This window comes from Shewanella sp. SM74, from assembly GCF_025653725.1.
Classification (GTDB): domain Bacteria; phylum Pseudomonadota; class Gammaproteobacteria; order Enterobacterales; family Shewanellaceae; genus Shewanella; species Shewanella oncorhynchi.
The window spans coordinates 57672-112300 of sequence record NZ_JAKKRZ010000016.1 but is presented as its reverse complement, the minus strand read 5'-3'; the positions used below and the strand labels follow the sequence as shown (position 1 = coordinate 112300).

71 protein-coding genes and 1 pseudogene (2 of these 72 cut by a window edge) are annotated in these 54629 nt (G+C 47.6%); 58 read left to right on the top strand and 14 right to left on the bottom strand.

Annotation, left to right across the window (positions count from 1 at the left end):
• The 3 genes in view from L5M49_RS16605 to L5M49_RS16595 are tightly spaced (at most 53 nt apart) and all read right to left on the bottom strand, a layout consistent with a single transcriptional unit that may run on beyond the window.
• Window positions 1-405 carry the 5' portion of a hypothetical protein gene (locus L5M49_RS16605; protein ID WP_411569110.1) on the bottom strand. 144 nt of this gene lie to the left of the window's left edge, so the window shows 405 of its 549 coding nt (coding positions 1-405); it begins with the start codon at window positions 403-405; its stop codon lies off the left edge, out of view.
• A 53-nt stretch (window positions 406-458) separates the two neighbouring features.
• Window positions 459-962 (bottom strand): hypothetical protein, encoded by a 504-nt coding sequence (locus tag L5M49_RS16600; protein WP_263266472.1) that lies wholly within the window; start codon window positions 960-962, stop codon window positions 459-461.
• Window positions 959-1654 carry a helix-turn-helix domain-containing protein gene (locus tag L5M49_RS16595; RefSeq protein ID WP_263266471.1) on the bottom strand — a complete coding sequence of 232 codons (696 nt, stop codon included), beginning with the start codon at window positions 1652-1654 and terminating at the stop codon, window positions 959-961. Before L5M49_RS16595 ends, L5M49_RS16600 begins: the two co-directional genes overlap by 4 nt.
• Before the next feature lie 208 nt (window positions 1655-1862).
• On the opposite strand from L5M49_RS16595, the gene L5M49_RS16590 reads away from it, so the two are divergent.
• The 19 genes from L5M49_RS16590 to L5M49_RS16500 all read left to right on the top strand — a co-directional run bounded on the left by L5M49_RS16590 (window position 1863) and on the right by L5M49_RS16500 (window position 10981).
• Window positions 1863-2099, top strand: a complete 237-nt coding sequence (locus L5M49_RS16590; protein ID WP_263266470.1) for a helix-turn-helix domain-containing protein — start codon at window positions 1863-1865, stop codon at window positions 2097-2099.
• 11 nt (window positions 2100-2110) lie between these two features.
• Entirely contained in the window at window positions 2111-2491 is a 381-nt protein-coding gene (locus tag L5M49_RS16585) for a hypothetical protein (protein WP_263266469.1), read from the top strand.
• Window positions 2488-2733: a hypothetical protein gene (locus tag L5M49_RS16580; protein ID WP_263266468.1), complete on the top strand. Its 246-nt coding sequence runs from the start codon at window positions 2488-2490 to the stop codon at window positions 2731-2733. The genes L5M49_RS16585 and L5M49_RS16580 overlap by 4 nt, the downstream gene beginning before the upstream one ends.
• A 35-nt stretch (window positions 2734-2768) precedes the next feature.
• On the top strand, window positions 2769-2966 hold the full coding sequence (locus L5M49_RS16575) for a hypothetical protein (protein WP_263266467.1): 198 nt from the start codon (window positions 2769-2771) through the stop codon (window positions 2964-2966).
• A gap of 52 nt (window positions 2967-3018) precedes the next feature.
• Entirely contained in the window at window positions 3019-3387 is a 369-nt protein-coding gene (locus L5M49_RS16570) for a hypothetical protein (protein ID WP_263266466.1), read from the top strand.
• Between the two features lie 13 nt (window positions 3388-3400).
• A complete protein-coding gene (locus L5M49_RS16565) occupies window positions 3401-3634 on the top strand; it encodes a hypothetical protein (protein ID WP_263266465.1) in 234 nt (77 codons plus the stop codon).
• Complete coding sequence (locus tag L5M49_RS16560; RefSeq protein WP_263266464.1) at window positions 3634-4416, top strand: HNH endonuclease signature motif containing protein; 783 nt, start codon at window positions 3634-3636, stop codon at window positions 4414-4416. The genes L5M49_RS16565 and L5M49_RS16560 overlap by 1 nt, the downstream gene beginning before the upstream one ends.
• Window positions 4413-4652: a hypothetical protein gene (locus tag L5M49_RS16555; protein ID WP_263266463.1), complete on the top strand. Its 240-nt coding sequence runs from the start codon at window positions 4413-4415 to the stop codon at window positions 4650-4652. The genes L5M49_RS16560 and L5M49_RS16555 overlap by 4 nt, the downstream gene beginning before the upstream one ends.
• Window positions 4649-4915: a hypothetical protein gene (locus L5M49_RS16550; RefSeq protein ID WP_263266461.1), complete on the top strand. Its 267-nt coding sequence runs from the start codon at window positions 4649-4651 to the stop codon at window positions 4913-4915. The genes L5M49_RS16555 and L5M49_RS16550 overlap by 4 nt, the downstream gene beginning before the upstream one ends.
• 76 nt (window positions 4916-4991) lie before the next feature.
• Window positions 4992-5156, top strand: coding sequence for a hypothetical protein (locus L5M49_RS16545; RefSeq protein ID WP_263266460.1), 165 nt, complete (start codon window positions 4992-4994; stop codon window positions 5154-5156).
• Complete coding sequence (locus L5M49_RS16540; protein ID WP_263266459.1) at window positions 5153-5422, top strand: hypothetical protein; 270 nt, start codon at window positions 5153-5155, stop codon at window positions 5420-5422. Before L5M49_RS16545 ends, L5M49_RS16540 begins: the two co-directional genes overlap by 4 nt.
• Complete coding sequence (locus tag L5M49_RS16535; RefSeq protein WP_263266458.1) at window positions 5419-5658, top strand: hypothetical protein; 240 nt, start codon at window positions 5419-5421, stop codon at window positions 5656-5658. Before L5M49_RS16540 ends, L5M49_RS16535 begins: the two co-directional genes overlap by 4 nt.
• Complete coding sequence (locus L5M49_RS16530; protein ID WP_263266457.1) at window positions 5655-5942, top strand: hypothetical protein; 288 nt, start codon at window positions 5655-5657, stop codon at window positions 5940-5942. The genes L5M49_RS16535 and L5M49_RS16530 overlap by 4 nt, the downstream gene beginning before the upstream one ends.
• The gene (locus tag L5M49_RS16525) at window positions 5939-6370 is read left to right on the top strand and encodes a hypothetical protein (RefSeq protein ID WP_263266456.1); all 432 of its coding nucleotides are present in this window, start codon (window positions 5939-5941) and stop codon (window positions 6368-6370) included. Before L5M49_RS16530 ends, L5M49_RS16525 begins: the two co-directional genes overlap by 4 nt.
• The gene (locus tag L5M49_RS16520) at window positions 6367-7104 is read left to right on the top strand and encodes a 3'-5' exonuclease (protein ID WP_263266455.1); all 738 of its coding nucleotides are present in this window, start codon (window positions 6367-6369) and stop codon (window positions 7102-7104) included. The genes L5M49_RS16525 and L5M49_RS16520 overlap by 4 nt, the downstream gene beginning before the upstream one ends.
• A 314-nt stretch (window positions 7105-7418) precedes the next feature.
• Entirely contained in the window at window positions 7419-9773 is a 2355-nt protein-coding gene (locus tag L5M49_RS16515) for a replication endonuclease (RefSeq protein ID WP_263266454.1), read from the top strand.
• Window positions 9770-10468 carry a DNA adenine methylase gene (locus L5M49_RS16510; protein ID WP_263209501.1) on the top strand — a complete coding sequence of 233 codons (699 nt, stop codon included), beginning with the start codon at window positions 9770-9772 and terminating at the stop codon, window positions 10466-10468. Before L5M49_RS16515 ends, L5M49_RS16510 begins: the two co-directional genes overlap by 4 nt.
• A gap of 37 nt (window positions 10469-10505) precedes the next feature.
• Window positions 10506-10688: a hypothetical protein gene (locus tag L5M49_RS16505; protein ID WP_263209499.1), complete on the top strand. Its 183-nt coding sequence runs from the start codon at window positions 10506-10508 to the stop codon at window positions 10686-10688.
• Entirely contained in the window at window positions 10685-10981 is a 297-nt protein-coding gene (locus L5M49_RS16500) for an adhesin biosynthesis transcription regulatory family protein (RefSeq protein WP_263266453.1), read from the top strand. The genes L5M49_RS16505 and L5M49_RS16500 overlap by 4 nt, the downstream gene beginning before the upstream one ends.
• A gap of 486 nt (window positions 10982-11467) precedes the next feature.
• On the opposite strand, the gene L5M49_RS16495 is transcribed toward L5M49_RS16500, so the two are convergent.
• Window positions 11468-12517: a phage portal protein gene (locus L5M49_RS16495; protein ID WP_263266452.1), complete on the bottom strand. Its 1050-nt coding sequence runs from the start codon at window positions 12515-12517 to the stop codon at window positions 11468-11470.
• Window positions 12517-14286 (bottom strand): terminase ATPase subunit family protein, encoded by a 1770-nt coding sequence (locus L5M49_RS16490; RefSeq protein ID WP_411569109.1) that lies wholly within the window; start codon window positions 14284-14286, stop codon window positions 12517-12519. Before L5M49_RS16490 ends, L5M49_RS16495 begins: the two co-directional genes overlap by 1 nt.
• A gap of 153 nt (window positions 14287-14439) precedes the next feature.
• Between L5M49_RS16490 and L5M49_RS16485 the strand changes: the two genes are divergently transcribed.
• The 12 genes and pseudogenes from L5M49_RS16485 (at window position 14440) to L5M49_RS16435 (ending at window position 20776) form a co-directional block, all read left to right on the top strand.
• Window positions 14440-15249, top strand: coding sequence for a GPO family capsid scaffolding protein (locus tag L5M49_RS16485; RefSeq protein ID WP_263266451.1), 810 nt, complete (start codon window positions 14440-14442; stop codon window positions 15247-15249).
• A 9-nt stretch (window positions 15250-15258) separates the two neighbouring features.
• A complete protein-coding gene (locus L5M49_RS16480; RefSeq protein ID WP_263266450.1) occupies window positions 15259-16263 on the top strand; it encodes a phage major capsid protein, P2 family in 1005 nt (334 codons plus the stop codon).
• Window positions 16264-16265: 2 nt separating this feature from the next.
• Window positions 16266-16970, top strand: a complete 705-nt coding sequence (gene gpM, locus L5M49_RS16475; RefSeq protein WP_263266449.1) for a phage terminase small subunit — start codon at window positions 16266-16268, stop codon at window positions 16968-16970.
• 101 nt (window positions 16971-17071) lie between these two features.
• The gene (locus L5M49_RS16470) at window positions 17072-17533 is read left to right on the top strand and encodes a head completion/stabilization protein (RefSeq protein WP_263266448.1); all 462 of its coding nucleotides are present in this window, start codon (window positions 17072-17074) and stop codon (window positions 17531-17533) included.
• A 13-nt stretch (window positions 17534-17546) separates the two neighbouring features.
• The gene (locus L5M49_RS16465) at window positions 17547-17765 is read left to right on the top strand and encodes a tail protein X (protein ID WP_263266447.1); all 219 of its coding nucleotides are present in this window, start codon (window positions 17547-17549) and stop codon (window positions 17763-17765) included.
• Between the two features lie 2 nt (window positions 17766-17767).
• A complete protein-coding gene (locus L5M49_RS16460) occupies window positions 17768-18145 on the top strand; it encodes a putative holin (RefSeq protein WP_012197334.1) in 378 nt (125 codons plus the stop codon).
• On the top strand, window positions 18145-18465 hold the full coding sequence (locus L5M49_RS16455; RefSeq protein WP_263266446.1) for a phage holin family protein: 321 nt from the start codon (window positions 18145-18147) through the stop codon (window positions 18463-18465). The genes L5M49_RS16460 and L5M49_RS16455 overlap by 1 nt, the downstream gene beginning before the upstream one ends.
• Before the next feature lie 5 nt (window positions 18466-18470).
• The gene (locus L5M49_RS16450) at window positions 18471-19292 is read left to right on the top strand and encodes an N-acetylmuramidase family protein (protein WP_263266445.1); all 822 of its coding nucleotides are present in this window, start codon (window positions 18471-18473) and stop codon (window positions 19290-19292) included.
• Window positions 19276-19746: an Rz-like lysis system protein LysB gene (gene lysB / locus L5M49_RS16445; protein ID WP_263266444.1), complete on the top strand. Its 471-nt coding sequence runs from the start codon at window positions 19276-19278 to the stop codon at window positions 19744-19746. Before L5M49_RS16450 ends, lysB begins: the two co-directional genes overlap by 17 nt.
• Window positions 19646-19867: pseudogene (lysC, locus tag L5M49_RS25345) on the top strand (Rz1-like lysis system protein LysC); the annotation flags it as partial. The gene lysB and the pseudogene lysC, both read left to right, overlap by 101 nt.
• Window positions 19860-20333 carry a phage tail protein gene (locus tag L5M49_RS16440; protein ID WP_263266443.1) on the top strand — a complete coding sequence of 158 codons (474 nt, stop codon included), beginning with the start codon at window positions 19860-19862 and terminating at the stop codon, window positions 20331-20333. The pseudogene lysC and the gene L5M49_RS16440, both read left to right, overlap by 8 nt.
• Window positions 20315-20776 carry a phage virion morphogenesis protein gene (locus L5M49_RS16435; RefSeq protein WP_263266442.1) on the top strand — a complete coding sequence of 154 codons (462 nt, stop codon included), beginning with the start codon at window positions 20315-20317 and terminating at the stop codon, window positions 20774-20776. Before L5M49_RS16440 ends, L5M49_RS16435 begins: the two co-directional genes overlap by 19 nt.
• 40 nt (window positions 20777-20816) lie before the next feature.
• Here the strand turns inward: L5M49_RS16435 and L5M49_RS16430 are convergent, their stop codons facing one another.
• Window positions 20817-21317, bottom strand: coding sequence for a hypothetical protein (locus L5M49_RS16430; RefSeq protein WP_263266441.1), 501 nt, complete (start codon window positions 21315-21317; stop codon window positions 20817-20819).
• A gap of 254 nt (window positions 21318-21571) precedes the next feature.
• On the opposite strand from L5M49_RS16430, the gene L5M49_RS16425 reads away from it, so the two are divergent.
• The 15 genes from L5M49_RS16425 (at window position 21572) to L5M49_RS16355 (ending at window position 33384) form a co-directional block, all read left to right on the top strand.
• Complete coding sequence (locus L5M49_RS16425) at window positions 21572-22180, top strand: phage baseplate assembly protein V (RefSeq protein WP_263266440.1); 609 nt, start codon at window positions 21572-21574, stop codon at window positions 22178-22180.
• The gene (locus tag L5M49_RS16420) at window positions 22177-22533 is read left to right on the top strand and encodes a GPW/gp25 family protein (RefSeq protein WP_263266439.1); all 357 of its coding nucleotides are present in this window, start codon (window positions 22177-22179) and stop codon (window positions 22531-22533) included. Before L5M49_RS16425 ends, L5M49_RS16420 begins: the two co-directional genes overlap by 4 nt.
• Window positions 22526-23452: a baseplate J/gp47 family protein gene (locus L5M49_RS16415; RefSeq protein ID WP_263266438.1), complete on the top strand. Its 927-nt coding sequence runs from the start codon at window positions 22526-22528 to the stop codon at window positions 23450-23452. Before L5M49_RS16420 ends, L5M49_RS16415 begins: the two co-directional genes overlap by 8 nt.
• Window positions 23449-24069 (top strand): phage tail protein I, encoded by a 621-nt coding sequence (locus L5M49_RS16410; protein WP_263266437.1) that lies wholly within the window; start codon window positions 23449-23451, stop codon window positions 24067-24069. Before L5M49_RS16415 ends, L5M49_RS16410 begins: the two co-directional genes overlap by 4 nt.
• Window positions 24066-24830, top strand: coding sequence for a phage tail protein (locus L5M49_RS16405; RefSeq protein ID WP_263266436.1), 765 nt, complete (start codon window positions 24066-24068; stop codon window positions 24828-24830). Before L5M49_RS16410 ends, L5M49_RS16405 begins: the two co-directional genes overlap by 4 nt.
• Window positions 24827-25246 carry a hypothetical protein gene (locus L5M49_RS16400; RefSeq protein ID WP_263266435.1) on the top strand — a complete coding sequence of 140 codons (420 nt, stop codon included), beginning with the start codon at window positions 24827-24829 and terminating at the stop codon, window positions 25244-25246. Before L5M49_RS16405 ends, L5M49_RS16400 begins: the two co-directional genes overlap by 4 nt.
• A gap of 2 nt (window positions 25247-25248) precedes the next feature.
• A complete protein-coding gene (locus L5M49_RS16395) occupies window positions 25249-25671 on the top strand; it encodes a hypothetical protein (protein ID WP_263266434.1) in 423 nt (140 codons plus the stop codon).
• Between the two features lie 103 nt (window positions 25672-25774).
• A complete protein-coding gene (locus L5M49_RS16390) occupies window positions 25775-26947 on the top strand; it encodes a phage tail sheath protein (RefSeq protein ID WP_263266475.1) in 1173 nt (390 codons plus the stop codon).
• A gap of 9 nt (window positions 26948-26956) precedes the next feature.
• The gene (locus L5M49_RS16385; protein ID WP_263266433.1) at window positions 26957-27475 is read left to right on the top strand and encodes a phage major tail tube protein; all 519 of its coding nucleotides are present in this window, start codon (window positions 26957-26959) and stop codon (window positions 27473-27475) included.
• A gap of 114 nt (window positions 27476-27589) precedes the next feature.
• Window positions 27590-27871 carry a phage tail assembly protein gene (locus tag L5M49_RS16380; protein WP_263266432.1) on the top strand — a complete coding sequence of 94 codons (282 nt, stop codon included), beginning with the start codon at window positions 27590-27592 and terminating at the stop codon, window positions 27869-27871.
• A 26-nt stretch (window positions 27872-27897) separates the two neighbouring features.
• On the top strand, window positions 27898-28026 hold the full coding sequence (locus L5M49_RS16375) for a GpE family phage tail protein (RefSeq protein ID WP_263266431.1): 129 nt from the start codon (window positions 27898-27900) through the stop codon (window positions 28024-28026).
• 8 nt (window positions 28027-28034) lie between these two features.
• Window positions 28035-31289 (top strand): phage tail tape measure protein, encoded by a 3255-nt coding sequence (locus L5M49_RS16370; RefSeq protein WP_263266430.1) that lies wholly within the window; start codon window positions 28035-28037, stop codon window positions 31287-31289.
• Between the two features lie 24 nt (window positions 31290-31313).
• The gene (locus tag L5M49_RS16365) at window positions 31314-31763 is read left to right on the top strand and encodes a phage tail protein (protein ID WP_263266429.1); all 450 of its coding nucleotides are present in this window, start codon (window positions 31314-31316) and stop codon (window positions 31761-31763) included.
• Window positions 31760-32920 carry a phage late control D family protein gene (locus tag L5M49_RS16360; RefSeq protein ID WP_263266428.1) on the top strand — a complete coding sequence of 387 codons (1161 nt, stop codon included), beginning with the start codon at window positions 31760-31762 and terminating at the stop codon, window positions 32918-32920. Before L5M49_RS16365 ends, L5M49_RS16360 begins: the two co-directional genes overlap by 4 nt.
• Before the next feature lie 197 nt (window positions 32921-33117).
• Complete coding sequence (locus L5M49_RS16355) at window positions 33118-33384, top strand: ogr/Delta-like zinc finger family protein (protein WP_113941524.1); 267 nt, start codon at window positions 33118-33120, stop codon at window positions 33382-33384.
• Window positions 33385-33560: 176 nt separating this feature from the next.
• On the opposite strand, the gene L5M49_RS16350 is transcribed toward L5M49_RS16355, so the two are convergent.
• The 3 genes from L5M49_RS16350 to L5M49_RS16340 form a co-directional block, all read right to left on the bottom strand.
• Window positions 33561-34034 (bottom strand): DUF494 family protein, encoded by a 474-nt coding sequence (locus L5M49_RS16350; RefSeq protein WP_006083793.1) that lies wholly within the window; start codon window positions 34032-34034, stop codon window positions 33561-33563.
• Between the two features lie 2 nt (window positions 34035-34036).
• Window positions 34037-35053 (bottom strand): DNA-processing protein DprA, encoded by a 1017-nt coding sequence (gene dprA / locus L5M49_RS16345; RefSeq protein WP_263201696.1) that lies wholly within the window; start codon window positions 35051-35053, stop codon window positions 34037-34039.
• An 83-nt stretch (window positions 35054-35136) separates the two neighbouring features.
• Window positions 35137-36267: a LysM peptidoglycan-binding domain-containing protein gene (locus L5M49_RS16340; RefSeq protein WP_105250830.1), complete on the bottom strand. Its 1131-nt coding sequence runs from the start codon at window positions 36265-36267 to the stop codon at window positions 35137-35139.
• 125 nt (window positions 36268-36392) lie between these two features.
• Between L5M49_RS16340 and def the strand changes: the two genes are divergently transcribed.
• The 5 genes from def to L5M49_RS16315 are packed head-to-tail and all read left to right on the top strand — an operon-like array spanning window position 36393 to window position 42047.
• On the top strand, window positions 36393-36905 hold the full coding sequence (def, locus tag L5M49_RS16335; protein WP_263209454.1) for a peptide deformylase: 513 nt from the start codon (window positions 36393-36395) through the stop codon (window positions 36903-36905).
• An 8-nt stretch (window positions 36906-36913) separates the two neighbouring features.
• Window positions 36914-37870, top strand: a complete 957-nt coding sequence (fmt, locus tag L5M49_RS16330; protein ID WP_263209453.1) for a methionyl-tRNA formyltransferase — start codon at window positions 36914-36916, stop codon at window positions 37868-37870.
• 2 nt (window positions 37871-37872) lie between these two features.
• Window positions 37873-39159, top strand: a complete 1287-nt coding sequence (gene rsmB / locus L5M49_RS16325; RefSeq protein WP_263209452.1) for a 16S rRNA (cytosine(967)-C(5))-methyltransferase RsmB — start codon at window positions 37873-37875, stop codon at window positions 39157-39159.
• Between the two features lie 15 nt (window positions 39160-39174).
• Window positions 39175-40584, top strand: a complete 1410-nt coding sequence (gene trkA / locus L5M49_RS16320; protein WP_105250826.1) for a Trk system potassium transporter TrkA — start codon at window positions 39175-39177, stop codon at window positions 40582-40584.
• A gap of 20 nt (window positions 40585-40604) precedes the next feature.
• Window positions 40605-42047: a TrkH family potassium uptake protein gene (locus L5M49_RS16315; RefSeq protein ID WP_113941395.1), complete on the top strand. Its 1443-nt coding sequence runs from the start codon at window positions 40605-40607 to the stop codon at window positions 42045-42047.
• A 69-nt stretch (window positions 42048-42116) separates the two neighbouring features.
• Here the strand turns inward: L5M49_RS16315 and hemG (L5M49_RS16310) are convergent, their stop codons facing one another.
• Window positions 42117-42668, bottom strand: a complete 552-nt coding sequence (gene hemG / locus L5M49_RS16310) for a menaquinone-dependent protoporphyrinogen IX dehydrogenase (protein WP_113941396.1) — start codon at window positions 42666-42668, stop codon at window positions 42117-42119.
• Between the two features lie 199 nt (window positions 42669-42867).
• Between hemG (L5M49_RS16310) and L5M49_RS16305 the strand changes: the two genes are divergently transcribed.
• Window positions 42868-43176, top strand: a complete 309-nt coding sequence (locus L5M49_RS16305) for an ArsR/SmtB family transcription factor (RefSeq protein ID WP_105250823.1) — start codon at window positions 42868-42870, stop codon at window positions 43174-43176.
• Between the two features lie 63 nt (window positions 43177-43239).
• Here L5M49_RS16305 and hemG (L5M49_RS16300) read toward each other — a convergent pair whose 3' ends face one another.
• From hemG (L5M49_RS16300) to pepQ, 4 genes are all read right to left on the bottom strand, one after another.
• Window positions 43240-43764, bottom strand: coding sequence for a menaquinone-dependent protoporphyrinogen IX dehydrogenase (gene hemG / locus L5M49_RS16300; protein WP_263183818.1), 525 nt, complete (start codon window positions 43762-43764; stop codon window positions 43240-43242).
• 2 nt (window positions 43765-43766) lie between these two features.
• On the bottom strand, window positions 43767-45224 hold the full coding sequence (locus tag L5M49_RS16295) for a TrkH family potassium uptake protein (RefSeq protein WP_105250821.1): 1458 nt from the start codon (window positions 45222-45224) through the stop codon (window positions 43767-43769).
• Window positions 45225-45301: 77 nt separating this feature from the next.
• Window positions 45302-45916: a YigZ family protein gene (locus L5M49_RS16290; protein WP_113941398.1), complete on the bottom strand. Its 615-nt coding sequence runs from the start codon at window positions 45914-45916 to the stop codon at window positions 45302-45304.
• Between the two features lie 27 nt (window positions 45917-45943).
• The gene (gene pepQ / locus L5M49_RS16285; protein WP_263180055.1) at window positions 45944-47266 is read right to left on the bottom strand and encodes a Xaa-Pro dipeptidase; all 1323 of its coding nucleotides are present in this window, start codon (window positions 47264-47266) and stop codon (window positions 45944-45946) included.
• A 490-nt stretch (window positions 47267-47756) separates the two neighbouring features.
• On the opposite strand from pepQ, the gene fadB reads away from it, so the two are divergent.
• The 6 genes from fadB to L5M49_RS16255 all read left to right on the top strand — a co-directional run.
• A complete protein-coding gene (gene fadB, locus L5M49_RS16280; RefSeq protein ID WP_263266427.1) occupies window positions 47757-49907 on the top strand; it encodes a fatty acid oxidation complex subunit alpha FadB in 2151 nt (716 codons plus the stop codon).
• Between the two features lie 22 nt (window positions 49908-49929).
• Window positions 49930-51093 (top strand): acetyl-CoA C-acyltransferase FadA, encoded by a 1164-nt coding sequence (gene fadA, locus L5M49_RS16275; protein ID WP_113941401.1) that lies wholly within the window; start codon window positions 49930-49932, stop codon window positions 51091-51093.
• Window positions 51094-51335: 242 nt separating this feature from the next.
• A complete protein-coding gene (locus L5M49_RS16270; protein WP_006083809.1) occupies window positions 51336-52499 on the top strand; it encodes a diguanylate cyclase domain-containing protein in 1164 nt (387 codons plus the stop codon).
• A 170-nt stretch (window positions 52500-52669) separates the two neighbouring features.
• Window positions 52670-52915, top strand: a complete 246-nt coding sequence (gene tusA / locus L5M49_RS16265; protein WP_006083810.1) for a sulfurtransferase TusA — start codon at window positions 52670-52672, stop codon at window positions 52913-52915.
• Between the two features lie 47 nt (window positions 52916-52962).
• Window positions 52963-53409 (top strand): MOSC domain-containing protein, encoded by a 447-nt coding sequence (locus L5M49_RS16260; protein WP_259561419.1) that lies wholly within the window; start codon window positions 52963-52965, stop codon window positions 53407-53409.
• Between the two features lie 262 nt (window positions 53410-53671).
• Window positions 53672-54629, top strand: the start of a protein-coding gene (locus L5M49_RS16255) for an amidohydrolase family protein (protein WP_263209768.1). The gene runs 2231 nt beyond the window's last position; the window shows 958 of its 3189 coding nt (coding positions 1-958); the start codon lies at window positions 53672-53674; its stop codon lies beyond the right edge, outside the window.

Genomic DNA, 54629 nt, shown 5'->3' with positions numbered 1-54629 from the left:
TTTCCAAAAGGTCAACTGCTCATCTGTTAATTGCACATGTGAGGCTTCAACCTCCCATTTTTTCCCGTTGCAATCATTCCCAGTGATATCACAACCATCAGGTGCGTAAGTAGCCATAGCTACTCCTTGGCCCCGATTCGCAGCAAACGTGGCAATCTCAAGTGTTACCCGCACATAATCTGCGCCTGTTTGCTCTTGAAGATCTTTAGCCGCAGCTTTTGCGGTTTCAGCCCTATCTAATTGTGTCAATGCAGTTGGCGCGAGAATAACCCAGCGTAAGCGTTCTCTACCACGCATGCTGTTATCTTCTTCTGCTATGACTTCATAATCATGCGCAACAGGTTTGGCAACGGTGACAGGGGCAAATAAACATAATGTTAAGCAAACTACTATCCATCTCATCAAGTAACTCCTTTTAAATTAATAGTTATCTTCAAACTGATTGTTTCAATATGTCTTTATAAATTTTCAAAGATAAATCGATAGACCTTTTCTTCGGAAGAGAAAAAGCCGCTGATTTGCTCAGTGATCTCGACCTCCAACACCTTGATATTTTTAGGTCTAAAGCTTTTACGCTTTTTTTCCCATTGTGCATATTTTTCACTGCCAATATCCTTTGAATGAGGAGGCCCCCATAAAGATGGGTTAATCAGCCAGTTGATTTCTGACTCATGGTGTGAAGGTGTTAAAATCTCACTCCCTTTAAAGTCAAAACCGTCTTTTGTTATAAGTGAAATAGAGCATTCAACCCTACTTTTTCTATCAAGAATTTTATTGAGCGTTAATTCCAGCAAATAAAAATCAGACCCTGATCTTCCAGTTACTATCTCCGCCTTTTCCACCACTATCGCAGATTCGATATCACTAGCGGCAGCTTGATTTGCATTGATGAAGGCAAAGAATAAGCAGTTGATTAAAATGAATGCTTTTGGGGTTAGGTCGCTTATCTTGCATCGACTCATTGTTTTACTGACTGTTCTTTAGCACGGTAACGCAGCGGGTTAATGCGCTGGATGCGGCCTAAGGCGAGCATGGCCTCGCCGATAATCTCAACTTGATTCAAATCTTCACCTTTAATGGTGAAACTACGGTAAAAATCATTATCACTGTCAACCTGAAGGTAGGCTTCAAACTTATTGAACTGGATGCGCTTAATAAACAGTTCGCCACCAATGCGCAGCACATAAACCCCCTCAAGCACTAACATCGGCGGCTTGATGCGTTTAACCATAATAATGTCACCCTCAAATAATGCAGGCTCCATCGAGTCGCCTTTAACAGCAATCGCAAATAACTCCGTTGGCGGTACGCCAAAGTTAAGCAAAATTTGCGGGGAGATATTAATGCCGTGGGGTGAATACTCGCCTTCGCTCGGGATCAACCCTGAGCCAGCAGAGGCGTAAATCTCATAATAGGGGATGCTAATGGGGGCTTCGTCTGGCGCCTCACTCTCTACTTGGGCTTGCAGTGCTTGCCTCACTTCGAGTGGTAACGAATCAATATGGTACTCAAAGGCGCGACCTTTAACGCCTTCTGCTTTGCGCTTTATCCAGTCCTCAGTGCTAGCTTTTTTGTTAATACCTTGAATTGTCTTCGGTAAACCGTAAAAACCAATGAGCTCATTGGATTGGAACCACTTCTTATCTTGTTTCATTCAAAAGTCCTTATTGAAACAGCTACGTACCTGTAAAAATTTTTGCTTAATAAATCACAACAAAAACAAACCAATACAAACAACTTTTAGGTTTTGACATGCCAAATAAAGAAACTTAGTTGATTTAAAGTTTCTTTTAAACTAGCATTGAAAGCAACTAAGGTGATTTACAGCAAGCCATTACAAGTTAACGTAAGAGGGTACACCAATGAAAGCGAAAAAAACAGCAGAAACAGCCGATTGGCATCGCGCTGATATTAAAGCTGAGCTCGAAAAACGCGGCTTAAGCCTTAATCAGTTAGCGGCGCAAGCGCAGTTAAAAGCAGGCACGTTAAACAACGTCTTTCGCGTTAAGTATCCAAAAGCCGAACGAATTGTTGCCGAGGCGATAGGGGTTGCCCCTGAAGTGATTTGGCCTAGCCGCTACCCGCAAGTTAATGCCTAAGGAATGCAGCAATGAACACAGCCGCTTTTCATATCCGCACTGCGTTAAGTAACCCTGCATTTTGTGATTTCTTTGCCGAGAGTGGCGGCGGTTTTCATCCGGTGAATCATCCGCTGAAAAGCGTTGAAGAGCGCATCCAGTATTTTTGCATGACAGATGAAGAGTTCTTGGGCGCGACACATAGATATTGGCCTAAGGCTGGTAGCAAGGAGCTGGGTGGCGTCATCCCTGTGCTGCACCTTGTTGACCTGCTCAAGGCAAGAAATGACCAACTCACAAAGCTTTGGCGTTACTGGGTTGCCTTCAATAACCAATTACCGCCGATGAGTAAACGGGTCGATGACCTCATTAGCACAGTGCACAAAAACACATGGCAAGGAATGCAGCAATGATGCCTATCACCATCGGTGCAGACTTTGTGCCATTTCTTTCACCAGAGCGTTATGCCGAGCGGATGGGCGTGGATTTATCTACGGTCAAAACCATGATGGATAACGGCTTGTTACCTGTGTATCAGCCCGTTGCCCGCGGTAATCGCTATATCAATATGATTGGCGCGATAAAGCTGGCCGACGAAGTGTACGAAACCCAGAAGCGCACCGCCCCTTGGGCAACGCTTAACGGGATACGTTGAGTCTGTTTTTAAATCCTATTTGTAAGGAGAGTGCAATGAGTTACCGGCAAATAGAAGGCACCACGATTGAGGTGCCAGATTGGGTACAAGTACCGGCTTTTGCAGAGTTTAGTGAAGCAAAATTGGAGAAGAGCCGGCGCGCGATTGCGTATCTACGCAGTAAGTATTTTGGGAATGAGGTTGGTAAACGAAAAACCAGAGTAGCAGAAAAAACAAAGCCACAACTGCGCTAACAGTTATGGCCGATATCACTTAACTCTTTATCACTTAATGGGAACACACCACATGACACACCAAATGATGAAACAAAGCATAGCAGTAACTTCCCCTTTAATTCAAGCACCCGCCCTCATTTTGTCGGCGCTTACCACAGCGCAGGAGGCTAATGCCTTTATGAACCAATTTAATTTCGACCTTAACAATCATTACCACAGCAGCATGCGCCGGCTAATGGTGGATGTGCATACCCGTCATGGTGATGCGCTCGCGGATGCAAACCCTATCAGTGCTGCACGTTATCGCGGTATGGCCCAAGGGCTTGAGCGCGTTGCGCTATTGGTACTGAACGATTCCATTTTGTATCACGCGTGTAGTGAGCTGGGCGATGAGCTTGAGCGGCTACACGAAGAAATGATGGCAGAGCCTGAGCACTAGAACAGGGGGATTTATGAAAAACAAATTGAGTGATCTCAATAACCATCTGTTTGCACAGCTTGAGCGTCTTTCTGATGAGGGTGTTACCGGCAAAGCATTGCAGGAAGAAATTGAGCGCAGCAAGGCCATTACTGGCGTCGCCCGTGAAATTGTGCTTAACGGCAGGTTGGCTCTCGAAGCACAAAAAAGCCTCAACGAAGGCTTGATTGCCAAACACGCAGCGCCTGAAATGTTGGAGGTTAAATAATGCCTCGATTTATTTATAGCCCTGAAATGCTGGCATTTATTGCTGCCAGCTATCGTAATTGCAGTGTTGATTCCACCACCTATTTATTTAACGCCGCCTTTGGCACGCTAAAAACGGCCAAGCAAATTAAGGCTGTTATTAAAAATAATAAATTTACCTGTGGCAGAACCACTGGCGCATTAAACAAAGGTCGGTTCCTGTTATTCAGCGCTGAACAAATAGCGTTTATCAAAACGGCATATCAACACCATTCCATTATTGATGTTACTCAAAAGCTGAATGCGCAGTTCGGCACCGCTTTTACTACTCAACAAGTTAAGACATTTACCAAAAACCACGGCATCACCTCGGGCAGAACAGGTCACTTTGCGCCAGGTGCAAAGGCGTGGAACGCTGGCTTAAAGGGCTGGTGCGCTGGCGGTAAGTCTGTTGACACTCAGTTTAAAAAAGGCGTTACGCCAACGAATCACAGACCTGTGGGCTCGGAACGTATTGATAACAAAGATGGCTATATCTCGATAAAAGTCGCTGAACCTAATCAATGGGCGCTCAAGCATCGAGTGGTTTGGGAATCCGTTAATGGCCCAGTACCCAAAGACATGATGTTGTGGTTCAAAGATAACGATCGCCTGAACTGCGACCCAGACAATTTGATGTTAGTCACTCGGGCGCAAAATGCCGTGGTTAATAAGCTGGGGCTATCAAAGTTACCCGCCGATTCAAAACAAACCGCTGTGCTTCTGGCGGATATCAGTATGAAGAAGAAAGCGAGGGCGGCATGAAATTAGCCAATATCGAATTATCAGAAATCAGAGTCGTCTCGGTTTATGTGATCACCTGTTTTATGTGTGAAAACCAGACCCATTTTGCGGCGAGTGAAATTGATGCCAGTGTCGGTGATGCTGCAGCGATGGCCGCTTCACAGGGCTGGCATAGCTATGAAACCGCCGATGAGAGTTGCTCAGTCGCTTGCCCTCGTTGCATTAAAGAAGCGCAGGAAAATGAGGTGGAAGCATGAGCCTTTATGACCCGAAGTTTGACTTAAATAATCCACAGCATTTAAAGCTACGGTCGCTAATGGCGGAACTGTTCGCAAATCACGCCGAAGCCATAAGCCAAAAAGGATATCGGGTGGCTGAGCACTATGAGGCGCAAGCAATAGGCATCGCGAGGGCGGCGGCTCGTTTAACAGATGGATGTGATTGCATGCACCTCGCAAGTGAGCTTGCTTTTTCAATGATGCAACTTTCACACGCCGCAATGGCGAGGGAGGTTGCATGAGCACCTTCACCACTAAACACGGCACTGTGGTGCTGAACATGTCCCGCAAAGTGTATTTCATCCTGAGCATATTGAGTTGGCATTTACCCCAAGTGATAGCCAAGGCTGGGGCGTAACCAAAACATTTACCTGTGCAGAACTGAGTGATTTTACTCAGCAAGATGCGGAGGTGTTTGCGCTGAATGCAGAGCAAAGGCTGCGTGTGCCAACAGGCAAAACCACAACAGGAGACAGTGTATGAGTACGTTAGCAGCCGCTGAGCGCATGTTAGCTACGGGCCAATTTTATAGCGCGGGGATGTTAGCCGCTGAGCTTGGTATTACCGCCGTTGATGCGTCGGGCAAGTTATCTAATATCCGGACATCGAAAAAGTATCAGTGTGTGGTGACGCCTTTGCCCAATCGCAAGGTCAAGGTGATCGCCATTAATGGTAAATCGATTTCTAAACAGTCGTTATGGGACTTGGTGCTATTTAACCGTCCACTACAAAGCGGGGTGCATGCATGAGCCAGCCGCATTCAAATCAGGGCGAAATACTCGCCGAACTCGGCTATAAGCCACGCCCGGTTTTTAACGGTCGTCACCCAGCAGGTTTGCGCAGTGACGGTTTGCCTTATGCCAGCCGTTGCAAAGTGAGCGATGCAAAACGTGCAGAACGCGCGCGGACTCGCCGTATTGAAGATATGGCGTTAGCCAAAGAACTGGGCATTAGCCTAAATGAGTTACATGAGGGGGCGGTATGAGCGACTTTAAATGCCCTGTGTGCAACAAGTACAAAGTGCCTAATCCAGCCTCTTTTGCTGTAGGTGACAAAGTTAAATTTATGAGAATTAAACAAGGTATTCGTACTACTAGCTTTAATTCTGTGTCAGGAAAAATTATTGCGCTTGATGGTGATGACGCTGTGCTAGTTAGGTCTCGCGGTAAAGATACGAGAATTTTACGAACAGGCCTCACTCATGAAGATCAACCAAGTCCTGTCTCTTATCAGATGTTTGGTGTTTGCCATTGCGGGGGCGTCCTATGAGTGAACATCTAGCCGTTATCGAACTTAAAAAACTTATCCAATCTGAAATCGGTGATTTTATCGCGGGATTCGGCCAGCCAGGTGAGCCAACTACGCCAGAAGAAATGCAAACAAAATTGCAGGCGAATATCGATCGCTGCTTTGCTGAAGTAGAGAGAAAGTGGTTTTTATTTCCAAGCAAAGATCTCGTTTGGATGACTCGATCTGAGTTCGCCCACTATTGCTATATCAACAAAATGAAGCCGGTAAATTTGGATTATCTTCGCGACTTCGCCGATCAGCAGCGCGAAATTGCTAAAGACATAATGCGGAAAAATTTCGATGCAGGTGATGAAGAAACTCAAGAGTTTTTCCGTCAAGACGCCATCGAGTGGGCTTTATTGTCGCGTGGCTTAACGCGTGAAATTAAAAAGCTGGGTGGGCTATGAAACAGAGTGATGAAGCTAAAAATTGGGCAGTGAACAAGCCTAAGTTTATTGGGGTTGACTTGGGCAGAGTCGAAGCTGAAAGAACACTAATTATTTCAAAGGGTAAAATAATGAATGACGTCGAACATTTAGAAAACATTAAATCTGCAGGCAATATTTCAGCCAGCGTGCAGGCTCAGAGCTGGTTAGATAATGGCGCTGTGATTTTAGACACTGAAACTACGGGGCTTAAATGGGGCAGTGAAATTGTAGAGATCAGCATTATCGATGCCGTAAGCGGTGAAGTGTTACTCGACACCTTAGTTAAGCCTGTTGGCGTTATCCCTGACGAAGTGATTGCTATCCACGGCATTACTAACGAAATGGTGGTAGATGCGCCGTATTTTAATGAGGTGTCGCTACGCGTAGCGGACATCATTAAAGACCGCCCTGTTGTCGCTTATAACGCTGCATTTGATAGAAATATGCTCGGCTCAGCATTGTCGAATTTTAGTGAAACAGATCCGCTTACCCATCCGCTGTTTAAGACGATGTCTAGTTATCAATTCCACTGCGCCATGTTGGTTTATGCCCAGTTTAAAGGTGACTGGAACCACGGCCATGGTGATTTTAAGTCGCATTCGTTAGTCAATGCAGCAAAGCAGCAGGGCATTACACTGGAAGGAACGGCGCACCGTGCGCTATACGACTGCCAACTTACCCGCGAGCTGATTTTAAAGATGGCGGCTGAGTAAATGGCTAAAAAGTCACATTTGTTTGCGCATTTACTCAGGCACTTTCGCTCCCGTCGGGAAGACCTGCTTACTCGGTTTAGGCAGCATCACGAGGACCCAACCGAGCTGAGTTTAATCAAACTGGCAGAGGTATTTGGCGCGCTTGATTGCCTTTACTGGCAGTCGCTTGGCTGTGGTGAAGTGTTGCTGGCTAAAAAAATCGCTAGAACGATTAAGGGGCCGTTCGAGTGCACTTTAGGTGCGGTTAGTCACGTTTCAACCGTTACTTCACATAGCAAATTCAGTAAGACAACGAGTGAGAGCTGTAACCCTCAATGAGTTTGCGCATTCATTCAAATAAACTTCCTTTCAAACGGCGTTTGCAGCATTTGCCAGCGCCGCTTGCTGATGACGTTTTGGCAGCGTTTGCTGTTGCATCTGAGCACGAGCCTGCCGCACCGGTGGACTTGTGGCAGGATGAGGTTGCTGGCGTGCGTGAGAAGGTTGATACCACTCGCTTGTATCAGCCTATTTTCGATAAGCCAGCAGAGCGTTTTACCGCGGCAAAAGGCTTTGAAATGCTTGCGCCGCTGTCATTCCATGTGCGCAATAAAGTACAAAATACCTATCAGCAACGTGTAAATGCTGGCGGCATTACTGCTGGCTCGGCGTATTTACGCGAAACCATTAAAAAGTTAACAGTGGTTTGGCATAAATATCCATTTCATAAAATCTCGGGCATGAAGTTTGTTAAGCACTCAGCGAAGGAGCTTGATGATAATGAGGATTTGACCCCTGAAAGCCGCGCATTAGTTGCGGCCTCGCCATTTAGTGCATTTAGATTGTTGCGCCATCGCAAATCCACGGAACTTAAGCAGGTAGCCTCACAAATGGCTGACGCTTGCATGATGCAGGTTAAAGCGATTGCCGCTGCCGACCACAGTGACATGGCCTATTTTAACGCCTATGACGCTGCCGCCGAACTCTGCAAAACATGGCGCATCGAGCCGCCATACTGGCAAGGGGCACACATTGACCACATTAACGAAGCGGCTGAGTGCGCAATATTGCGGATGACTTGCCCAAAATGGTGGGGCAAGAAGCTATTAAAACTGCGCGACCAGTGCTGTGAACACCTTTGTTTAGTGGCTGGCCTTGTGACCAAACAAACCCCCTTTATCAGCGATGAGTGCTTTAGTGAGTGGCAGTCACAACAAAGAACTGCAATGCAGTGGCTCGAAAGCACCATGATTGAAAATGATGACGGGGTGATCTTACCGCTTATCGAAGCCGCAATGGCGGGTAACGCCAACCCGACAAACCGTGTCACAGAGCTGATAGTGCGTAACCGCGGCTTAGAAGAAATCGCCGACGCTGCTGGCATGATTGCGCTGGCAGTGACGCTTACTTGCCCGAGTATATACCATTCAAATTCACATAAGTGGGATCTTGGCAACGCCAAGCGAGCACAGAAATACCTCGTTAATACCTTTGCCAAAATGCGTTCAGCATTGGGTTATCGCAACATTCCATTTTTAGGGTTTCGTGTCGCTGAGCCGCATAAGGACTCGACGCCACACTGGCATATGGCGTGGGTGATTAAGCCTGAGCATGAAGCTGCAGTGAGAGCAATTATTACCAAGTACGCCTATCAGGTTGATGGCGATGAACCAGGTGCAGCAGAGCACAGGCTAAAGATAGAACCAGTCAGAAAGGATGCGAACGGAAAAAGCGGCCTTGCTGGTTACTTTATCAAGTACTTGCTTAAAGGCATCCCAGGGGATCACATGCATGGCCAGCAAGAGCTTGAACTGGAATCAGGCCAAACCATTGAGACAGCATCCGCCCGCATCGCGGCATGGGCGAGTCGATATGGCATTCGGCAATACCAGTTTTATGGCGCTGAGTCGGTGCAGATATGGCGCGAATTGCGCCGGCTGAAGGTAGGCCCGCAATCGCCTGAGATTGAAGCGGTAAGGGCTGCAGCTTGTAGCTCGGATTGGAAAGGTTATGAAGAAGCGATGAAGCATGCACAGCTGTCACTCAACTATGAACTCACCCCTGAGGGCAACCAATACGGCGAAGTAACAAAGCGCGTGCAGGGCATTAACGGCATCGCTTTTGGTAAAAAGCGCTTAATCATCACCCGTGGCGAGCGTTGGAAGTTGCGTAAAGCTAATGAAGATGAACAGAACGCATATAAGGAACTTAAGAAGCGCCGCAAAGATTTATTTACCGTTAACCGCGCCATGAATGCTGAAAGCCGGCTTTCAAGAAAAGAACTCAAAGACGCTATGCCAAAGTGGAGCATGGCGCTGTTGCCGTTGCCTTTTGGCTCTCCTTGGACTTGTAGGAATAACTGTACAGACCCTGTTTTGGAGGAGGTTGATAGCCGAATTATCAGGCACCTTGCGCAGGTTGGCATAACCGACCCTGCCAACATTGAGCGGTTATTGTTCGATGGTTGCAGGGTGATGGATGCCGATGGCGGGGAATGGTGGGTTGATGATGGCCAGTTGCGGAACGAGCCGTATCGATATCACGAAATTAGGGATCTTCCGCTTGATGAACTCGTCTCAGAAATGCAGACGTGGGGAAAAACTACCATAGACAAATATAACTTTACGGTACCAGCTGTATCGAGTACAGACGCAAATGTCTATGTTGGCCATGGACGGAAATATCTATGACAGATGCTAAGCAAAGCTATTTAGGCGCTAAAAATGGGAGTGGTGTTTTTCAGGCAATTATTAACGTGATGCCACCACATGACACTTATATCGAGGCGTTTCTCGGCACTGGTGCAATCATGCGCCGTAAAGCGCCAGCAAAAAATAGTATTGGCATTGAAATTAACCCTGGTGTCATAGATAAATTTGACCATGCTGCAGAGTCGCTAAATTTATCTATTAATCTCATCAATGCCAACGCCATTACCTACCTCAAAGCGTTTTCACCAAGCGGCAAAACGGTGATTTATCTTGATCCACCCTATGTGCACTCAACCAGAACAAGCAATGCAAGATACAAAAACGAGCTCACTGATGCGGATCATGCGGAGCTGCTTACTGTTGTTAAGCATCTATCCGTACTTAAGGATGTTTTTATCATCATTTCTGGTTACCGAAATCCTTTATATGACACGGAGCTAGCTGATTGGTATAGCAAAGACTTCCAAGCTATGACACGCGGCGGAGTCAGAACGGAAACAGTATGGTGCAGCTTTCATCCTGGCGAACAGCATTACCATACGTTTGCGGGAAAGGATTTTACTGATCGCCAACGAATCAAGCGTAAAGCAGCAAGATGGGCAAAAAACTTCGAGGCCATGCCGGCTGCGGAGCGCCAAGCCGTGATGGCCGCTTTGCTCGCTATAGACAATTAGAACGATGTTTACTCAAGTGTAAAACAAGGAATTAGCCATGAAACTAACGCTTAACAACGACGATCATGAAACCGTATTAGCCTACATCACCGCCAAACATCGTGAAAATGGCTATAAAGGGCAATGCTTTATTTTCCTACCTCGGCTTGCTGAATTGCATTTAAGCAACAGTATTTATACGGCAAATCAATTAATTAAAAAAATGATGGTGAAAGCATGAAAACACTGATTCAAGGCTGTGAAAGCGCAGAACAGTTTGAGGTATTGCTGCAGTTGACTGGCATCAGTAGCGAAGATAAAAAAAATGCGCTGCGCGCTCACTTAGTTGAAGGTTTACCAGCTAAACGCGCGTATGCCCGTTTTCATGTTACTCAGCAGCATTTTAGCCAGGCATTGATGCTGCTAAACAAAAAAGCAGATTTGGCGATGCAGTACGCAGGACTAAACAAAGTAAAGACGGTTAATAACTTCGATGAGTTGCAACAGAAAATAAAGCAATTAAATCAACACTAGAAAACTAATGTGAAAAACAGATTTTTAGAGAAAAACACAAGTAGGAGACCTTGAGATGCGTGCAAAATTATTAGTCGCTTTTTAAAATGGATCTGAGGGATCGCTAAATGATCGCTAATGCGTTTTTTTGCGTTTTTTGTAACTGGGTTACATCACTGAAAGCCGCCAGCGCAGGCGCGGTTTTAAGGGATCGCGTTATTGCGTTTTTTTCATCAGATAAAGCGCGCAGGCGTGGCGGGGGTACGAGGGCGCGCCAGAGGTGCTGGATAGTCTGATGCAGGGGCGATAGTGATGCACCTGTGCAATGATAGTGGTGTGGTTGATAAGCTGCGGTGCGCTGTCATGTTATGGCCTTAAATCGCTTCCTATTGCGCCTAAACGCAGGCAATAAAAAACCGCCAGAAGGCGGTAGGTTTTTAACAGTTTACTAGTGTAGTTTTTAGTTACATCTTTTTGTTGTTTAGTTACATATCATCAGTCCAGCAACTAAGGCTGCTTGCTGCTTTCAGTTGCTAATTGGTACGGCTTAAAGCGGACTATCTCTTCGCCGGCCCAGTCGTTGATGGCCAGTAGTGATTGGCGAATACAATCCAGTTCGTTAGCATCAAATACCTGTGCCGCCTTGCCAGCATCACCAAAGCCTCCGGTATTGTTGGGCACTATCCCCATGAGTTGAGGCGGTACGCGGTGCGATGCCAGCTGGTCGTCACGGCTGACGTTCTTAATACTCAAAAACTCATCATTCGCGGCGACTTCTGCCACAGGGATTAATTTGATCCCATCCTTATTGCCACCTGGTGCATGCAAAAACAAGTTGCGGAAGTTACCCGGGCCTTTACTGTTTCTAAGTGATTCACGCAGCTTGGCGACATCTTTCTCGTTTACTGTTGAGTCAGTGAGGTACATGATAAAACCAGCGTGACTACCGTTCTCATAGTATCGACGCCTAAACAGGGTCGCACTCTCATTCAGCAGTGATGAGTTCATGCTGGCCACATAGTCGGGAATGCCGTAAACCTCTTGGTTTAAGTCTGGATCCTTTACGTGAAAGATTGTTGATTCAGGAAACTCCATCTCTTCGTGAAAGTTAGGCACCCACCAATACTGATTAGGTTTAATGCCTACACGGGTATATTTAGCCGGCGAGGTTTGATACTTCAATGCACCGCCCAAGCGATTCTTAATGACCTGAACATAGGCATTATTAAAAACCAAATAATCGAGAACAATGGCGCTGAACTCATACAAGCTAAGCTTTGGATGCGGAATAAAGCAGCTTTTAAGAATATTGCGCTTTACCTGAATCGCGCTGGCATGGTGCACCGACGCCCGATAGATTCGACTTAGGCCAGTCAGTGATAGCGGCGGCTCGTAGTACTTGCCGTTAGACATGGCCTCAAGATAGTCGAAGATCTCCCGTTGGCTTAGCACTGGCATGGGTTCACCAAAGGTAAAGGTCTCAATTCGTTGCTCTTGCGGCCCTTGCTGCTGTTGCGGTTTGGCTGCCATAGCTCGAGCCTTTCTATATTTTGCCATTAGTCGTAAATCTCCAAAGTCGAAGTACTGGTGCCGCTGGTATCCAGTGGCTCATTGTAAAGTGCATGCATTGCCGCCCACGCGATATCGGCGTGGCTAATTTCTTCGCTGCGAGCGGACTCATAAGTCACTTGTTTGCCGCTGGCGGTCAGGGTTTTGCGAATGCTCATAAAGGCTTGGGCAAGGTCAGTCCAACCTGCGTCATATTCCAAGCGGCCTTTGCTGATCACGTCATAGGCCTTGATCACCATCTGACTTTTCAGCACTGGGTTGTAGAGGAATGGCGTGACCTGCGGGAAAAACTTCTTCACCAGTTGATACACTGCCTCACCAAGTCCCGTGGTATCGATACCGATAAAGGTCACGTTGTATTTATTGCAGATATCCTGAATTGCTTTGGCCTGTGCCTCAAAGTCCATCCCGTTCCAACGGTGTTTTTCAATCACGCGGAACTTACCGCCAGGCACTGCAGGCGGGCAGATAACAATGCAACCGGCGCTATCACCTTTGCCGCCTTTGTTAGGGTCGTAACCTATCCACACTTCACGGTGGGCGAGCGGTCTTGGGGCAAAGGGTTTGTAGTCGGTCCACACTTCCCACGAATCGACCATGCAACGCTGCATCATCACCATAGGGAACACCGACATAGTGTCGTCGATGAACTCGCACATTAGCAGGTTAGAATATTCGTCAGGGCTGTACTCTAAGTGCAGCGTATCGGGGTCAAATAAGTTGCAACCTTTGCGGATAGCATCATCGACGGTGACCACTTGACGCCACTGGCCGTCTTCACACTTGCGGCCGTTCTCTAGGGCGCGATGGCTAACATCAATCTCAATGCGATCGGCTTTTGGGCGGCCACGGTTAAACAATGTGCCAGTCCAAAACGGGTAGGCGTCGTGGGTAATCGACGACGGGGTAGAAATGTAGGTTTGTCGCCACTGCGCGTGCAGTGCCATACCTGAGGCGACCTTGCGGAACTCTTGGAACTTGTGGATCCAGAAGTACTCATCAAGATAGAGATTGCCGTGGTAAGACTGTGCGGTTCTGGTATTGGTGCCCAAAAAGTACAGAATGGCACCGTTGTGCAGCACAATCGGGTCGCCCTTGAGTTCAATGCCGGTGACATCCTTCACAAACTGAATGATGTACTGCTTAAACACATGGGCCTGCGCTTTACTGGCCGACAAAAAGATTTGGTTACGGCCCGTTACTAGCGCATCAATAATGGCTTCATGGGCAAAAAAGTACGTCGCGCCAATTTGGCGAGACTTTAAGATGTTGCGTATACGCTGAGTTAAGCCTGCTGTGTACCATTCCTTTTGATAGGCAAACATCGAGTCTTGGAACGCCTCAATCAGCTTTTCCAACTCCTCTTCGCTCACGTAGTTCTTAACCGGCTGCTTTTTAGGTCCCGCATTGCGGTTATGCACATTTGGGTTTAAGTCGGCTTCATTGCCGCCATTGTGATAACGCGTAATGCGAGCGATACGCTCCAGCTGCCGCCCGAGTAAATCAATCTCTTTAAAGTCTTTGCCGTCTTTATTCTCTTTGCTGATGAGTTGCAGCAGACGCATTTCAAGTGCGCTGTCCACGCGGTCGATGGGTTTGGCATCTTCCCAAGCATCACGTTTTTTCCAACTCGACACGGTACTTTCGGGCAACTGCAAATGCTGGCTAATCTCGCGGACAGCCCAGCCTTGCCAAAAAAGATTTTTGGCATATTGGCGTTGATTCTTATCTATAGAGATTTGGGGATTCAGTTTCATGGCGCCAGTGTAAATAGCCCAATACCTAAAACCCTGCTGTTTAAGCGGTATCGGTTTCCTTATACCGCCCGAAGCCCTTGCCCATCATCGCCTTGCTCTTGACCATACAGGCAGCAGTTAACAGACCTAATTCAACCCCAAAGGGCGACCAAGATGGCTAAGAAATCGAAATTTTTCCGTGTATTTACTGAAGGACATACGACCGACGGCCGAGTCGTTGAGCGTCAGTGGATCTTGGACATTGTAGAAACCTATAACGCAGCAAAGTATGGCGCCCGCATTTGGATGGAGCATATCCGTGGCATGACGGCAGACAGTCCATTTAAAGCCTATGGCGATGTGAGCGCGGTAAAGGCTGAGGAAGTCGATGGCAAATTAACCCTGTTTGCGCAAATTGAGCCGACAGAAGAACTGATCGCCATGAATCAGAAAAAGCAAAAAATCTATACCAGTGTTGAGATCGACCCTGACTTTGCTAAAACCGGTAAATGTTATTTGACCGGCTTGGCAGTAACAGACTCTCCTGCATCCCTTGGTACTGAAATGCTAGCGTTCTCAGCAACCTGCAAAGACAGCCCACTATCTTCACGCAAGCAGCGCCCCGAAAATCTGTTTACCTCTGCAGTGGAAGTGGATTTTGAATTTGAAGATGTCAGTGACGAGCCAGGACTATTTGCCAAAGTCAAAGCGATGCTCGGTAAAAATAAGGCAGAAGCCAAAGCCGACTTTGCCGACGTGCATCAGGCTGTTGAAGAAATCGCCCAAGCCGTTGCTCATGCTGAAACGCAGTTCGGCAGCAAGGTCACCAAAGGCATGGAAGATTTGACCAAGTTGCAGACGGATTTTAATGAGCTCAGCACGCAATTCAATGCGCTCAAGACCCAGCTCGAAAAAGAAGAGCCACAAGGCCAACGACGTTCACCCGCAACCGGTGGCGACACCAACATGAAAACCGATTGCTAAGGAGCAAACATGCGCAATACCACCCGTACACTTTTTAACGGTTATCTAGGCCAAGTTGCCACGCTCAATGGCGTAGAAACAGCAACCGCCAAATTTACCGTTGAACCAACAATCCAGCAAACGCTTGAAACACGGATGCAAGAAAGCTCGCAGTTCTTGACGATGATTAACGTGGTGCCTGTCACCGAAAAGTCAGGCGAAAAGTTAGGCCTTGGCGTTAGCGGTACTATTGCCGGCACGACCGACACCACCCAAAGCGATCGCCAAGCCATTGACCCAACCGATTTAGATGCGCTGGGTTATGACTGTACTCAAACCAACTTCGATACGGCGCTTCGTTACGCCAAAATCGATATGTGGGCCAAGTTCCCTGATTTTCAGGCGCGCATCCGTGATGCCATTCTGAAACAGCAAGCGCTAGACCGTATCATGATTGGCTTTAACGGCACTAGCCGTGCGGCTACCTCTAACCGTACCGCTAATCCATTACTGCAAGATGTAAACATCGGCTGGCTGAAAAAAATTCGCCAGCATGCACCACAGCGTCATATGGCAGAAGTGGTTGAAGGTTCAGGTAAAATTGTTATTGGCACAGATTACGCCAACCTCGATGCATTGGTGTTCGACATGGTTAACAACATGATTGACCCATGGCACCAAGACGATACTGAGTTGGTTGTGATTTGTGGTCGTAAGCTGCTAGCTGATAAGTACTTCCCGATTATCAACAAAGATAACGCCCCAACGGAGACTATGGCAGCTGACATGATCATCAGCCAAAAACGTATTGGTGGTTTAGGTGCGGTGCGTGTGCCGCATTTCCCCGCTAACGCCGTGCTAGTGACGCGCTTGGATAACTTAAGCCTCTACTGGCAAGAAGGTGGTCGTCGCCGCAGCGTGATTGATAACCCTAAACGCGACCAAATTGAAAACTACGAATCATCAAACGATGCCTATGTGGTTGAAGATTATGGCTGCACAGCGTTTGCCGAAAACATTGAGATGGGAGCATAGCTATGACATCTCCCGCCCATAAACGCTTTCATGGTGTTTTGGCGGCAGCGCGGGGAACGGATTCCCCCTTAAGCGCTCGCTCCGAAAATACCTACGAGCTCATGCTCATGCAACTTACCGAACATCGCCGCATCTTAAAAACCGTGCAGGCGCTCGCGCGTAAGCTACAGGCCAAATCGCAGTTCTTACCCGAATATGATGCCTATATCGATGGCACCATTAAGGGCAACAGTGGCGTGCAGGATGAAGTCTTCGTCACTGTGCTGCTGTGGCATATCGATGTCGGCAATATCGACCGCGCGATAGAGCTGGCCGCATACGCGCTTAAGCATGATTTGGTGATGCCCGATCGCTTTGAGCGCAATCTGGCGTGCACCATTGCCGAAGAAATTGCCGAAACCGCCGCACGCGTGATTGAAACCGAAACACCGGTCGCCAGTTCGCAGCTAAAGGCTGTGCTTGAGCTTACGGCCGAGTGCGACATGTACGACGAAGCGCGCGCTAAGCTGCTGCGTCAAATGGGGCAAGCATTTGAAGCTGAAGGCGAGTTAACCGCTGCGCTCGACGCCTATCAACAAGCATTAGCCCTAAACGATAAAGTGGGTGTGAAGAAGTTTATTGAGAAAGTCACTCGTGATCTTAAGAACGCCGACAAACAAACAACCGAAAGCACTGAGCCCTCAGAAACACAAGGCAGTGCAGGTTAACCGAGCGACCCTCGCAACCCGTGCGGCGCTGGCCAAGTAGCGTTATCCAATTTCACTACTTAAGCCAGCCCACCGCACAACCTAGCCGCAAGCAGGTAAACATGAGTTTTATCGCCCCAGCCACTAGCGCAGCACCAAGCACGATTACCAACAGCCCGTTTTGGCCAGACATTGAACCTAGCGCTCTGCGCGAAGCCATGCGCCTTGATGGCACAGTGACAAACGCACGACTTGAGCACGCAGTCATCAATGCAGCGCTGCAGACAAACAGTGATCTCAAGGATTGGCGTATCGGGCAGCAAATCTTGGGCTTTGACGGTTTAGAACAAGTGCCAGCCGAGCAAATCAACGGCCAGAGCATCTATTTGCAATTGTATTTACGCGCGGTTTACTGCCTCACCAAAGCCAATCTTATTGAGCGTTATAGCGATTTTGATAGCACGGCTAAGGGGCTAAAGGCGGGTGAAGTGCTTGGTGATAGTGTTGACGATCTGCGCCGTGATGCACGCTTTGCTATTCGCGACATCTTAAGCGAAAGCCATGTCACGGTGGAACTGATCTGATGGACTTAGCTTAATGAGTAGCTTGCAGGCAGTGCGCAGTATCGAGGGCGATACCGTCGATAAGATTTGTTATCGATACCTTGGGGCAACGGCTGAGTTAACTGAGCAAGTGTTAGATGCTAACCCGCAGCTGGCCGCCATCGGTCCTATATTGCCAAACGGTACGCTGATACTTCTTCCTGTGCAGGTGGCCGCGCCGACACAGCCAAACTTTATTCAACTATGGGATTAATGATGAGCGAGCCAATTTCAGCGACATCAGCCACATCTGCCGTCGTCACCGCCAGCGTGCTGACATTAGTGCCAGGGGCTGAACCTGCAGTCATGATCGGCGCGTTTACTGGTGCAGTGTTGTTCATTATTTCGAATGACGCTGCGGGGAATTACCAGCGTATCGGACTGTTTATCGTGTCATTTTTGGGCGGCGTACTGTGTGCCAATTGGGCCGCCAATGCCTTGAGTGCATTACTGCCAGATGCCTTGCAGGTCAATGTGGGCATGGCGGCACTCATTTCATCCGCCTGTGTTGTGCGCATGCTGCAGTATTTTATGAAACTCACCAATAACCCAGAAAGTTGGCTCAATGCCCTGCGTGGGCTTAGGGGGAAATGATGCTGATCATCAATGCCATTATTTGCAGTTTGATTGTGTTGCGCCTGGCTTTGTTTGTACGAACAGGGCGGCATCGAATCTTCATCAGCATTTGCGCCTATCTCATCACTGTTGCCGCAGGCATTGAAGTCATTCTCACTGTGTATGGCGTCGCCACAGTGCCGAGTTATGCGGAGGTCTTTCTAAAGGCCACGCTCTGCATCGCCATTTTCCAAGCGCGGGGCAATGTTGCGCATCTTCTGCAACCAAACTCGAAAAAAGTTGGTAGCAGGCTAGTGCGCATTCCCCGTGCACAAACATTCAAAACCAAACATAGGTAATTGAGATGACGCTAAGAAAAGGCAGTAATGGCACGGCAGTGCGTGATTTACAACAACGGCTCAATGCCGCTGGCGCGTCATTAACGGTAGATGGTTGGTTTGGTGATGCAACCCAAAAGGCCATCGAGCAATTCCAAGACAAGCAAGACTTACCGCGCACCGGCTACGCAGGGGTAAGAACGCTGGCATTACTCGCCGGCGAAAGCCGCAGCAAGTTTATTCAGCACTCACAATTAGCTGACGCTGCAATGGTGCTGGGCGTCTCGTTTGCCGGCATGGCCAGCGTGGCAGAAGTGGAATCCAACGGCTTTGGCTTTTTCGCCTGTGGTAGGCCCACGATTTTATTTGAGCGGCACGTATTTTATCGCGAGCTATTAGAACAAGGCGCCGCAGCGGCAGAGCTTGCTGCTAAGTACCCGAATATTTGCAACCCAGCCCGTGGCGGTTATACCGGCGGCAGTGGTGAATATCAGCGGTTTGCTGTCGCGTACCAGCTCAATCCAGAGGCCGCAATTTGCGCCTGCAGCTGGGGCATGTTTCAGATCATGGGCTTTCATTGGCAAGCCTTGGGCTATCCGTCCCCGCAGGCCTTCAAGCAAGCTATGGATATTTCAGAGGGGGAACAGCTCAAGGCCTTAGTTAAATTTATCGAGGCAGACCCTATTTTGCATAAGGCACTCAAAGTACGTAAGTGGGCAGAGTTTGCCAAGCGCTACAACGGCCCCGCCTATAAAGAAAATGACTACGATATTAAATTAGCGCGCACGTATCAGCAGTTTACTGCCGCGAGTCAGCAGCAGGGCGCCGATAATGTTGTCGCTGCTTAGCCGGTTTATTCAACCATTTGCAGGCTATTTAATTGTCGCCGCCCTCGGGATTGCGCTCACCATGGCGGGTATTATTTATCAGCAGCAAGAGCGACTGAATAAATTGCAGCAGACGCAGGGCGCAATGCTGCAATCGCTGACACAAACATCACAGTCCTATTTTGACTTAAAGCAGCTATCAGCAGAAAACCAGCAAGCGCAGGCAGAGCTGCGAACGCAGCTAGCCAGTGTGAAAAGTACGAGCCAATACCGAAAAAACAAAATCGAGGAGCTAAAACGTGAACTTAGTGATGTTAAAGTCTGGGCTGAGACTTTGTTGCCTGATGCTATTCACCGGCTGCACCAGCGCCCCGCCATTAATGGCAGTGCAGAGTACCGTCGCTGGTTGTCCACTCGTGATCCCTTGTCTGTTACCAGCGAGCAATCCCATCAGCAATCAAGGGATAAGCAGTGAGCTCGATAGCTGCGAAACGGCTTGGCATGACTGTGCCGCGCAAATCGATATGATTATCGAGTGCCAAACTAAACTGCAAGCTAAAGACTTAAGTCAGAAAGAAGGGAAAGGCCATGAATAAGCCGGCGCAGCTGCGTGAGTTGCTATCCAGTCACGTTCCCCACTTACAACAAAATCCTGATTGCCTGCACGTATTCATTGAGAACGGCAGCATCATCGCCACTGGTGCGGGGCAAAACCTGAGTTTTGAGTATCAATTTAACTGCGTCTTAGTGGTGACCGACTATGCCGCCCATGCCGATACGCTGATTGTGCCCATTTTAGGCTGGCTTGCATCGCAGCAACCCGAGCTGTTATTTAATCCGGATAAGCGCGAGTCAGGGTTTAAATTCAAAGCAGAAATCATTAATCACACCACTGCTGACATCGAAATTGTGCTGGCATTAACTGAGCGAGTAAAAGTTGTTGCGGGTGACAATATGCAGCTTGAAGTGACGCACTTACCTGAGCCCGTTTTCAATGACGAAGCGATTGATTGGACGCTTTACACCAATGGGATTGAAGTGCCATGGCCACCGACGATTTAAACCGACTGAGTGAGTTATTTGACGGGCTAATACAGCAATTATCCCCTGCAGCGCGCAAGCAACTTAGCCGCGATATTTCAAGACGCTTACGAGCAAGTCAGGCGCAGCGGATTAAGCAAAATACTGCGCCAGATGGCAGCGCATTTGAGGCGCGAAAACCTCAACCAACATGGGCTAAACGTATCGGGGCCATTAAAAGAAAACTGATGTTTCAGAAGATCATCAGGCAAAAATACCTAAAGCCTGAGTATTCAGCATCAGCAGCCAGTGTTGGGTTTACGGGGTTTATTTCCCGCGTAGCGACCGAGCATCAATACGGCCTTAGAGGGCGGATAAACGAGCGGATATCGGCACAATATCCGCAGCGTGAGTTGTTGGGATTCACTGTTGATGAACAGGAAATGATAGAAGAAGCTATCATTAGGCATTTAGCATTTACATAGCTTTAAAGGTACTGAAGAATACATCTATAAGTATTTTATTTTAAAGAGTTTGTATGCCATTTTTACTAACAATGCCTAGCTCTGTTTCAATCAGCTCTTTTAGTTTCGGTGCGAGTTTTTTAGGTGGTATTTTACAAAGCTCATTTCTTGTAATTTGAGCATATTGATGAATTGCCCATATAACATAGTGTTTTCTATAACAGCCATGTTTGTTACGGGCATAAGTTGTAGCGACTTTCCAAAGTTCCTCATATGTCAGACCATCTTGACGAGAGTTGGGTTCGTGCCAATGATACCTAGCGCGGTAATTATCAAAAAAACTCAGAAACTTGTTTTCCAAGTTGGCATCGTTGTAAGCGAGAAGCAAACTAAACTGATTCTCTTTGGATATTGTTAAGTTAGCTGCTTCAATCCTTTTTGCTAATTCTGCGTTTGTCCTACCGATTTTCATATAGCGTTTATCTTTGCTTATGAGAAAGTAAACCCAACCATTACGCGCCCGATAGAAGTCAGCCAAACCATAGATAACTTTTGGTTTCATTGAATCACCATTACCAACTACATTTTTTATCGGAATGAAATTTAATTATTATTTTTATATTGTTAACAATATAGATGAAACAATCTACATGTCTTAGTTTGCCACAACGTAAACCGTTCTTTTGGTTTTGATGTAACAATGAACCGGGCAAACATTAGTTTTAAAATATCTTATTCTATGCCTCTTGCGTTATAACTTCCCACATACCACTCAAAGCCTTTGCGGCTAGCCATACAACTGGCAACCATAGCCGCATGAACACTGCCGCAGCTATCGCTGAACTCACTCGCCGTATCGATAACCTTTTACGTATTGGCACCGTTGCCGAAGTAAAGGGTGATTTGTGCCGCGTTAAAACCGGTGAGTTACTCACTCAGTTCCGGCCCTTTTTTACTCGCCGCGCCGGCACGGCCAAAACTAGCTGGCGGCCAACGGTGGGCGAGCAGGTGATGTTGCTATCGCTCAGCGGCGACCTTACCAACGCTTACATTCTTCCCGCGCTTTATAGCGATGAAAACCCAGAGCCAGACGATAACGCCAACCGCGATCGGACTGTGTACCCAGATGGTGCTGTGATTGAGTACGACTCAGATACCAGCGCGCTCACAGTCAAAGGCATTAAAACCGCCACCGTACAGGCGAGCGAGCTGGTCACCATCGATTGCCCCAATTCGGTCTTTACGGGCAACTTACAGGTTAAGAAAAAGCTTACCGTAGAACAAGGCGCCAAGGTCACGGGCGCGATCGAACACAACGGGAAAATGACGAACTCAGGCGGCGTAAGCATCGATGGCATTAACTTCGGTACCCATAAACATGGTGGTGTCGATACTGGTCCAGGCACATCCGGAGGCCCGCAATGACCTCAAATAAAAACTGGCAAGGCATGAACCGCTTTGATGGACGCGGTTTAAGCGAGTCGCAGCATATTAGCCAAAGTATCCAGGATATTTTAACCACGCCATTGGGTTCGCGGGTGATGCGTCGTGACTACGGCAGCGCTATTTTTGAACTCATCGACCAACCCCAAAGTGCAGCGGTAAAGCTGCAGATGATGGCGGCTGCGGTTATCGCGCTAACCCGTTGGGAGCCGCGTATTCGCATCACTGAGATAGAAGTTGTCGCCGGCGATCTTAACGGAAAAATGCAATTTAACTTGCTGACAGACCGTATCGATATCCAGCGGCAACAATCGTTTGAGGCAACCTATGGCTGAGCTCATTGACCTTTCTAAAGTCCCCGTTCCTGACATTATCCAACCGTTGAGTTTTGAGCAGCGCTTTGCTGCACTTAAGCAGATATTGGTCGGCATTGATCAAGGTTATCAAGCTGTGCTGGCACTGGAATCTGACCCTATTACCAAATTACTGCAGGTGTTCGCTTACCGTGAAATGCACTTGGTTGCGCAAATTAATGATGCGACTCGCGGTAATATTTTGGCCTCATCAACGGGTAATAACCTGATTGCGTTAGGCTCGCGTTATGACCTCGCGCCATTAGTGATCCAAGCGGGAGATGCAACTGCAGTGCCGCCTATCCCAGAAATTATTGAGGATGAGCAATCCTTTAAGCGCCGCGTACAAATGGCGTTTGATGGACTGAACACAGCCGGCAGCATTGATGGTTATGTTTTCTTTGCGTTGGGCGCCGATGGCCGCGTGGCCGATGCTAACGCTGTTAGCCCTGAACCCTGCGACATGTTGGTGACTGTTTTATCTATTGAGGGCGATGGTGTAGCCAGTGCCGATTTACTCACAAAGGTGCGCGCTACATTTGGCTTGAGTGCGGATGGGTTATCCCAATCAAATACGCCATCTAAGGTTAGGCCGCAGGGTGACAGAGTCACCATTCAATCCGCTGAGATCATTCGCTATAACGTTGAGGCTCAATTACAGATATTGCCAGGGCCAGATGCACAGGTCGTGTTAGCCGCTGCGAATCAAGCATTGGCTATATATCAAAAAGAGCAGCGGCGTTTAGGTGCGGCTCACACTCGTTCGGGCATTTACCGCGCCTTGCATCAGCCTGGTGTGAGTAACGTAAAACTGATTAGCCCATTAGAAGATATTGCTGTACTCACTCATCAAGCGGCATTTTGCAGCGCTAGCGATGTCACGATTGGGGAGGGCGAATGAGTTCTTCATTGTTACCCCCCAACGCATCCAAGCTTGAGCGCGATATCGAACAAGTGATCGCCAGCTCGCTGGATTTGCCCTTGTCGATTGCTGATCTGTGGGACCCGTTTCGTTGTCCGTTGTCATTACTGCCTTGGCTCGCATGGGCCTATTCAGTCGATCAGTGGGAAGACAGTTGGCCCGAAAGCGTGAAGCGCCAAGTCGTTAATGATGCGTTCGACATTCATCGTTATAAAGCCACGCCCTATGCGGTGCAACGGGCACTCAATAGTCTTGGGATTGAAACCAACATCATCGAGTGGTGGGAGCCTAATGGCAGCAATGTGCGCGGCACGATGCAAGTTAACGCATTGGTTAAAGACAAGGGCATTGAGCTCACTGATTTAATTCAAATATCAAAGGCGTTGACGTCCTCGAAGCGTGGAGTCATACACGCTGTTATTCGCCCTGTGTTTCAGTCATCAGCAGCGATGACTCATGCGGCAACAACACTCTCGGCACAGATTACCGAAATTGGTTATTACACCTTATCCGAGCTGCATTCAGAGGGTGAGTTTTCGGTTATGGCGGGCAGCTTTTCAGCACTATCAGTCACAGTGGAGGCCATCAGTATATGAGCCAGTTTTTTACAATTTTAACCCGCAGTGGGGCGGCGGCATTAGCCAATGGCATGGCCTTGGGGCAAGCGGTTCACATCACCAGTTTTCAGGTGGGCGATGGCGGTGGCGCGGCTTACGACCCCACGCTGGAACAACTCAAAGCCAGTACCGCTTTGGTTAATCCCGTTTATACCGGCGCGATTAACGAGTTAAAACAAGATCCAGAAAATCCCGCTCGATATTACATAGAAGGCGTGGTGCCAGTAAATAAAGGCGGTTGGACCGTGCGCGAGGTCGGTTGGTTTTTAGAGAACGGCGAGATGTTTGCCGTGACAAAATTCCCACCGAGTTACAAATCAATCCCCGCCGATGGCGCCGCGACTGAGCTGCCTATCCGAACCTATTTAGCCATCGGTTCTGACGCCAATGTCACCCTTAAAATTGACCCGACAGTGGTGCTGGCCACACGAGAGTTTGTTGAAGTACGAAATCGGCTATTTCGTTCATCAATATTATTGTCTGACGACAATAGGGTTGAAGTCGGAAGACGTCATCGATTTATGAAGCACAGCTCGCAACTTTTACCCGTAGTATCAAATGGGGAAACTGTCGTGTTTCATGTTGATTTTAGTGTGGAACTTGATAGTGGTGATTGTCGTTTAGTCGCACCTGCGGGCGAAAAAATAGTGATGTTTGATGGTGAACATGACGAGCTATTAATAAAAGCCAAGGGAGTCGATTTTATACTGGAAAGGATCAATGGGAGATGGAGAGTATGAGTATCGGGATTTTAGGTGTGATGGCTAATTCAAGCTTCTTTCCTCGAAGTTTTTCCGGCCAGATGTCGGTCGGTATCGTTCCTCCTGGTGATTTTATTATTCTAGAAGCGCAAGAAGGTAAACGAGTTCGGCTTGAGTCGTTGAATAGTGATGCAAGCGTTCCTCATATTACGGTTATTGTTGATGATGAAATCTTAATTAATGATAAAACCTTAGGCGCTAATGGTCAGTTTCTCGTTTCGCAAAGCGCGTTGCTTGAATATGTGAACACGCCGATTACCAGCTCTGATAGCAAAATGTCCCGCCTCAATAACCGCGTAATATCCGATGTTGTTGGCAAAAAAATTATCATTAGCAATGTGGCGGTTGGTAAAACGACTGGAAGCATTACTTATACATATAGCTACGGAGTCTAAGTATGTATTTAGTACAAAATACAAACGGCGAATGGGTGAAAGGTTCACCTAAAGCCGGTGAGATATTTAAACTAATAGAAAGTGGTGGTGAATTAGTTTCATACTGGCCAGGTGCTGCTGCTTCTCAATATGCAGGAAGTATGTCCGTTAGCGTAGAACGTATAGTCGGCACCGTTAATCAGCCCATACTATTTCGCGTCGAATGTTCGCTACCGCTGAATGATACGTTTGCTGTTCCATTAGAAGGGCTATTTGGCGCTCAAGGTAAAACTGTTTCGCTCACATTTGAAAATGGCATAGCTGAACGTGATGTTTTATTTGATGTCTCTGGTGAGTGGCGTATTACAGAAACGCAAATCAATGCTCATTTGCCGTTTGGGAGTCAATTTCGTTTTGCAGGTTTATCTATCAGCATTACGGAGTAGGGATTATCTAGCCACTCTTACCACCTAAACCGCTCGCACCGCTCCGGTGTGCTCTGCAAGCTTAGCCCTGCTTAGTTTTGCAAAACCCACAGCACCGGAGCACATTATGGATTATCACCACGGGGTCCGCGTCATTGAAGTCAATGATGGCACCCGAACCATTCGCACAGTATCAACCTCAGTCATCGGCATTGTCTGCACCGCCAGCGATGCCGATGCAACGCTATTCCCGCTAAACACCCCTGTATTGCTCACCAATGTCATGCAAGCCATTGGCAAAGCGGGCACCTTAGGCACATTAAAGCCCACGCTTGAAGGCATTGCTGACCAAGTCAATACGCTCACCGTTGTGGTGCGTGTTGAGCAGGGGGCGGATGAAACCGCCACAACGGCGAACATTATTGGCACTGTAACGCCACTGGGCCAATACACTGGCCTTAAAGCATTACTGGCGGCCCAGTCTTTGTTGGGCGTTAAGCCGCGCATTCTTGGCGTGCCAGGATTAGATACTTTACCCGTTGCCGCAGCGCTTGCAGCAACCGCTAAAAAACTGCGCGCCTTTGTCTATATCAGCGCCTACGGCTGCGCCACCAAAGAAGAAGCCGTGGCTTACCGTGAAAACTTTGGCGATCGTGAAGTGATGATCATTTGGCCTGAGTTTGTTGCCTTTGATACCGTCGCTGCCGCCAGTGTTAACGCTACTGCGACCGCTCGCGCATTAGGTTTACGCGCGCGTATCGATAAAGAAGTCGGTTGGCACAAAACGCTATCAAACGTCACGGTTAGCGGCGTTACCGGTTTAAGTCAGCCGGTGTTCTGGGACTTACAAGATCCGTCTACCGATGCAGGCTACCTAAACAGTAATGACATCACCACGCTGATTAATCAGTCAGGCTTTCGCTTTTGGGGCTCACGCACCTGCTCAGAAGATCCCTTATTCCAATTTGAAAACTACACCCGCACCGCGCAAGTGTTGGCTGACACTATTGCCGACGCGCACATGTGGGCCGTTGATAAACCGATAACCCCCACATTGGTTAAAGACATTATCGAAGGCATTAACGCCAAGTTCCGTGAGTTAAAAGGCCTAGGCTATATCGTTGACGGCCAAGCCTGGTACAGCGAAGACGTTAACGACGTCAGCACGATTAAGGCCGGCAAGATGTATATCGATTACGACTACACCCCAGTGCCTCCGCTGGAAGATTTAACCTTCCGTCAAAAAATCACCGACCGCTATTTAGTCGACTTCGCGTCCGCAGTTGCAGCGGCCTAAGGATAACCCATGGCATTACCAAGAAAACTCAAGCAATTAAATTTGTTTGGAGATGGTGGAAATTGGATTGGTTTGGCGGAGGAATTTACCCCTGCCAAACTCACTCGCAAATTTGAGAAATATCGCGGTGGCGGCATGCCAGGAGCCGTAGATATTGATATGGGGCTAGATGATGACGCCTTAGGTGTCGAATTCACCTTAGGCGGTTATGAATCAGATCTGGTCAAGAAGATGTCGGCTAGCAAGATTGACGGCCTAATGCTGCGCTTTGCGGGTTCCATTCAGCGCGATGATACAGGCGAAATTCAGTCGGTCGAAATCGTTTGCCGTGGTCGTTACAAAGAGCTCGACCGTGGCACTTTCAAAATCGGGGATAACACCCAAACCAAAGTCAGCATGACTTGTACTTATTACAAAGAAGTCGCGAACGGTGAGGTGCTGTGCGAAATCGACATCATCAACATGATTGAAATCGGGGCTGATGGTGTCGACCGTATGGCCGAACATCGCAAAGCCATTGGTTTATAACGCTAACCACCAACCTTAGCCCGCATCGGAGAGCCGTTTACGGGCATTTTTAATTAGGCGGCACTGGGCGTCCTGCCCTCTAGCCGCATACCGGCCATAACAGAGGATCTAATCATGTCAGAAACAACTCATAAAACCGTCACTTTAGATAACCCTATCACTCGTGGCAAAGAAGAAATCACCACCATTCAACTGCGTAAACCTAAAACAGGCGAACTGCGCGGCCTAAATGTTGCCGACATCCTCAACATGGATGTAAACGCCATGTCTACTTTGTTGCCGCGTATCAGCTCACCCGTACTCACCAAGGAAGAAGTGCAAGAGCTCGCGATTGAGGATTTTGTACAGCTTGCGGGGGAAGTCACCAGTTTTTTGATCCCAAAGAAAATGCGCTAGCCCTCCCAAGCTGCGTAGACGACACCATGGCGGATATCGCCATGGTGTTCCACTGGCAACCTAGCGAAATGTACGCCATGGAGATTAACGAGCTCATGCGCTGGCACGAGAAAGCCATATCCCGCTGGAACCTGCAACACCCCCCATCAAAGTGAGGCCATGAATGTCAAAAAAACTTGAGTTAAAATTGCTGCTGGACATGGTCGATAAAGTCACTGGGCCACTGAAAAAAATCCGCCAAGCTAGCGGCTTAGTCTCAGGGGAACTAAAAGAAACCCGCGATAAACTCAAAGAGCTGAATAAGCAATCTGCCAAAATGGACGGCTATAAAAAAGTAAGCCGTAGCCTAAGCATTACCTCGCAAGAACTCGTCACGGCGCAAAAGAAAATGCAGGGCCTCGATGAGCAAATGAAACAAAGCCAGAACCCCAGTAAAGCACTGAGGAAAGAACACGAAAAATCCATCGAAACCTTAAGAAACCTTAAAATAGCGCGTGGCAAGTTAAGCACCAGCCACAAGCAAATGCGCGAAGAGCTGCGAGCATCTGGTGTCGATACCAGAAAACTCGGTGACGCCCAAAAAGAGCTCAAAGAAAAAATAGAGCGCACAACCGATGTAATGGAACTGCAACGAAAAAAGCTAGAAGCAGTGTCAAGGCAGCAAAAGCGTCTCAATGATGCCAGCGCTAGTTATCAAAAAGCCAAAGCATTACAGGGCGACCTTGCGGGCAAAGGTGCTGGCATGGTGGCAACGGGTGCGGCCATTGGTGCCGCTTCGGCAATCCCTATTATTGAGTTTTCAAAAGCCGAAACCGCTGCAACAGACCTTAGGGTCGCGATGATGGGAGCGGGCGGAGTTGTGCGTAAAGAGTTTGCCGAAATCAATGCACTAGCCAATCAGCTCGGTAACAAACTCCCTGGCACCACTGCCGACTTTCAAAACATGATGACCACCCTTATCCAGCAGGGGATGTCACCCAAAGCGATTTTGGGCGGTTTAGGTGAAGCGTCTGCATTTTTAGCGGTGCAAGTAAAAATGCCATTTAACGAGGCGGCAGAATTTGCGGCTAAATTGCAAGACTCCACTGGCACAGCCGAAAAGGACATGATGCGGCTGATGGACACTATCCAGCGCATGTCCGGAACCGGGATGGAGTCTGGAAATATAATGCAAAGCTTTACCAAGATGGGATCAGCACTACCTATCTTAAGGAAAACTGGGCTAGAGGCGGCAGAGCTGCTGAGCCCGCTAAGCGTTATGGCTGACCAAGCTGGTTTGGCGGGTGAGGTTGCGGGTAACGCCTACGCTAAGATATTTAGACTTTCAATGGGCAAGTCAAAAGTCGCCAAGGCAAACGAAATGTTAGAGGATAGAGGTATTAAGCTCGATTTTACTGACGGTAAAGGCGAGTTCGCAGGGCTAGACAACCTATTCAAGCAGTTAGAAAAAATTAAAGGAATTAGCACCGAGGACCGCCTACCCATTCTTAGTCAAATATTCGGTGACGATGGCGATACCTTGACAGTGCTTAATCTAATGACTGAAAAGGGCATTGCCGGCTACCGCGAAGCCGCTGCAAAGATGCAGGCGCAGGCATCACTGCAACTCAGGGTGAATGAGCAATTAAGCACCCTTACCAACTTGTGGGATGCCGCCACAGGCACTTTTACCAACGCGCTTGTTAACGTTGGCGAAGCGGTTGCACCAGAGCTGAAGCAGTTGGTTAACTGGCTGGGCGAAATGGCCGAAAAGCTCGGCACATGGATAAAAGCCAACCCCGAACTCACTGGCACCCTATTTAAAGTTGCTATGGGCGTGGGGGCGCTAGCCGTTGCAGGCGGTACGCTGACGTTAATGCTCGCGGGCATCTTAGGGCCAATCGCCTTGCTCAAGTACAGTACATCTGTGTTGGGCATTAATTTGATGGGGTTATTATCCCCAACAGAAAAACAAGGTAGCGCCTTTGGCAGACTATCGAAAAGCGTGACGGGCGTGATAGGTAAAGCCACTAATTTTAAAGGCGCATGGGCAGGTATCGGTGCGCTATGGAAACAAAGCGATCCTAAAAATACCTTGCCAGCATTTAAACAAGTTGCTGCAACACTCGACCGGTGGAATGGCTCATTAAAGCGTATTGGGCCTCGCTTTTTGCAGGCTAGAGCTGCAACGGTGGCATTCGCTAAAGCGCAGTGGCTAGCCGTCGTCTCGGGCTCAAAACTGGCAGCGGTCAATGCAGGGATGGCAATCAAATCGACTGTGAGTGGTATACAGAGCTCCACTGCGGCAATGCGGGCTTATGTCCAAACTCATGGGAGAGCGGGCACTTTGTTGAATGGCCTTAAAGCCAGCGCGCGAGGAATTGGCCGAGTACTACTCACCAGTGTCACGTCACCGCTTCGCCTCGTTGGGCAAACGCTGCTATTTGTTGGCCGCGCCGCCTTACTTAACCCTATCGGCTTACTGGTAACGGCTATCGGTTTGGGGGCGTTGGCTGTTTATAAATATTGGCAACCCATCAAAGCCTTTTTTGTCGGATTTTGGCAGGGGCTGCAAGAAGGGCTTGCGCCCGTAGCGGAAGCGCTTGGCCCTGCGTTCGTCGCATTTGGTAGCGCATTAGCCCCACTCAAACCCATTTGGGACGGCATCGCCAGCGTGCTCGGCACTGTTTGGAAATGGGTAACAGAGTTACTTACCCCGATTAACGCCACCGCTGCCGAGCTTGATAATGCCACCGGCGCAGGTAAGCGCTTTGGTTTATGGCTGGCTGACATCATTAATTTCTTCCCGCAAGTCATCGGCAATTTTATGAGCTTTGGCGCCAACATTATGGACGGTGTAATAAACGGCGTCGTGAGTAAAGTTGGCGCACTGAAAGAGGCTATATTCGGTGCCGCCAATGGCGCTATTGATAGTTTTAAAGACATGCTCGGCATTGCTTCACCCAGCAAAGTATTTGCGGTAATGGGCGACCAAACCATGCAGGGCTTAACTGTAGGCATTAGCCGAACCCAGCAGGAGCCGTTAGCCGAGGTGAATAAACTCAGTAAGCAAATGGCAGGCACTGCATTTGTGCTGGGTATCTCAGCACTTCCTGCCGCCGCAATGCCAGATGCTACGCGGTTGATTAAAGGCGGTGAGTTACCAGCAAGAACTATTCAACGCCATGTTGATGATGGGCTAGCACCTAATGCTGCGTCAGCCGTCGATAGGCTTAGCGCCGGCAGTGCCTTTGCGCAGCGCCAAGCGCCGCAACCTCAAACCGTTCACATCGATGCGGGTATTCATGCGCCCATTACTATCCACGCTACCGCCAATATGGATGCGCAGGATGTCGCGCGCCTAGTCGCCATCGAACTCGAAAAGCGGGATCGCGCTCAGCAGGCGCGCCTTCGCAGCAGCCTTAAGGACCTTAGCTAACATGAGTAACATGAGGCAAACATTATGATGATGACACTCGGTTTTTTTGTATTTAGCCGGTTAACTGTGCCATACCAAACATCGCAGCATGAAATGGTATGGCGACACCCAACCAATAGCCGCGTCGGTGCGCGGCCATCGGCGCAGTTCTTGGGCGTGGGCGATGAAACGCTAACGCTATCTGGTGTGCTAATGCCTGAAATCACCGGCGGAGAACTTAGCCTTGAGGCGCTGCGTAAAATGGCCGACACAGGCAAAGCCTACCCGCTGATAGAAGGGCGCGGCACTGTGACAGGCTTTTTTGTGTTCGAGAAAATTAGCAAAGGCCGCAGTGAGTTTTTTAGTGACGGCGCCGCGAGGAAGATTGAATTTACGATTGAGCTAAAACGGGTGGATGAAAAAAACACTAGCCTCATCGCGAACGAGAACCTAGTCGGCATGGGCATCAGCAAACTGGTAAGGGGGATTTTGTGAACCTACTTGAGCAGTTTAACCCGTTGGCATCGAGCGACCAGCCCACGCCAGACTATCAAATATTGGTCAATGGCAACGACATCAGCCCCAAAGTGAAAACGCGGCTCATGTCGCTGCGCCTCACAGATAACCGCGGCTTTGAAGCCGATAGCATTGAGGTGCAACTTGATGATGCAGACGGTGAGCTGGCTATGCCCCCCAAGGGCGCAACCATGCAAGTGCGTATTGGTTGGAAGGGGAGTGCACTGGTTGATAAAGGCACATACACCATTGACGAACTCGAGCACAGTGGGCCGCCAGATTGCTTAACCATTCGCGGTAAAGCCGCTGATATGCGCGGCACCTTGCAGCAAAGCCGCGAGCAAAGTTTTCATCAACAAAGTGTGAGCAGCATTATCGATGTCATCGCGGCTCGGCATCAGCTTAAGGCTAAAATTAGCGATAACTTGAAAATGGAGTTTATCGATCACATAGACCAAGCCAACGAATCCGATGCCAATTTTCTAAGCCGCCTCGCCGAACAGTTTGATGCCATAGCCACGGTAAAAAATGGCAACCTGTTATTTTTACAGGCGGGTTTAGCCCATAACGCCAGTGGCATCGCGCTCGATCGTGTAGACATTACCCGCCAGTCAGGCGACAGCCATCACTTTGGCGTCGCCGATCGCGATGCTTACTCAGGTGTCGTGGCCTATTGGCAAAACGATAAAGCCGCCAAGCGACAGACAGTTAAAGCCAAAAAGCCTTGGCAAAAAAGTAAACCGAAAGCTGAACCTGAGCAGCCTCTAGACCAAAATGGTGCGCCAATAGCTGTGGGCGAAAAGGAGATCATGGTTGGCAGTAACGACAACGTCAAAACCCTGCGGCATATCTACGCCAACAAGCAGAACGCCGAGCGCGCAGCGCGTGCCATGTGGGACAAACTGCAACGCGGCGTGGCCACCTTCACCATCACCTTAGCCATGGGGCGACCGGAGCTATTCCCTGAGCTGCCAGTTAACGTCAGTGGTTTTAAACCGCAAATCGATAACAGTGACTGGCTACTCACCCGCGTTGAGCACAACATCACCGACACGGGTTACACCACAGGGATAGAGCTAGAAGTAAAAAATAGTGAAGTGGCTGAGGTGACCGCTGGCGAAGATGGGGAAGATTAACCGCCAAATGTATCGAGCACAGACGTCAATAACTATGTTGGCCACAGCGGAAGGTAAAAATTTTGCAGCTACACACAATATGTTGTGTATATAACCCTATAGCCACCCTTTAGAATGGTTGTACGCAGTGACAATAAGGAGTTAACCATGACCTCGCATAAACCATATAAAACCAACATCCATAAAGAGGCTGTGTAATGGGTTGCGGTGCAGGCATGACCTGCCCACATTGCGACAGCCGCGCACTACAGCGCCGAACTCGCGCTATCACGCCACTCACCCGTGAGAAAACCTACCGCTGCAATAACGACGAATGTGGTCACATATTCGTTAGTATTGAAGAAATCCAGCGCACCGTAGTACCACCACGCATTCGCCGTGAAGGGATAAACCTGCAAATGAGCAGAATATCCAAGCCACAAGTAGAGCTGAGCCGCACAGAAGCTAGCCCAGCTCAGCGATAACCAGCAGTAAAACCAAAACAAAAAGCCCACATCAAAGTGGGCTTTTGGCTGCCAAAAACAACACCGCGGACAATATGTGGCAATGTTTCTTTAAAAAACTATAAAAAACAAAATCTTAAAACATCAAAAAAGGAGGTCTTAGCCTCCTTTCTCTCATAATTCATCTTTCACAACAATTAAGAATGCAGTCGGCCTTCGGGCTGTTCGAAGATCAAATCTTCCATTTGCTCATAAGCGGACTCATGGCCAGGAGCATTAAACAGCACCATTAAGATAACCCATTTGAGATCTTCTAAAATCAGGGTTGGTTCATCCAACTCCATCACTCTATCGATCACCATTTCACGGGTTTCGACATTCAGCACTTTAACTTGCTCTAAAAACAACAAGAAACCGCGGGATTCTACATCCAGCTTGTCCATTTCGTCCTTCGTATAGATACGAAACGAATGCTGATCGTGATTACAAAGATAAGGTTTATCCCCTTCTTGTAATTCAGCTAAGCGCTCTAACCAAGTTAACGCTTTTAAAATCTCGGATTGATGAAATCCGGCACGAGTGAGTTCCTTGGTTAACTCGTCTTCATCAACTAGTAGTTCAACTTCACTGTGAACATAGTTTTCAAATAGATACATGAGGATATCAAACATGGCTAGCTCCTCTTTACTCTGACGTAACCACCGGGTACTGCTATTACCCAACCTTGCAACTCAAGTTCAAGCATTTGTTCTAACACCAGATCTATCGTTTTTCCACTATGTTCAACGACTGCATCAATTGATGTAGTTTCATAACCTACACTAGCTAACAGAGACGAAAATGGCAAATTACAAATCTCGCCTTGCTGTATATGGTGGCATAACTTCAATTCTTCAAGGTGGAAAGCGGTTAAACTTGCCAACTCTTCCACTATATCGGCAGCGGTTTCCACAAGCTTTGCTCCATCACGTAATAAATCATGACAGCCTTGATGGTAACCACCTAAGATTGAGCCCGGAACGGCAAACACCTCACGCCCTTGTTCCATCGCCAACCTAGCAGTGATTAAAGAGCCGCTTTTGCGACAGGCTTCAACCACAAGAGTACCTAAAGATAGACCGCTAATAATGCGATTTCGTTTCGGAAAATTACCCGCAAAGGGACCAGCATCAGGCCAAAACTCGCTAAGTATACAGCCTTGCCGCTGAATATCATGATAAAGCTGTCGATGTTTTCGTGGATAAATGATCTCTATGCCCGTTCCTAGTACGGCAATTGTGCGCCCTTGATGGTCAACACAGGCTTTATGGGCCGCCCCATCAATCCCCATCGCCATGCCACTACAGATACCAAATCCCATTGAGGACATCTCAGCAGCCAGTTGATAAGCGACCTGCAATCCGCCTGGAGAAGCATTACGACTGCCAACAATCGCAAGATAAGGAAGGGCTAACGCCTCTAAGCAACCTTTAACGAACAGGACGGCGGGCGGATCTGAGAGTTGTTTTAATAATGGTGGATAAAGCGGATCAGAGAAACAAAGCAGATGATGATCGGCGGCTTGCTGTTGCCATTCGAGGGCGACATCCACTTTTTGATAATCAATAACAAGGCTATGGAGCAGATGATCAGATAAAGGTAGCGCTTGTCTCTCATGCTCTAATCTTTGTCTGAGGTCGTCCACTTCCATGTGCGTTAATAATTGTTGGATCCGAGCGGGTCCTAGCCCAGATACAGCACAAACAACTAACCAATCGACCAAATTTTCAGAGATTATAGACCTCTTAAGGCTAAAGATTCTGGGGCGATTAACTTATCGTCGACACGAACAGGCCGCTCGGTGGAGACAATCAAACCTAAGCTCGCCTTATCAAACACTTTAAACACTAACAACTTACCATGATAAACATCCGGCATCTTAACTGCACGATCCGAAGAGACTGACGCCATTAGGTTATCATAGGCAGTACGTTCAATTGCAGGAACCGGCATACCATCATTGTTGATAACAATAACCTCACCATCACGGTAAATAGAAAATACCACCCCAGGCTCGACGCCATCCTGAGTGCCTTTATCTAAGTACACGACATTCAACTTACCCGCTTCACGCAAATTTGATTCTGTTGCTAACACTAAAGCTGGTATCTTTAATTCCGCAGGTTTAGGAGTAAAGTAAGCTGACATCAAGGAATCACTTTCCATCGGCAATACTCTGAAGCCTGCTTTAGTTTCGCGAAAGCTCGTTAGCAACTTAATTTTTGAAACCTTACCAGACTCAATCACTTGCCCAGTAGACGACAAAATGGCTTCTTGTCCTAACGCTTCGCCTGACTCTTTATTGAAAAACTCGCGACCACGTTCGTAAATACCATATTTTTGGTTTATTGGCAGTTCAGCATCAATATAAATCACATCACCCACAATATGGTGACGCGATGGACTTTCACCTGCCAGCACCATAGGTTGCTCAGTAAGCCAGTGAGTCTCGACGACCCGATTCTGCACTAAATATTGTTCAATCAAGGCTAAATCAACGGCTGGAATAGCATTACTCTTAGCAATGACACGTCCCTCTGGACTCTTTTTTACATGGGGTTTAGCACTATCGACAGTAGCACCATTACGCACAAGGCGGGGCTGACCATCAATAAATACCAGAGTGAGTTGATCGCCAGGGTAAATAAGGTGGGGGTTAGCAATCTGTGGGTTTACATCCCAAAGACTCGGCCATTTCCATGGGTCATTCAGAAACGCGGCGGAGATATCCCAAAGAGTATCGCCCTTTTTCACTACATATGACTCAGGATGCCCCGCCTTAAGCGTCAGGGTATCTGCGGCAACAAACGTGCAATTGAATGTCATTAACGCGAGTAAAATTAACCGTTTCATGGGTATTTCCATGTTGTTTAACTCTTAGTTTGAGCTTTTACTGTTATTGGTAGGCACTAAAGATTAAAATTAACTCATTAGCATCAGTCAGTATAACTAACTGGCAGAGATTTGACAGACTTGTTAAGAGTTTATGTATGACACTATTAAAAGTATTACAATTCCCTGACGAAAGATTACGAACACAAGCCACACCCATCAAAGAGTTTAATGCCGAGCTGCAGACTCAAATTGATGATATGTTCGAAACCATGTATCAAGAAAAAGGTATCGGTCTGGCCGCGACCCAAGTTGATTACCATAAACAACTTATTGTCATGGACTTACAAGATGAAGTCGAACGACCCAAAGTGTTTATCAACCCCGAAATTATCGCCAGCAGCGGTGACTTCTGCAATGAAGAAGGTTGCCTGTCGGTTCCGGGGATTTACGCCAAAGTCGATCGCGCCGAATTTGTCACGGTAAAAGCCTTAGACAGACACGGTAACGAATTTATAGTTGAGGCCGATGAGTTATTTGCCATTTGTATTCAACACGAAATGGATCACCTCAAAGGCAAATTGTTTGTCGATTATTTGTCGCCGCTAAAACGTCAGCGGATCAAACAAAAACTTGAAAAAGCGGCCCGATTGGACGCCAAAGAAGCATAGGATCAGATTTGAAACCACTCAACATCATCTTTGCCGGAACACCGGATTTTGCCGCTCGCCACTTACAAGCACTGTTGAACTCACACCACAATGTGATTGGCGTTTACACTCAGCCCGATAGACCCGCTGGCCGCGGCAAGAAACTGACCGCCAGCCCAGTAAAAGAACTCGCTATCGCCAATAGTATTCCAGTGTTTCAACCCGGCTCATTACGTAAAGAACCCGCGCAACAAGAACTTGCCGCACTCAACGCCGATATCATGGTGGTCGTCGCCTACGGCCTGATCTTGCCAAAAGTCGTGTTAGATACACCGCGTTTAGGTTGTATTAACGTTCATGGTTCTATTTTGCCACGCTGGCGTGGTGCCGCACCGATCCAACGCGCACTTTGGGCCGGCGACAAAGAAACTGGCGTAACCGTTATGCAGATGGATGTGGGTTTAGATACTGGTGACATGCTGCTTAAAACCACTCTGCCGATCGAAGATAACGACACGTCAGCCAGCCTTTACGAGAAACTGGCAGAACAAGGTCCCGTTGCCCTATTGCAAGCCCTCGAAGGTTTGGCAAATGGCACCTTAGCCGCTGAAAAACAAGATGAAGCCTTAGCGAACTACGCAGAAAAACTCAGCAAAGAAGAAGCCAGACTCGACTGGAATAAATCCGCTAAACAGTTATGGCAAGAAGTCCGCGCCTTTAATCCTTGGCCTGTGAGTTACTTTGAGCACCAAGGTAACACTATAAAAGTGTGGCAAACTCAAGTCAGCGAAACCACCAGCACAGCCGCTCCAGGTACTATTATCAGCGCCAGCAAAAAAGGCATAGACGTTGCCACCGCTGATGGTGTGTTAACCCTGCTGAGTATGCAGCTTCCGGGGAAAAAGCCACTCAATGTTGCCGATATTCTCAATGCTCGAGGTGAATGGTTTAGCCCGAATACTCGCCTCGCAAACGAGGCACAATAATCATGAACTTGCGCGCGCTAGCTGCGAAAGCCATCTTCGAAGTATTAGAAAAAGGCGTGTCACTGTCAGTGGCATTGCCTGATCAACAAAAACATCTTGCCAGCGGCAAAGATAAAGCCCTACTTGCCGAGATCTGCTATGGCGTGATGCGCACTCTGCCGCAAATAGAAAAACGCATCAGTGAATGCCTAGCGAAACCACTCAAAGGTAAGCAAAGGATTATCCACCAGCTCCTGATCGTAGGTTGCTATCAACTGTACTTCACTCGTATTCCAAGCCACGCCGCAATTTCAGAAACCGCCGAAGCCTGTCGCCAATTAAAATTTGAAGGCATGGTCAAAGTGGTTAATGGTGTACTGCGCAATATTCAGCGCCAGCTATCGCCGCTAAGTACTGGATCAGATACCTTAAGCTATAACACACCCGCTTGGTTAATTAAGCGCTTAAAAGAAGCCTATCCCGAGCAGTGGCAAGACATCATTCAACAAAACCATGAACGCCCGCCCATGTGGCTGCGTAACAATCGCTTATCCCAGAGCCGTGCCGAATACCTTGCTGCCTTAGCCGAACTCGACATTGAAGCGAGCGAAGGCAGCAGTGCCGATGCCATTCTCCTAGCGCATCCAAAGGATGTCGCCACACTGCCACACTTTCATGAAGGTGCAGCATCAGTGCAAGATGGCGCGGCACAATGGGCGGCTACCTTACTAGCCCCGCAAGCGAATGAATTAATACTCGATGCCTGCGCGGCACCCGGTGGCAAAAGTTGTCACTTACTCGAACTTGAGCCGAGTATCAAATTAGTCGCTGTTGATTTTGATGCCAAACGCCTTGAGCGTGTGCAACAGAACCTTGACCGCTTATCATTAAAAGCGGAGCTTATCCATGGTGATGCGGCCAACATAGACTCATGGTGGCAAGGCGGACAATTTGATCGTATCTTACTGGACGCGCCTTGCTCAGCCACAGGAGTGATCCGCCGCCATCCCGATATTAAATGGTTGCGAAAAAACCATGACATCGAAGAGTTGGCTGAACTACAACAGCAAATTCTCGATCATTGCTGGAAGTGGCTAAAACCCGGTGGAACGCTTCTTTATGCCACTTGTTCGATTTTACCGCAGGAAAACCGCGACCAGATCAGTGCGTTTTTAGATAGAACGGTAGATGCTAAGCTAGACACACTTGCCCAGCAAAATTCGCCACAGGATATAGGTTGGCAAATCACGCCAGGACAAGACAATATGGATGGGTTTTATTATGCCCGTTTATTGAAAGCGACTGATTAGGAAGTAAGCAAGGCCATGAAAATTATCATATTAGGTGCGGGTCAAGTTGGGGGAACCTTGGCCGAAAATTTGGTGGGTGAGAACAATGACATCACCATTGTCGATTATGACAAATCCAGATTACGCGCCCTGCAAGATAAATATGACCTTCGCGTCGTAGCGGGCCATGCCGCTCACCCTGATGTGCTCAGAGAAGCGGGCGCAGAAGATGCCGACATGCTTATCGCCGTAACCAATAGTGATGAATGCAATATGGCTGCCTGCCAGATTGCCTATACCCTTTTTGGTACGCCGACTAAAATTGCCCGTATCCGCTCAGAACCGTATTTGGCGATGCGCGATAAACTCTTTATCGACAGTGAAACCAAAAATAGCGATGGTCGTCCCCGTGGCGGCTTCGTGATCGATGAATTAATCGCCCCTGAACAGTTAGTGACCGCTTACATCCAGCGACTCGTAGAATATCCAGGCGCATTGCAAGTGCTTGAATTTGCTGAAGGCCGCTTGAGCCTAGTGGCTGTTCGAGCCTATTACGGCGGCCCACTGGTGGGGAATGCATTAGCGGCACTTCGCGAACACATGCCCAATATTGATACCCGGGTCGCGGCGATTTTCCGCCAAGGCCGCGCTATTATGCCTCGCGGAACGACCATTATCGAAGCCGATGATGAAGTCTTCTTCGTTGCAGACAGTCGCCACATTCGTGCTGTCATGAGCGAAATGCAAAAGCTCGATAACTCCTACCGCAACATTATGATCGCCGGTGGCGGTAACATAGGCCTAGGTTTAGCAAAACGCCTTGAGCGCACCCACTCGGTCAAACTGATTGAGCATAAATTAGAACGTGCAGAAGCCTTATCGGAGCAGCTGGAAAATACCACAGTGTTCTGCGGTGATGCCTCAGATCAAGAATTACTGCTCGAAGAACACATAGACCAAACCGACGTATTTATTGCGGTCACCAATGACGACGAAGCCAATATTATGTCCGCCCTGCTAGCAAAACGTATGGGCGCGAAAAAGGTCATGGTGCTTATTCAACGCGAAGCCTATGTGGATATAGTGCAAGAAGCCAACATCGATATTGCTATCTCACCACAACAAGCGACGATTTCGGCACTATTAACTCATATTCGTCAGGGTGATATCTGTAACGTTTACTCTCTACGTCGTGGGGCGGCCGAAGCAATTGAAGCCATTGCCCACGGAGATGCCAGCACTTCTAAAGTCGTTGGCAAAGCCATTGGTGATATTAAGTTGCCACCGGGGACAACGATTGGTGCCATTGTCCGCAATGATGAAGTGCTGATGGCCCACGACAAAACCGTGATAGAGCAAGGAGATCACGTGATCTTGTTCTTAGTGAATAAAAAGTTTGTCGGCGAAGTCGAGAAGCTTTTCCAACCAAGTGCTTTCTTCTTCTAAGAACCTTAGTAAGCCAACTTATGCTGAACTTTAGACCGCTATTGTTTATTTTAGGGCTGTTTTTGTCCATGCTGACAGCTTTCATGCTGATCCCTCTGCTCCTCGCCGCATACAAAGGTGAGGAAACCGTGGGCTCTTTTATGGTGTCAGCATTAGTCACAGGCATTAGCTCAAGCCTGTGTTTACACAATGGCCAGAGCAAAAGCATTAACCTCAATATCCGCGATATGTTCCTGCTAACCAGCCTAACGTGGTTGATCGTAAGCCTATTCGCGGCCATGCCATTTACCCTTTATCACGGTATTGGTTATACCGACGCCTTCTTTGAAACCATGTCCGGCATCACGACCACAGGTTCTACTGTACTCTCAGGGTTGGATACTATGGATCACAGTATCTTAATCTGGCGCTCTTTATTGCAATGGCTAGGTGGGATTGGTTTTATCGTAATGGCGGTGGCGATTCTGCCCTTCTTAAACGTCGGCGGGATGCGGCTATTCCGCACTGAATCATCCGATTGGAGCGATAAAGCAGTGCCTCGCACCCAAAGCATGGCTAAGTATTTATTCTTTATATATATTTTACTAACGAGTATCTGCTGTGTTGCCTATCATCTGGCGGGAATGACTTGGTTTCAGGCCATCAATCATGCAATGACCACCCTCTCGACTGGTGGCTACTCGACCTCAGATAGCTCAATGGCGGCGTTCTCCAACTCTGCACACTGGGTTGGGATTTTCTTTATGGCAGCAGGTGGCTTGCCACTGCTCATGTTTGTACAAACCATACAGCAAAGGGATCTACGGATTTGGAACGATGCTCAGGTCAAAGGCTTCTTATTTTTCCTCACATTTGTATCTTGTTCTATTGGCTTCTGGCTGTGGCAAACCCGCGACATTGAGCTTCTAGATGCACTGCGTTTATCCAGCTTTAACGTGGTATCGGTAGTCACCACTACAGGTTATGGCTTAACGGACTACGGTGCTTGGGGCGCCTTTGCCAATATCGCCTTCCTGTTTTTAATGTTTGTCGGTAGTTGCTCTGGTTCAACTTCGGGCGGGATTAAGATCTTCCGTTTTCAAATTGCTGGGGCCATTATGCGCGAGCAATTGAAACAGCAATGTCATCCAAACGGTATCTTTAGGGAACGTTACAACAACCGCATCATCAGTGATGATATCGTGCGCTCTCTGATCACTTTCGTACTGCTGTTTGTGATGGTGATTGTAGGCTTGTCAGTGATTTTAGTGCTCACGGGTCTCGATCCTATGACCAGTTTCACGGGCGCGATTACGGCAGTCACTAACGTGGGCCCTGGTTTAGGCCCGATTATTGGACCTGTAGGTAACTTCTCAACGCTACCCGATGTCGCTAAATGGGCGTTGTCACTCGGCATGCTCCTCGGTCGTTTAGAAATCTTAACCGTGGCGGTGTTGTTCCACCCGAGTTTCTGGAAGTACTAATTCAGTAGAGCTTAAATACTAAAAAGGCGCTTAACTTGTTAAGCGCCTTTTTATTAAGCCTGACCCGTCCTAAATAGCGGTAACGTCGACTAATTCCAATAGATGATCAGCATAAACTTTCACATCTGCCCAGTCGGTATAATCGATAACTGACTTAGGATCAGTTGGACCCTTAGTCATCTTCATAATCAACTGAATCGCCAATCTGTCATACCAAGGCCATGAAGGATAATCCACTTTGCCCGCAATAATTTTAAGATCAGCAGGCGTCCATGGCGATAACGCAATGAACTTTTGCAGATATTTATTATTTGCAGGGATACGTTTTTCAGGATTTCTCGCCACAACATTGACGCAGAAAAAACTGTTTGGCAATGCGCCCAGAGCCTGTGCATGCTGCTCAATAAATTGAAAAACGCTCTTATCATAGGTGCCATAGAGCACGCAGGCACCTAAGGCAACGACATCATAATCAGGCCAATTAATACAAGTTGCGGCAGCACTGTTGATATCGATGAGGTCAACCTTAGCGTCACGAAATCTTAATTGCTCGGCAATTGCACTGGCAATCTTGGCCGTATGGCCACCACGGGTAAAATAAAGTACGAGGACGCGTGTCATAGGCAATTCCCGATCCACTGAGTAATACCACCATTGTGGCAAGGTTACGTTAAATAAACCTCTGATAGGATCACAAATCAGTCGTATCTCATATTCTGAGATGCAAAAATTGAGATCTGCATTGCCGAGCAGTATGATTGCGTAAACACATGTGTTCAATTAGAATTATCTAATAAAAAGCGATAAAGTGAGTGACCTTATGCAAAATGATATAGATGTAGATGCAATGGTAACTAATGCGGAAAGTGCGGCTAAATGGCTCAAGGCCATAGCGAACCCTTATCGCCTAATGATTTTATGTCTATTACTAGACAAAGAGTTGAGCGTAACCGAGCTCAACGCCACAGTGCCATTAAGCCAGTCGGCCCTATCCCAGCATTTAGCCGTATTACGCGCAGAAGATCTCGTGGATACCCGTAAGAGCTCGCAGATTGTTTACTATAAACTCAAGAACGAGCAAGTCACCCAAGTGATTTCGATTCTGCATAGCCGCTACTGCGCGGCCTAACACTGCAAAATTAGCCTAAATTTAAGCCCTAACCTCTTGCAAGTGATTAGGGCTTAATGGTTTTTAATGTCGGCTAAAACGGTTACCGAAGGCATCGACTTTTGCCCAATCGGTAAACTCAAAAGTACCTGTAATATCCGTTGGCCCTTTAGTCAACCACATGATAAAACGTATCATGGTCCGGTCGAAGAAACCGTATTTAGGGTAATCAATCTTGCCTGCAAACACTTCTAACAGCTGGGGTTGCCACAGTGAAAGCTTGAGAAACTTTTGCATATAAGGATTGGTTTCAGGCGTATTTTTTAAGGGTTTGCGCGCCACTACGTTAACGGTAAAAAAACCATTAATCTTAGTATCTAGCACTGCATGGTGGCGATTCACATACTGATAAAGCTCTGGTCTATGCTTACCATAACGAATACTGGCACCAATCAGCACTTTATCAAAATCCACTAGGCTCAACGCTTCCGCCTGCTCTAATGTGGCGAGCGAAACCTGCTCTCCCGCCTGTTCAGCAATCGTCTTCATTTTTTGGCAAATTGCCAATGTTTGGCCATCAATCGTCGAATAGATTATTAACGTCTGCATGATTAATTCTTCCAAAAAGTTGGCGTAAACAAAATCAGTAAGGTAAATACTTCGAGGCGACCAAACAGCATAGCCACGACCAATACCCACTTTGCTCCATCACCAATACTGGCATAATTGCTCGCTACCTCACCTAAACCTGGGCCTAAGTTGTTTAAGCATGCCGCCGTGGCACTAAAAGCCGTAATATCATCTAATCCCATCGCCATGAGTGCAAGCATACAAATCACAAACACCAGCGCATAGGCAGAAAAGAATCCCCAAACAGCATCAACCACACGGTCGGGTAAGGCTTTAGAGCCAATCCTAATCGAAAACATTGCCTTAGGGTGAACAAGTCGTTTCAATTCACGTGAACCCTGTAGCAGCAGTAAAATTACTCGAATGACCTTAATCCCACCCGCAGTTGAGCCACCACAACCACCGATAAAACTCGAAAACATTAATAGTATGGGTAAAAATAATGGCCACAGATGGAAGCTATCAGTGCCAAATCCAGCCGTAGTGGCAACTGAGACAGCCTGAAATAAAGCATGATCTAAGGTTTCTTCTGGCGAATCATAAATACCAGAACGATAAAGCGTGAAGAAACAAATCGCGGTGAGAATAAGTTGAATCGCCACCAGCATCTTAAATTCAGCATCTTTAAAATAGACTCTAACGTTAATCCCACGTCGTGAAAATGCCGCAAAATGCACGCTAAAGTTAACCGCAGAAACAATTAAAAAGAACACACAAATAAGATTAATAGTAGGACTATCGAAATAGCCCATACTGGCATCGTGGGTCGAAAAACCTCCGATGGCAATGGTCGAAAATGAATGACAAATGGCGTCAAAAATACTCATGCCCGCCCACCAATAAGCCGTCGCGCAGGAAATCGTTAGCAGTAAATAGATATACCACAGTGCTTTCGCGGTTTCGGCTATCCGCGGGGTCATCTTACTGTCTTTCACTGGCCCCGGAATTTCTGCGCGATAAAGCTGCATTCCTCCCACACCGAGCACAGGTAAAATAGCCACTGCGAGCACAATAATCCCCATGCCGCCAAGCCATTGCAGCATATGGCGGTAAAACAAAATGGCCTTAGGTAGGAAATCGAGCCCGACAATGACAGTGGCTCCGGTGGTGGTTAACGCAGAAAAAGATTCAAAGAAGCTGTCTGTCCAGCTTAAGTCTGGCTGACTCGAAAAGATAAACGGCAAGGCACCAATAGAACCCAGTACAGTCCAGAACAGCACGACAATCAGGAAGCCCTCTCGCGTACGCAATTCCTCTTTGCAGTGGCGGTTCGGATACCAGAGCCAAAAACCAATAAATAGGCTAACAAAAAATGCCTGCATAAACGCCGTGCCGCCGCCATCGTTATACCAAACAGCGATCAGTGCTGGTGGCAGCATAGTGATTGAAAATAAACCAATCAGCAGGCCTATGATTCTAATTATGGTTTTATATTGCATTACGCGAGTTCAATTATTCCATTGGCTGTAAAGGTATTTTCAGCATTTGGGCTATTTTGGCATAATTTACGCAGGCATCACAGCTCAAACTCGGGCCTCAAACTTCCTTGACTCAGTGTCGCCAGCGACTCACAAAGCCATGCCTGTTGCTCTCGCCCTATCTCAAACACAATATCGACCGCTGTGGCAAATTGCTTATCAATGATCACGGCATCCACTTGCTGTAATAGATGCTCGACATCGCGCAGCTGCGCATAATCACAATGCAACTTGGCGGGATACCGTAACTGTTTGAGTTGCGTCGGTAATTGAATCAAGCCTTGCCTTAAGCCCGACGTATAAGCCCGAACGAGTCCACCTACGCCTAGCTTAGTACCGCCATAGTAACGCACGACAACAGCGCCAACTTCGCCAATATGTGCCCCTTGCAACACAGCTAACATAGGGCGGCCTGCACTGCCAGCGGGCTCACCGTCATCACTCGAACCAATCAAGACGCTATCATCCGGTGCGCCAGCAACAAAAGCTGAGCAATAGTGGCTTGCGCCGGGATAGTCACGCTTTATGTCAGTAAGTACTAACTTTAATTTATCGACACTATCGCAATGAAAGAGAAAAGAGATAAAGCGACTATGCTTTATCTCTTCTTCAATGACGATTTCATCACAGGGAACGTTATAACTTTCGAGCACGAATTCGCCCTAATCTATTTTCAAACATCAATCGGCTAAGCCGAGCTCACGGGTCATGTTCTCGTTTCTATCTTGATGCACTATGACGTTATCTTCGATACGAATACCGCCAAAAGGCCTTAACTCATCAACCGTTTGCCAATTGATCTGTTGGCCACGACTATCTTGTTTAAGCTCATTGAGCAAAGTATCTATGATGTATAACCCAGGTTCCATAGTCAGCACTTGGTTTGGCGCTAAAATGCGGGTGCAACGTAGGAATGGATGGGCCTCGGGCGCCGCGATATGGGTACCGCGCTCATCGTGGGAGAAGCCACCCACGTCATGTACTTGTAAACCTAACATATGGCCTAAACCATGGGGGAAGAAAGCACTGGTAATGCCTTGATCAACCAAACCTTGGGCATCCCCCGTGGCTAAATCAAAATCCAATAGCATTTGCGCGACTTTAGCGTGAGTCGCTAAGTGCAAATCAGGATAACGCACGCCGGGGCGCATCATGTCGATAAGCTCCAGCTGCGCCTTATTCATCGCAGCGATCAACTCATCGAAACGATTCTTCTCGAATGCATAGGTTCTAGTGATATCAGACGCATAACCAAAGTAGCTCGCGCCCGCATCGATAAGAAAAGACAAACGTTTCGCAGGGCTTTGATGCTCGAGCGCGGTGTAATGCAAAATCGCCGCATTTTGATTAAGAGCGATAATATTGCCGTAGGGCACTTCATTTTCGCTCTGGCCCACGGCAGATAAATAATGCTGTTGGATCTCGAACTCATTCGCACCGTTATAAAACGCATTTTTAGCCGCCAAATGTCCCTGCACCGCAATTTGGTTGGCGCGGCGCATACATTCCAGCTCATATTCAGTTTTAGTGGTTCTGTGGTAATGCAAATAGCTCATCACAGCATCGGGATTGCGACTGGTAAAACCCAGCACTTCGGCTACATCTAAATGCTCACCCAAATAAGCCCAATTAACTGTGTCTTTAGGTAACAGCTCAGCGACCTTATCGGCCTTAGTTAACAGCTTAATATCAAAATGCTCGGTCCAGAACATATCCGGCACATCGGATACTTTGTGCCAAAAATCCACAGGACGATAAAAAATCAGCTGCGGCTTATCGCGACCATTGACGACTAACCAACAATTCGGATTATCTAACACTGGCAACCATGCCTTGAAGTGCGGGTTTGCTTTAAAGGGATAATTGATATCATCCAAAAACATCCGATGCGGCTGACCCGAATGGATCACTAAACCAGACAAGGCTTCTCGAGACAAAATCTCTGCGACTCGGCGGTTTAACTCGGCAATATGGGCACGATAGTGATGAGCCAACTGATCCATTTGTCATCTCCTGCAATGAATAAAAGTTAATATTATGAGCCAAATTTGCCCACATAATCTTAATCTGATCATGAACAACAGATTCAATCAAAACGTTAAACTGTCACTCAATCTAAAATAAATGGCTGCTGAATAAAGAACATTAAAGCGATAACATCATGATTATTTTTAATAATTCTATTCAACCCTAGCATGGCTACAGCGTTTAAACGTCTAAGGAAAACAGCCGCAAAGACCTATTTATCCGCAAAGTGATTTAACGCACTCTAGGTGTTCTACACTCTGTGCAGTGTATCACAAAGGTGAAAAATCACTCTAGCCGACAAGAAATTAAACAGTCGTTTAAATTGGGTGTTGTAATTTATCGAATTTCGAAGCACACTGGCACACAACTGGTCAAATGATGGCCGAAGCTGCTGTGAGATAGAGAGTCGTACTAGCACCAACACATAATGGTGGGTATCACTTTTAAGCCAAAAGGAAGCAAGCAATGATCTACCAAAGTCCTACAATTCAAGTTGAGTTACTCGAGGATAATATTGCCAAGCTGTGCTTTAACGCACCCGGTTCGGTGAACAAATTCGACAGAGAAACCCTCGCTTCGCTCGATGCCGCATTAGACAGCATCAAGCAAAATTCCAATATCAAAGCGTTAGTGCTGACCTCAAGTAAAGATACCTTTATTGTGGGTGCCGACATTACCGAATTTTTAGGCCTATTCGCACAAGATGACGCCGTACTGCTCTCTTGGGTTGAACAAGCCAACGCTGTCTTCAACAAACTCGAAGACTTACCTTTCCCAACAGCATCTGCAATCAAAGGCTTTGCCTTAGGTGGCGGCTGTGAAACCATTCTGGCAACGGATTTTCGTATCGCAGATACCACAGCCAAAATCGGTTTACCTGAAACTAAACTCGGCATCATCCCAGGCTTTGGCGGCACAGTTCGTCTGCCACGTGTGATTGGTGCAGATAACGCACTTGAATGGATCACCACAGGTAACGACCAACGCGCTGAAGATGCACTGAAAGTCGGTGCTGTGGATGCTGTGGTTGCGCCAGAAGCATTAGAAGCGGCTGCGATTCAAATGCTCAAAGATGCTGTTGCTGAAAAGTTAGATTGGCAAGCGCGTCGTAACCGCAAGCTGTCTGCCCTAACGCTGCCAAAACTCGAAGCTATGATGTCATTCACCACTGCTAAAGGCATGGTGTTTGCTGTTGCGGGTAAACACTACCCAGCACCAATGGCCGCAGTAAGCGTGATTGAGCAAGCATCGACTAAAGACCGCACCGAAGCACTGCAAATCGAGCATCAAGCCTTTATCAAACTGGCTAAAACTGACGTTGCTAAAGCGCTTATCGGTATCTTCCTTAATGATCAATTCGTTAAAGGCAAAGCGAAAAAAGCGGGTAAATTAGCCAAAGAAGTGAAAAATGCTGCCGTATTAGGTGCTGGCATTATGGGCGGCGGTATCGCCTACCAAAGCGCCAGCAAAGGCACACCGATTGTCATGAAAGACATTGCCCAGCCAGCATTAGATTTAGGCCTCAATGAAGCCGCCAAACTGCTGTCTGCCCAAGTTGCTCGTGGTCGTTCAACGCCAGAAAAAATGGCCAAAGTGCTGAACAACATCACGCCTTCATTAGATTATGCTGCGCTCAAACACAGTGATGTCGTCGTTGAAGCCGTTGTTGAACATCCAAAAATTAAAGCACAGGTTTTAGCCGAAGTTGAAGGCTATGTGAGTGAAGATGCAATTATCGCGTCAAACACCTCAACGATTTCAATCAACTTGCTCGCTAATAGCATGAAGAAACCTGAGCGTTTCTGCGGTATGCATTTCTTCAACCCAGTGCACAAAATGCCGTTGGTCGAAGTTATCCGTGGTGAGCACAGCTCTGAAGAAACCATCGCCTCTGTTGTGGCTTACGCCAGCAAAATGGGCAAAACGCCAATCGTGGTAAACGATTGCCCAGGCTTCTTCGTTAACCGCGTACTCTTCCCTTACTTTGCAGGCTTTAACGGCTTACTTGCCGAAGGTGGCGACTTTGCTGCAATCGATAAAGTGATGGAAAAACAATTCGGCTGGCCAATGGGCCCAGCTTACCTACTCGACGTAGTGGGTTTAGACACAGGTCATCACGCCCAAGCCGTTATGGCTGAAGGTTTCCCTGATCGAATGGGTAAATCAGGCACTGATGCGATTGATGTGATGTTTGAGAACAAACGTCTTGGCCAGAAAAATGGTAAAGGTTTCTATGTCTATTCAGTCGATAGCCGTGGTAAACCGAAGAAAGATGTCGATCCTACGAGCTACGGCCTATTGAAAGCTGCCTTTGGCGAATTAAAAGTCTTTGAAGCCGACGAGATTATCGCTCGCACTATGATCCCTATGATCATCGAAACCGTGCGCTGTTTAGAAGAAGGTATTGTCGCATCGCCCGCCGAAGCAGATATGGGCCTGGTTTATGGCTTAGGTTTCCCACCATTCAGAGGCGGCGTGTTCCGTTACTTGGATACTATGGGCGTCGCAAACTTTGTGGCCTTAGCAGACAAATACGCTCACCTGGGCGGTCTGTATCAAGTGACAGATGCCATGCGTACATTAGCAGCCAACAACGGTAGCTACTACCAAGCCTAATTAGCGGGAAAGGAATTTAATCATGAAACAAGCTGTTATCGTAGACTGTATTCGTACTCCTATGGGCCGCTCTAAGGCTGGCGTATTTCGTAATGTGCGTGCAGAAACTCTGTCTGCCGAATTGATGAAAGGTCTATTACTGCGCAACCCGCAGCTCGACCCAAACACCATTGAAGATGTGATTTGGGGTTGTGTGCAACAAACCCTAGAACAAGGCTTCAATATTGCCCGTAATGCATCGCTATTAGCCGGCATTCCAAAGACCGCTGGCGCTGTGACGGTTAACCGCCTATGTGGTTCATCAATGGATGCTATCCATCAAGCGGCGCGTGCGATTATGACAGGCATGGGCGACACCTTTATTATTGGTGGCGTAGAACACATGGGCCATGTGCCTATGAGCCATGGTGTCGACTTCCACCCAGGTCTTGCTAATAACGTGGCAAAAGCCTCTGGCATGATGGGGTTAACGGCTGAAATGCTGGGTAAACTGCACGGTATTACCCGTGAACAGCAAGATGCTTTTGCAGTACGTTCTCATCAACGTGCTTATGCTGCGACGATTGAAGGCCGTTTTGCCAAGGAAATCTATGGCATTGAAGGTCACGATGCTAACGGTGCCTTAATTAAAGTACTGCAAGACGAAGTGATCCGCCCAGAAACGACTATGGAATCTCTAGCAGCACTGCGTCCGGTATTTGATCCAGTCAACGGTACTGTCACTGCGGGTACTTCTTCTGCACTGTCTGATGGCGCTTCAGCCATGTTAATCATGGAAGAATCTAAAGCGCGCGCACTTGGCTTGCCGATTCGTGCACGAATTCGCTCTATGGCGGTTGCAGGTTGTGACGCGGCTATCATGGGTTACGGCCCAGTGCCAGCCACGCAAAAAGCACTGGCTCGTGCCGGTATCACAGTGGCCGATTTAGATGTGATTGAACTTAACGAAGCGTTTGCTGCTCAGTCTTTACCTTGTGTGAAAGATTTAGGCTTAGCAGATGTGGTTGATGACAAAATCAACCTCAACGGCGGCGCAATTGCACTAGGTCACCCACTGGGTTGTTCAGGCGCTCGTATCTCTACGACGCTGATCAACTTAATGGAAGACAAAGACGCGACCTTAGGGTTAGCGACCATGTGTATTGGTTTAGGCCAAGGTATCGCCACTGTATTCGAACGCGTTTAAATCGTTACTCGAATAATTTCAAAGCCGGAACTTGTTCCGGCTTTTTTATGCCAAATTTTCTGCCAGCGTAAATATTAATATTTCTCATTTCTTCTGCTGTTCATTTGAAAATCAGTCCGTTATCAACTTAACTACAAGGGCATCACTGGCTATTGTGGACGACAACAGGCAAGCAATCATCAGCCAAATCTAGGCAGTGTAGTGCAAGGATGCAATTCGTTGTTTTACAAGAGGAATGCCTGATGCTACAAACGGAACAGACCCTTTTCGAACAAATGCGGATCACTGAGCTGGAGATCGAGTCTCGTAAGGCGCTCTTCTCTTTTACTGGGGCGGACGTAAAGGCCCTGCAATCCTTTAAGCCCATCATTGAAGAAAACATAGATAAAATCGTCGATGACTTTTATGGCTTACAAACCAGCGTGTCAGAAATTGCGCTGCTGATCGGAGACTCAGACACCCTTGCCCGCTTACGTACCGCACAGAGAAGATATGTGCTCGATTTATTTAATGGTGTTTATGATCTTGAGTACGTAAACAATCGCCTGCGGATTGGGTTGGTCCATAAACGCATTGGTGTTGAGCCTAAGCTTTACCTGTCTGCGGTACACACACTAAAAGAGCTTATCTACGCCGTGATCAACTGTTCAGTGCAAGATACACATCAAGGCGAATGTATCCGTGTCGCGATTGATAAACTGGTGCTGTTTGATGTCACGTTAGTATTCGATACTTATATTCGCAGCTTAGTATCCGAAATTGAGAACGCTAAGGATAAAGCCGAAAAATATGCCCAAAGCATGGAAAGCAAAGTCAAAGAGCGCACCCAGCAGCTTGAAGAACTGTCGCAAACCGATCCCTTAACAGGCCTGCTCAACGTTAGGCATTTACAAGAAACGGCAACGCGCATACTCAGGGCCGCTCAAAGGCGTGCCGAACCCGTCAGCGTGATCTACTTAGACGTAGATGATTTTAAGTCATTCAACGACACCCAAGGCCATAGATCTGGGGATGAAGTACTGCGCGCTGTAGCAAAAGCGATTAAAGAAATCACTCGGGCCGAGGATCATTGCTTTCGATATGGTGGAGATGAGTTCTGTATCATTATGCCTAACTGCCGTGAAGAACAAGCTCGGGATAATTTCATCACTCGATTCAATCAAAAAATAAAACTCAGTTTAAACAATATTTCCTTAAGCTTTGGCATTATTGATACTGGACCCTATGAGTACGAAGAAGCCAATAGCTTAATTCATAAAGCCGATCAGCGAATGTATAGCTACAAACGTGCATCCAAACAGCAACAACAAACTATGGCGGCAGCAAATGATTTAGCACCTGAGAATAGTACCGCAGATGTCCATTCAATCTCTCAATCTCAAAGCGTTGATAAAGCCGTCGAGTAATTTTTAAACCCATTCGTCATCATGTTCCACGTGGAACATTAAATATCTAACATTCGTATTGATAGAACATATCAATAAAACCAGATCACAAATTGAAACCGCCAACTTGGTTTATCATGGGGGCTGGAGTAACATTAGCTAATTCTGCTTAACCGTTCAGTAGAGGTAATATGAACGACGCTTTCTCAACCGCACAGCATAGACTCGATGCACTTGGTTTACGCTGCCCAGAGCCTGTAATGATGGTGCGTAAAACAGTAAGACAAATGGCTGCCGGCGAGACACTGCTGATCATAGCCGATGACCCTGCGACGACGCGCGATATTCCAAGCTTTTGTGAGTTTATGGATCACACCTTAATTGCCAGTGAAACCACGCAAACGCCATATCAATATTTGATCAAAAAAGGACTTTAAGTCGTATCGTTAACGACTTAATCATAAAACAACGGATGTGAGAAACTATGCCAAAACTGCTGGCGATTGCCTATAAAACTGTAAAACGCGGCCCAATGAATGAAGTTCTCTGTGCCAATGTCACCCAACTCAGTGGCGTAGAGAAAGATGTGTTTGGTCGCCCAGGCAAACGCCAAGTCACTGTGCTTTCCAAACTTCAGTGGCAACAGGCCTGCCATAGTATCGAGGCAGATTTACCTTGGACGACTCGCAGAGCAAATCTGCTCGTTGATGATCTCGTATTTAGCAGTGCCGATGTTGGTAAACATTTACAGATCGGTGAGTTGCGACTTGAAATAACGGGTGAGACCGACCCCTGTAAAAAAATGGAAATAGCACATGCCGGTTTAGAAGCCGCGCTCACGCCAGATTGGCGAGGCGGTGTAACCTGCCGAGTATTGAATGATGCCATGATCCACTTAGGCGATGAGATCACTCTGGTTAATCCAAACTAATTTTATTCCCAGCTACTCGGCTCTCTTAATTAATTCTCCATACTCCTCTGTAAATAGAACCAAGTAACTTGGTTCTATTTCTGCTATGCCAACTCTCTTATCCATATCGCCATGACTTATCCTTCGCTCGGTCATCAATTGAAACAGTATTTACGTTTTCCTTCTTCCCTATTTATGCGATAACTAGACTAAGTATTAACAAAATTTCATCTTAAAATTAATACCACTAAAGCAGTCCATAAGAACGATAACAGGAAGTGACATGTTGAAATCTAAACTTACCCCGCTTTATATCGCCCTCGCTCTAGGTATGAATACCCTCGCCGTTAACGCAGCAGAAACGAAGGAGGCCGAATGGAATGTTAACGCTCCAGCAAATGCTCCCTTAGAGCAAGTCAAAATTGATGTTAATGAAGGCACTTGGATGAACCTTAGTGTCAGTCCAGATGGCAAGCATATTGTCTTCGACTTGCTCGGCGACATTTACCAAATCCCAGTAACCGGCGGTGAAGCTAAGCCATTAGCCCAAGGCATTGCTTGGCAGATGCAGCCCGTCTATAGCCCAGATGGCAAACACATCGCATTTACCTCGGATGGCGATGGTGGTGATAACATTTGGATCATGGATGCCGATGGTAGCAATCCACGAACTGTCACCCAAGAAACATTCAGGTTGCTAAACAGTCCAGCTTGGAGCCCTGACTCTCAGTATCTTGTTGCACGTAAGCATTTTACCGCCAGCCGCAGTTTAGGTGCGGGTGAAGTGTGGCTATACCACGTAGCGGGCGGCGAAGGCGTCAAACTAACTGAACGCCCAAATGATCAGAAAGATTTAGGCGAACCCGCGTATTCACCCGATGGTCGCTATATCTACTTTAGTCAGGATGACACGCCGGGTAAAACATTCCATTACTCAAAGGATTCGGTCAACGGTATCTACAAAATAAAACGCTACGATACTCAAACTGGTGAGATTGAAGTATTAATCGAAGGCACGGGTGGAGCGATTCGGCCAACGCCGAGCCCAGACGGCACTAAGCTCGCCTATATTAAGCGCGATGATTTCCAGTCATCACTCTACCTACTCGACCTTAAGTCGGGAGAAACAACTAAGCTGTTTGGCGAACTTGACCGTGATATGCAGGAGACTTGGGCCATTCATGGCGTCTATCCAACAATGGCATGGACACAAGATAACAAGGATATTTTCTTCTGGGCTA

Bases quoted from the DNA above. Each gene is read 5' to 3' on its own strand.
- L5M49_RS16515 (WP_263266454.1), top strand. From the start codon at position 7,419: ATGAGTTTGCGCATTCATTCAAATAAACTTCCTTTCAAACGGCGTTTG.
- L5M49_RS16600 (WP_263266472.1), bottom strand. From the start codon at position 962: ATGAGTCGATGCAAGATAAGCGACCTAACCCCAAAAGCATTCATTTTA.
- gpM (WP_263266449.1), top strand. From the start codon at position 16,266: ATGACATCTCCCGCCCATAAACGCTTTCATGGTGTTTTGGCGGCAGCG.
- fadB (WP_263266427.1), top strand. From the start codon at position 47,757: ATGATCTACCAAAGTCCTACAATTCAAGTTGAGTTACTCGAGGATAAT.
- hemG (WP_263183818.1), bottom strand. From the start codon at position 43,764: ATGCAGACGTTAATAATCTATTCGACGATTGATGGCCAAACATTGGCA.
- L5M49_RS16505 (WP_263209499.1), top strand. From the start codon at position 10,506: ATGAAACTAACGCTTAACAACGACGATCATGAAACCGTATTAGCCTAC.
- L5M49_RS16510 (WP_263209501.1), top strand. From the start codon at position 9,770: ATGACAGATGCTAAGCAAAGCTATTTAGGCGCTAAAAATGGGAGTGGT.
- L5M49_RS16410 (WP_263266437.1), top strand. From the start codon at position 23,449: ATGAGTTCTTCATTGTTACCCCCCAACGCATCCAAGCTTGAGCGCGAT.
- L5M49_RS16450 (WP_263266445.1), top strand. From the start codon at position 18,471: ATGACGCTAAGAAAAGGCAGTAATGGCACGGCAGTGCGTGATTTACAA.
- L5M49_RS16495 (WP_263266452.1), bottom strand. From the start codon at position 12,517: ATGGCAAAATATAGAAAGGCTCGAGCTATGGCAGCCAAACCGCAACAG.
- L5M49_RS16295 (WP_105250821.1), bottom strand. From the start codon at position 45,224: ATGCAATATAAAACCATAATTAGAATCATAGGCCTGCTGATTGGTTTA.
- hemG (WP_113941396.1), bottom strand. From the start codon at position 42,668: ATGACACGCGTCCTCGTACTTTATTTTACCCGTGGTGGCCATACGGCC.
- fadA (WP_113941401.1), top strand. From the start codon at position 49,930: ATGAAACAAGCTGTTATCGTAGACTGTATTCGTACTCCTATGGGCCGC.
- tusA (WP_006083810.1), top strand. From the start codon at position 52,670: ATGAACGACGCTTTCTCAACCGCACAGCATAGACTCGATGCACTTGGT.
- lysB (WP_263266444.1), top strand. From the start codon at position 19,276: ATGTTGTCGCTGCTTAGCCGGTTTATTCAACCATTTGCAGGCTATTTA.
- L5M49_RS16425 (WP_263266440.1), top strand. From the start codon at position 21,572: ATGAACACTGCCGCAGCTATCGCTGAACTCACTCGCCGTATCGATAAC.
- L5M49_RS16500 (WP_263266453.1), top strand. From the start codon at position 10,685: ATGAAAACACTGATTCAAGGCTGTGAAAGCGCAGAACAGTTTGAGGTA.
- L5M49_RS16555 (WP_263266463.1), top strand. From the start codon at position 4,413: ATGAAATTAGCCAATATCGAATTATCAGAAATCAGAGTCGTCTCGGTT.
- L5M49_RS16375 (WP_263266431.1), top strand. From the start codon at position 27,898: ATGGCGGATATCGCCATGGTGTTCCACTGGCAACCTAGCGAAATGTAC.
- L5M49_RS16485 (WP_263266451.1), top strand. From the start codon at position 14,440: ATGGCTAAGAAATCGAAATTTTTCCGTGTATTTACTGAAGGACATACG.
- L5M49_RS16385 (WP_263266433.1), top strand. From the start codon at position 26,957: ATGGCATTACCAAGAAAACTCAAGCAATTAAATTTGTTTGGAGATGGT.
- L5M49_RS16465 (WP_263266447.1), top strand. From the start codon at position 17,547: ATGAGTAGCTTGCAGGCAGTGCGCAGTATCGAGGGCGATACCGTCGAT.
- L5M49_RS16380 (WP_263266432.1), top strand. From the start codon at position 27,590: ATGTCAGAAACAACTCATAAAACCGTCACTTTAGATAACCCTATCACT.
- L5M49_RS16575 (WP_263266467.1), top strand. From the start codon at position 2,769: ATGAGTTACCGGCAAATAGAAGGCACCACGATTGAGGTGCCAGATTGG.
- L5M49_RS16530 (WP_263266457.1), top strand. From the start codon at position 5,655: ATGAGCGACTTTAAATGCCCTGTGTGCAACAAGTACAAAGTGCCTAAT.
- L5M49_RS16435 (WP_263266442.1), top strand. From the start codon at position 20,315: ATGGCCACCGACGATTTAAACCGACTGAGTGAGTTATTTGACGGGCTA.
- rsmB (WP_263209452.1), top strand. From the start codon at position 37,873: ATGAACTTGCGCGCGCTAGCTGCGAAAGCCATCTTCGAAGTATTAGAA.
- L5M49_RS16470 (WP_263266448.1), top strand. From the start codon at position 17,072: ATGAGTTTTATCGCCCCAGCCACTAGCGCAGCACCAAGCACGATTACC.
- L5M49_RS16400 (WP_263266435.1), top strand. From the start codon at position 24,827: ATGAGTATCGGGATTTTAGGTGTGATGGCTAATTCAAGCTTCTTTCCT.
- L5M49_RS16590 (WP_263266470.1), top strand. From the start codon at position 1,863: ATGAAAGCGAAAAAAACAGCAGAAACAGCCGATTGGCATCGCGCTGAT.
- L5M49_RS16460 (WP_012197334.1), top strand. From the start codon at position 17,768: ATGAGCGAGCCAATTTCAGCGACATCAGCCACATCTGCCGTCGTCACC.
- L5M49_RS16570 (WP_263266466.1), top strand. From the start codon at position 3,019: ATGACACACCAAATGATGAAACAAAGCATAGCAGTAACTTCCCCTTTA.
- L5M49_RS16420 (WP_263266439.1), top strand. From the start codon at position 22,177: ATGACCTCAAATAAAAACTGGCAAGGCATGAACCGCTTTGATGGACGC.
- L5M49_RS16260 (WP_259561419.1), top strand. From the start codon at position 52,963: ATGCCAAAACTGCTGGCGATTGCCTATAAAACTGTAAAACGCGGCCCA.
- L5M49_RS16520 (WP_263266455.1), top strand. From the start codon at position 6,367: ATGAAACAGAGTGATGAAGCTAAAAATTGGGCAGTGAACAAGCCTAAG.
- L5M49_RS16395 (WP_263266434.1), top strand. From the start codon at position 25,249: ATGTATTTAGTACAAAATACAAACGGCGAATGGGTGAAAGGTTCACCT.
- L5M49_RS16440 (WP_263266443.1), top strand. From the start codon at position 19,860: ATGAATAAGCCGGCGCAGCTGCGTGAGTTGCTATCCAGTCACGTTCCC.
- L5M49_RS16455 (WP_263266446.1), top strand. From the start codon at position 18,145: ATGCTGATCATCAATGCCATTATTTGCAGTTTGATTGTGTTGCGCCTG.
- L5M49_RS16480 (WP_263266450.1), top strand. From the start codon at position 15,259: ATGCGCAATACCACCCGTACACTTTTTAACGGTTATCTAGGCCAAGTT.
- L5M49_RS16355 (WP_113941524.1), top strand. From the start codon at position 33,118: ATGGGTTGCGGTGCAGGCATGACCTGCCCACATTGCGACAGCCGCGCA.
- L5M49_RS16315 (WP_113941395.1), top strand. From the start codon at position 40,605: ATGCTGAACTTTAGACCGCTATTGTTTATTTTAGGGCTGTTTTTGTCC.
- L5M49_RS16270 (WP_006083809.1), top strand. From the start codon at position 51,336: ATGCTACAAACGGAACAGACCCTTTTCGAACAAATGCGGATCACTGAG.
- L5M49_RS16560 (WP_263266464.1), top strand. From the start codon at position 3,634: ATGCCTCGATTTATTTATAGCCCTGAAATGCTGGCATTTATTGCTGCC.
- L5M49_RS16415 (WP_263266438.1), top strand. From the start codon at position 22,526: ATGGCTGAGCTCATTGACCTTTCTAAAGTCCCCGTTCCTGACATTATC.
- dprA (WP_263201696.1), bottom strand. From the start codon at position 35,053: ATGGAAGTGGACGACCTCAGACAAAGATTAGAGCATGAGAGACAAGCG.
- L5M49_RS16580 (WP_263266468.1), top strand. From the start codon at position 2,488: ATGATGCCTATCACCATCGGTGCAGACTTTGTGCCATTTCTTTCACCA.
- L5M49_RS16535 (WP_263266458.1), top strand. From the start codon at position 5,419: ATGAGCCAGCCGCATTCAAATCAGGGCGAAATACTCGCCGAACTCGGC.
- def (WP_263209454.1), top strand. From the start codon at position 36,393: ATGACACTATTAAAAGTATTACAATTCCCTGACGAAAGATTACGAACA.
- L5M49_RS16540 (WP_263266459.1), top strand. From the start codon at position 5,153: ATGAGTACGTTAGCAGCCGCTGAGCGCATGTTAGCTACGGGCCAATTT.
- pepQ (WP_263180055.1), bottom strand. From the start codon at position 47,266: ATGGATCAGTTGGCTCATCACTATCGTGCCCATATTGCCGAGTTAAAC.
- trkA (WP_105250826.1), top strand. From the start codon at position 39,175: ATGAAAATTATCATATTAGGTGCGGGTCAAGTTGGGGGAACCTTGGCC.
- L5M49_RS16550 (WP_263266461.1), top strand. From the start codon at position 4,649: ATGAGCCTTTATGACCCGAAGTTTGACTTAAATAATCCACAGCATTTA.
- L5M49_RS16525 (WP_263266456.1), top strand. From the start codon at position 5,939: ATGAGTGAACATCTAGCCGTTATCGAACTTAAAAAACTTATCCAATCT.
- L5M49_RS16595 (WP_263266471.1), bottom strand. From the start codon at position 1,654: ATGAAACAAGATAAGAAGTGGTTCCAATCCAATGAGCTCATTGGTTTT.
- L5M49_RS16585 (WP_263266469.1), top strand. From the start codon at position 2,111: ATGAACACAGCCGCTTTTCATATCCGCACTGCGTTAAGTAACCCTGCA.
- L5M49_RS16565 (WP_263266465.1), top strand. From the start codon at position 3,401: ATGAAAAACAAATTGAGTGATCTCAATAACCATCTGTTTGCACAGCTT.
- L5M49_RS16365 (WP_263266429.1), top strand. From the start codon at position 31,314: ATGATGATGACACTCGGTTTTTTTGTATTTAGCCGGTTAACTGTGCCA.
- L5M49_RS16370 (WP_263266430.1), top strand. From the start codon at position 28,035: ATGTCAAAAAAACTTGAGTTAAAATTGCTGCTGGACATGGTCGATAAA.
- L5M49_RS16305 (WP_105250823.1), top strand. From the start codon at position 42,868: ATGCAAAATGATATAGATGTAGATGCAATGGTAACTAATGCGGAAAGT.
- L5M49_RS16340 (WP_105250830.1), bottom strand. From the start codon at position 36,267: ATGGAAATACCCATGAAACGGTTAATTTTACTCGCGTTAATGACATTC.
- L5M49_RS16350 (WP_006083793.1), bottom strand. From the start codon at position 34,034: ATGTTTGATATCCTCATGTATCTATTTGAAAACTATGTTCACAGTGAA.
- L5M49_RS16490 (WP_411569109.1), bottom strand. From the start codon at position 14,286: ATGAAACTGAATCCCCAAATCTCTATAGATAAGAATCAACGCCAATAT.
- L5M49_RS16430 (WP_263266441.1), bottom strand. From the start codon at position 21,317: ATGAAACCAAAAGTTATCTATGGTTTGGCTGACTTCTATCGGGCGCGT.
- L5M49_RS16405 (WP_263266436.1), top strand. From the start codon at position 24,066: ATGAGCCAGTTTTTTACAATTTTAACCCGCAGTGGGGCGGCGGCATTA.